Genomic DNA, 57,439 nt, shown 5'->3' on the forward strand with positions numbered 1-57,439 from the left:
CAAACCGTTCGGGCCGGTTTGCGGGAACGAACAGCGGTGCGCGAATAGCGGCGAGCTTCACCACGAAGCCCGTGCCTCCATCGCGACGGGGCCATCGATATAGGAGGTCCAGAGGCTGAGCCCGTCACCATCCTCGGCGGCGTTCAGCGTAAAGTCCGCGGTGTCGAAAAGCGGCGAAAGGCTGCGGAAATCAAACTTCGCCGGGCGTTTGCCACGGATCTTTTCGGCGAACTGCAAAAGCAGCGTGGCCTGCATCGGGCCATGGACGATCAGGCCGGGATAGCCTTCGTCTTCGCGGGCATAGGGGGCGTCGTAATGAATGCGGTGCCCATTGAAGGTCAGCGCGGAATAGCGAAACAGCAGCGCCGCAGAGGGCACGACGGTCACCCGATGCGCACCATGCAAAGCGGGTTCAGGCGCCTTTTTCGTCCCACCACCGGGCGTATCTATGTCGCGATAGACAATATCCTGACGTTCGCTCAGCACGTGGCGTCCGCCGCTTTCTATCCGGTGATCGACGGTTACGAAACACAATGTGCCGCTGCGACCTTCCTTGATCGCCACGTCGCGGATCGTCGAGTGGCGTAGCACCGTCTCGCCCAAGCGGATATCGTCGTGGAAAGTCATGGCGCCGCCGGCCCACATTCGTCTGGGCAACGGCACGGGCGGCAGGAAACCGCCGCGTGCCGGATGGCCGTCCGGGCCAAGCTCGGAGGTAGGTGCCGCCGGGGGGGCAATGCACAGATGGATCATCGCCGGAGCGGCAGCGCCTTCATGCAAGTCACCCCGACGGTCAAAGGTGGCGTTGAAGCGTTCGACAAGCGCCGGGGTCACGATCTCGGCCTTGCTGTCCTGCCTCCCGATCCACTGGCGAAGATGGTCGATATCGATCATGCGGTACCTTTTCTTTGATCAGCGCCGCGCCATAGACCCACGGCCATGGGATAGGGCAGCATGCATTTTTGAAAATAGTGCATTCAGCGATGGTTCAGCAGATCGGGCCGCAGTCCATCCAAATTCGCCACACCTGAGAAGGTCATCACGCGAGTCAATTCCTCCGACAAAAGCTCGAAGGCGCGAGCGGCCCCTGCCTCTCCTGCAGCGCCCACGCCAAAGAGGGTTGCCTTGCCGATCATCACGCCTCTGGCCCCGAGTGCGATGGCCTTGGCGATATCAGCGCCGCGCATGATGCCACTGTCCAGCAGCACCGTGGTACGCGCCCCGACACGGTCGGCGATCTGCGGCAGGATACGAACTGGCGCGATTGCTGCGTCCAGATTGCGCCCGCCGTGATTGGACACGATAATGCCGTCCACCCCGGCATTGACCGCCGCCTCGGCATCATCGGGATGCATCACACCCTTCAGGATCAGGGGACCTTTCCACAGCCTGCGGATATCGCGGATGTCATCCCAGGATACATTGTCCGAAAACGGCAGGTTGAATTTGCCCACTGCCGCCTTGCCTACCGGGACGCGCAACGCCTCAGGATAGTTTTCCGCGACCATCGCACCGGTCTTCAGCCAGCGGCGGAAGACGACATGGTAAAGCCAGCGTGGGTGTTGCAGGATATCAAGGATGTTGCGGCGCTGCAGCCGGAACGGGATGCTGAAACCGTTGCGGGTGTTATAGGGGCGAAAAGGCGCGGTCGGCGTATCGACTGTGACAATCAGGGCTTCATAGCCCGCGCTTTGCGCCCGCAGGATCAATTCCCGCGTCATGTCGCGTTGCGGCCAGACATAAAGTTGCAGCCACAGTCGGCCGTCCGAAACCTCGCGGATGCGCTCCATCGGGGTGATCGAACCAGTGGATAGCGCAAAGGGAATGCCCGCCTTGGCCGCCGCCTTGGCCGAGGCTATCTCGCCATCGTGCCACATCAGGCTGGCAAAGCCCGTCGGCGCGACAGCAAAGGGCGCCTTGCTGGCGTGACCGAAAAAATCGCAATCGATCGAGACTTGCGACACGTCACGAACCACGCGCGGCACAATGTTTATTTCGTCGAAGGCGGCCGAATTGTCGCGAAGCGCCAGATCGTCATCTGTGCCGCGCGCCACATATTCATAGATACCCCTCGGCAAATGACGCTTTGCCATTTCGCGCAAGTCGGAAAGCGCTAACGCCTTTCCGCGCAGCTTCTCCAGCTCCATCGCTGTCCCCTTCCTGATGTATTCGTTAAATGAATTATTAATTCAAAAATACATGAGAGATCAAAACTGTCAATCCGCGTTGCGTTCACGTGCGCCTTTAGTCGCTCGAATCGTCTTTATTTTTACGTCGTTTCACGGACCGGTGGGCGTCACCTTCGGCAACCGGGTCATTCAATCCGGAATCTTCGGCCAAGCGAAGGGCAATCGCCCGCGCCGTGCGTTGCAGAGGAGGCAATACCTGCATCACGATATGATCCGGCTCGCCGGCGCTGCGCAGCATCAGGCTGCTGAGACCGGCGACAACTCGGTCGCCGACAAGCACCGGCACCGCGATTGCCCAGATTTGCGAATGATAAATCTCGCTCAGATAGGACGGCTCGGCAGTGGCATAGCCCTGCTCGCGGATCTTGCCCAGCCGTTCATCAAGACCAACCAGCATCTCGGGGTTGCTGTCCCAGCGGCTGTCCGACCGTTTCAGCTCTGCAAGACGCAGGACCAGTTCCTCGCGTGGCAAATGGGCAAGATAGACAAGGCCGACACCCGTCGCCAGCACCGGAATGCGCGCGCCCAGCCGGCTGGAGATCGACATGCCGTGCTCTGAGCGGTTGGTATAGGCAATCGACATCGCCCCCTGCTCGTAAGTTGCAAGGTTCGATGGCCAGCCAATCTCGGTCCGCAGATCCTCGATCAACGGCGTGGCAAGCTGGACCAGCCGCGAGGTCGCAGCAAACCCCTTGCTCAGCGTCAGGGTCCGCGCCGTGACGCCGAACAGCGTGGACCGTTCAAGGCGATAAATATAGCCCGCCGAAACCAATGTTTCCAGAATGCGCACTACGGTCGGCTGCGGCAGTTTCACCTGCTTGGCAATGTCCATCGTCGCGATGGGGCCATGCTCGCTGACGACACGAAGAATCTGCAGGCCACGGACGATTGCCCGAACAGGTTCAAATGATGCCATCACACCTTCTCCATAATACGCTATATCCTGACCGACAGTATTGTCAGGATATAGCGCAAGTCGTTCAACTGGTGAATGGCTAAGTCAAGTGACGAAATCCGACATCCTTCTATACGGTTAATGCAGCCGCCAGCAGTTCCGCCTGCTCGCGTTCGTGACGTTCAACCGACCCACCCGCCGTGACTGGCAGCGCCGGACGTGCAAACACTGCCTTGGACGGCAGGGAAAGTCCCGCCTCTGCCAACGCGACGCTGACATAGGGCCAAGGCCCCTGATTTTGCGCCTCTTCCTGCAACCACACGACTTCCGAGTCTCGAAAATGGGCAAGGGCCGTCATGATTTCATCGACCGGCAGCGGATAAATCTGCTCGATCCGCATCAGAGCGATCGATTTTCCCTGTCCCATCTCTCGCCGGGCCTGCTCGGCGGCATGGAATATCTTGCCAGAACACAGCACCACGCGCCGGACCTGGGCCGGATCACCATATTCGGCGATGACAGGACGGAAAGCCGTGCCCTGCCCCATTTCATCCAGCGTCGATACCGCCGCTTTTGCGCGCAACAGAGATTTGGGCGCGATGACAAACAACGGTTTGCGCCACTCCGCGCGTATTTGGCGGCGCAGCAGGTGAAACAGATTGGCCGGTGTGCTGGGATTGGCGATAAGCATATTGCCCCCTGCGCAAAGCTGGGCCAGCCGTTCGATCCGGGCCGACGAATGGTCTGGCCCCTGCCCCTCCAGCCCATGCGGCAAAAGGACAACGAGCCCAGAACGCAGATGCCATTTTGCCTCGGCCGAGGAGATATACTGATCGACCACGACCTGCGCACCGTTCAGGAAATCTCCGAACTGCGCCTCCCACAGGGTAAGCTGGTTCGGGTCATGCAGGCTGTGACCATATTCATAGCCAAGAACCGCATATTCCGACAGCGGACTGTTGATGATCTCGAACGCCCCCCGTCGACTGACATCCAAGGGCAGGTTGATCTGCCCCGTCTGGCTGTCATGCACGGCCATGTGTCGCTGCGTAAAAGTTCCCCTAACCGCATCCTGCCCCGACAGACGCACGCGTGCGCCTTCATCGATCAGCGTTGCAAACGCCAGCGCCTCGGCGGTGGCAAAGGTGACGCCCTGCCCAGTGGTGAGGGTTTCCTGCCGCTGTTCGTAGAAGCGGCGCACCTTGGAGTTGACAGTCCAGGTTTCGGGAATGGCTGCGGTGGCCAACCCCACCTTGCGCAAATGCTCCACAGGAACGCCGGTCGGCACCGGTTCCAACAGATCGCCCTCACCCGCGGAACGCAGGGTGGCCCAGACCGGCGGCTGCACGGGTTCGTAATTAGGCGCCACCGCATCCGCCGTTTCGAATTCTGCCCGCAGCCGCGCGCGAAAGGTCTCAGAAACAGCCTCGATCCGGGGTTTGAGTGCCGGGAATCGTGTCAGCGCAAGTTTATGGAACTGGTCGCGCAGCGAGGGAAGCAGGTCGATCCTGCCCCACATGCCCGGCTGTGTAAAACGCGGTTCGTCCAGTTCATTGTGGCCATAGCGGCGATAACAGACCAGATCGACCAACACATCCTTGCCAAACCGCTGCCGCCACTCCAATGCCAACCTTGCGGCACGCATCACTGCAATCGGATCATCGCCATTGACATGCAGAACCGGGATACCTGCAGCCTTGCCCCCGTCGGTGCAATAGCGTGAACTGCGACCCTCGGAGGGCAGGGTGGTAAAACCGATCTGATTATTGACCACCAGATGCACCGCACCCCCGGATGTATAGCCGGCCAAGCCGCCCAGTTGCAGGATCTCTGCGGCCAAACCCTGCCCGGAAAATGCGGCGTCGGTGTGCATCAGCAGACACATGGCCGAACTCCGGTCGGCGCAATCACCGCCCGTCGCCCGCGCCAGCCCAAGCGCGACCGGGGCCACCACCAGAAGGTGTGATGGATGGGGCAGCAACATCAGGTCCATGGCGCCGCCATCGCCGTCAAGCCGCGCCCGGTAGCCAAGGTGATAAGGCACGTCGCCGGTAAATTCGGCACCTTCGGAAAGATCGCGACCCATCAGTTCGGCAGCCAGGGTGGCGGGACTTTTGCCCAAAGCCACGGCAAGCAGTGCCAGCCTGCCCCTGTGCATTCCCCCGACCACCATGTGCCCGATACCCACGGCCGGGCAGGACTGCAGGATCTGACGCACAAAGACCAACGCGCCTTCCGCACCTTCGCTGCCAAAGCGCTTCTTGGTGGGGAATTTGACCCGCATGAAAGATTCGAACTCATCCGCCAGGACAACGGATTCCAATGCGTCGGCAAAGATATCCTCGGACGGCTCTTCCAGCATGGTGGCTTCGAAGGCGGTGTGCCACCAGTCGCGCTCATCCTCGTCATCCAGATGCGCCACTTCCAGCGCGACAGGGCCGGAATAGATGTCACGAAAGCGGGATACAACCTCGCCTACCGTGAGGACGCAGGGTTTACCTCCCAGTACGATCTCTGTTTTTTGCCCGGCTATCTCGGCCAAAGCTTCGCGGACGCGGGCCAACTGCCGATCCTGCGGCACGGCGTCGGACAGCGGATCAAGGCGCGCTTCCAGATGGCCAAAGCGTCTGACGGTCGCCAGATAGCTTTCAACTTGCGCCCCCATGGTCGGCATCTGGGCGCGCGCGGGTTCCATTTCGGCAAAATATGCTGACCAATCGGCCGGAACGGACGTTCGATCCTGCAAGTATCTGGTATAAAGATTAAGGTAATAGGCGTTGTCACCGCCAATCGAGATGGTCATCAGGCTACTCTCCGGCGCCTGCCCGCCGATCCGGCACGGGACCGGATACGACAGCATGACATCGCCTTATGTGGATGTGTCAGAGGGTGCATTGGCAGGGGCACCGCTTAGTCTTCACGCGGTGCAAGCCAGACATCTTTCATCTGCAAGCCCGCGCGAATCGCCGTTTCATAGGCGTCGTCCCGGGCCGAGATCTTGCGGGCAAGCGCCAGCACCTCGTCCACCCGCTCGCGTGGCACGGCAACCACACCGGTATCATCGCCAAAGATCAGATCGCCGGGCCGGATGATGACACCCGAGATGGAAATTGGCGCTTGCGTGCTTTCTACGCCCACCCGCCCCTTGCCCGTCCGCATATAGGTGCCGCGGCTGAACATCGGATAATTCAGCGCCCGCGTACCGTCGATATCGCGGCAAACCCCGTCGATCACCGTGCCTGCAAATCGCTGAACGCTGCCAAACAGAGACAGGGTGTCACCCCAGACTGAAACATCGGTCCGGCCATCATTATCGATGGCAACCACCGCACCTTGCGGGATGTCGTCCATGAAATCGGCGAATCGGCCAAGCGCGGCCGGTGCCAAGGTATAGCGCGCGGTAAAGGCTGGGCCGCACATCCGGGTGCCGGGAACCTGTGTGCTCATTCCCTCCAATGTGCCGTGTATCCCGGCCAGATCCAGTGCATCCGATATGATCGCCGAGCTAAGTTCGGCGTATTCGTCCAATGTTTCCTGCGCGACCAGGTCCTGAACCATAGTGTCCTCCCTCGATTCCCGGGGCCGTTGCGGCCCTGTCGGTTCTGCATAATTATTCTCTTGATGAATATCAAATTCAATAATAATGTCCAGACGTCACTTACAGCGGCGATGCAGCCCGGTGACAAGCTGGCGTCGAAACCCCTTGGAGGAGGGGCCGAAGCACATGCAGCCTTAAGGGAGTGAAAAAGGGTGGTATCCTTTCCGGTTCTGACCGACATGCGCATCATCGAAGGCGCATCGTTTGTCGCCGCGCCATCCTGCGCGATGCATCTGGCCCAGTTGGGGGCCGAGGTGATCCGTATCGATCCGATCGGGGGCGGACCCGACTATTACCGCTGGCCACGATCATCCGGCGGCACGAGCTATTTCTGGGAGGGGATGAACAAGGGTAAAAAGTCAGTCGCTCTTGATCTCAAGAGGCCCGAGGGACGCGAACTGGCCATTGCGCTGATCACTGCGCCCGGCCCCGGAAGCGGCCTGTTTGTGACGAATTTTCCCGCAAACGGCTTTCTGGCCCACGAGCCGCTGGCGGCGCGGCGACCCGATCTGATCACACTGCGCGTCATGGGCCATGCCGATGGCCGGCCTGCGGTCGATTACACCATCAATCCAAAGGTCGGTTTTCCTTTGCTGACCGGCCCTGAAAGCCTTGAGGATCGGCCGGTCAACCATGTTCTACCCGCTTGGGACCTGCTGGCAGGCATGCATGCGGCATGCGCCCTGCTTGCGGCTGAACGGATGCGCCAGCAGACAGGCGAAGGGCAGGAACTGCGTCTGCCATTGTCCGATCTGGCGATGGCGACACTGGGTAATCTGGGCCAGATCGCCGAAGCGGTCGAAGGAGTTTCCCGCCCGCGCTATGGCAATGCGCTCTATGGCGCTTTTGGCCGCGACTTCACGACAGCGGACGGCAAGAGGATCATGCTGGTCGGGCTGACTGCCGGGCAATGGCGTTCCATGCTCCGCTGCCTCAACATCGGCCACGAGGTTGCGCGTATTGAGCATGAGTTGGATGTCTCGTTCGCTCATGACGAAGGCTTGCGGTTTCAGCATCGGCACAGTCTTTTTCCGGTGGTCGAGGCGGCCGTTGCCGCCCTGCCCTACGAAGCTTTGGCCGCGCGGCTCGAGGCCGAGGGTGTCTGTTGGTCACCCTATCGCAGCGTCACCGAAGCACTGGATCAGGATCCCGAACTTTCCGAGCGGAACCCGATCTTCGCCCCACTGACGCATCCCAGCGGTGCAACCTACCTGACACCCGGACTGCCGACCCAGTTCTGCTCGCTGCCGCGCGGACATCCTTCGCCTGCTCCCCGATTGGGACAGCATACCGGCGAAGTTCTTTCGACATTGCTTGGCCTGACGTCGGCTGAACTTGGCCATCTCCATGACCGCCGCATCGTCTTTCTCAACTGACGGAACCCTTAGACATATGTCCACCGACCTTACCCTTGATTATCCCGGCGCGGCGCAAGCTGCACAGCGTTTCGCCAAGACTGCCGGACAAGCAGTTACCGGGCGGTTGGCGCCGGGGGGCGTGTTATCGGGGGAAAGCGCCGACCGCGAACAACGCCTGCTTCACGGGCTTGCCTGGATCGCCACCACTGCCGAGGCGATCATACAGGCGGCTGTCGCAGTGCCGTCGCAAGGAATAACGCCGGTGGACGAGCTTGTCCTTAAAATCGGGATGGGAGAATACCTCCACCAACTGACCTCCGGTATACCAATAAGCCAGAGCGAGATTATCCGCCCGGAAGAACTGGGACTGGCCGAGGAAGCCGCTCTGTGCCGCAGCGACCGGGCGGTGGCAGATCTGCTGGCACATGGCAACACGGCTCAGAACCGGGCCAAACTGGCCGAGGCGCTGTTGCAGGGGGCGATGCCCACCCTGTCTGCCGGGGATGAGACACTGGATATGATCCGATCCGAATTCGCGCGCTTCACGGCCGCGCGGATCACCCCTCATGCGCATGGCTGGCATCTGCAAGACACCCTGCTGCCGCAAGAGGTGTTGGACGAAATGGCAGCCTTGGGAACCTTTGGCATTTGTATCGCACCGGAATACGGCGGGCTGGGGCTGGGCAAGGTTGCCATGTGTATCGTGACTGAGGAACTCAGCAAAGGCTGGATCGCGGCCGGATCCATCGGCACCCGGTCGGAGATCGCAGGTGAGTTGATCTCGATCGCGGGCACCCCAGAGCAAAAGGCGCGCTGGCTGCCGCCCATCGCCTCGGGCGAGGTGTTGCCCGCCGCGGTCTTTACCGAGCCTGACACGGGATCGGATCTGGCGCGGCTCAAGACCCGCGCCCTGCCCCAGCCGGACGGTTCGTGGCGAATACAGGGCAACAAGACCTGGATCACCCATGCCGCCCGGTCCGACCTGATGACGGTGTTGGCCCGCACGGACCCGGATTCGACGGGACACCGGGGGCTGTCGATGCTGCTTTTGCCGAAAACCCGTGGGACAGAGGCCGAACCTTTCCCAGACCCTTGGCTTGAAGGCGGCGACATCCCCGTTTTGGGTTATCGCGGAATGCGGGAATACGAACTGGCCTTTACCGATGCGCCGGTTGGTCGTGACAACCTGCTTGGGGGCACGGTGGGGGCCGGCTTCCGGCAGTTGATGGAAACATTCGAAGGCGCCCGTATCCAGACCGCGGCGCGTGCCCTGGGCGTTGGCTGGAGGGCCTGGGAACTGGGCATGACCTACGCGCAAGAGCGGCGCCAGTTCGGCCAGCCTTTGATCCGCTTTCCCCGGGTGGCCGACAAGCTGGTCATGATGCTGGTCGAACTGGTCATGACCCGCGCATTGACCCATCGCGCCGCACGACAAAAGGATCTTGGTCAACGATGCGACATCGAGGCAGGGATGGCCAAGCTTTTGGCAGCCCGCGTCGCTTGGGCCAACGCTGATTCCGCGCTGCAGATCCACGGCGGCAACGGCTATGCGCTGGAATACGAAATCAGCAGGGTTCTTTGCGACGCCCGTATCCTGAGCATCTTCGAGGGCGCAGCCGAAATTCAGGCGCATGTCATCGTGCGCGGCCTTGTGGCGCGCCATGCGGGGGGTAAGCCATGACCCCAGCCCCTCAAAAGCCATGCCCTTGTCCGCAAGAGGAGATCCAGAAATGACCCCGACACAGCGTTTTCGCCAACTCTTGCAACGCGAAGGCCATACCGATGCCGCGCCGGTATTCGATCCGCTTTCGGCGCGGGTCGCGGAAATGCGCGGCTGGGAGGTAATGAAGATCTCGGGTTCATTTGGCAAACTCGCCAATCTTGCGGTGCCGGATGAGCTGCCCCTGACCAACATGTCCGATCTGGTGGATGTGGCGCACAGGATCAACCGGGTCTGCGACCTGCCGCTGGTGGTGGATGCCGATGACGGCGGCGGCAACGCGTTGACCGTGCGCCGGACCGTGCGCGAATTGGAGGCGGCAGGCGTCGCCGCGATCGAGATCGAGGACAACGCCATTCCTCAATGCATAGGCCATGCCGCGCGGCGTCATTCACTGATGCTGTCGCAGGACGAACAGGTGGGCAAGCTGCGTGCGGCGGTGGCCGCGCGTCGGAACCCTGATACGGTGATCGTCGCCCGGACCTTCGCCCTGTCCGAGCTGCCACGCGATGAGGCTCTGGCCCGCATACGCGCCTATTCCGACACCGGAGCAGAGGCATTGATGATCGCTGAATTGCCCCGTGGCGCGCAAGATCTGGTCGAGGTGGCGCAGGCAACGCATCTGCCGCTTTTCGTGCTGGGGCTGCCCGAGCAATCTGCCAGAGATGCCAAGTTTATCCAGCAGGTGCGGCTCAAACTGCGGTTCCTTCCGCACATTCCGTTTCGGATGGCCCTGAAGGCACTGACCGAGGCCTATGACCATCTGAAAAATCAAGCCCCGCACGATGCAATGCTTTCGCGCGAGGCCGACGGGGAAACCATCGCAGAACTGTCGCGGGTGACCGAACATGCCGACTGGCAAAAGCGGTTTCTGAACGCGTGACAAACGAAGGACACAGTGAATTATGAGAATAATAATTGAAATCATAATTCATCTGTAGAATAGTTTTGTTGAGCCGTGTGGAGGAGATGCGGTCTCGGCGAAACATCGAAACAACGATGCGCCACAAACGACCGGCGCTAAAGGGGGGAAGAAAAATGCTTACACGTCGTCAGCTTGTCGGCGCGGTGATCGGCGCCGCGCTTTGCGTAACCGCGGCAACGGCCAATGCCCAGACCGTGATGAAATGGGCCCATATTTTCGAGGTTTCGGAGCCATTCCATACCGAGGCGGTATGGGCCGCCGAACAAATCGCCGAGCGCACCGAAGGCCGCTACAAGATCGAGGTCTATCCCGCTGCTCAACTTGGCAATGAGGTGAACCTTGACGAAGGGTTGACGCTGGGCACCGTCGATATCGTGATCTTGGCGAACGGCCTGGCGGCCAAGAAATACCCGCCTATCGGTGTCACCTATTATCCGTTTACCTTCCGCGATCCGGCGCATCTGCTGGCTTACACGAAAAGCCCGGCCTACAAAAAGCTGACCGAGGGCTATGCCGAAAAGGCCGGCCACCACATCCTGGCCACCGCCTATTACGGCACCCGTCATACCACCGCCAACAAAGCCATCACCCAATGCGGAGATCTGGCCGGCATGAAGATGCGGGTGCCCAGCATTCCCGCCTATCTGGCGATGCCCGCCGCCTGCGGCGCCAACACCACGCCCATCCCCTTTGCCGAGCTTTATCTGGCGCTTCAGAACGGCACGGTGGAAGCGCAGGAAAACCCCCTGACCTCGATCGAGGCGAAAAAGCTGGACGAGGTGCAAAGCCACATCGCCCTGACCGGCCATATTGTCGACCAGTTGAACATCATCGTTTCGAAAAGCGCATGGAACGATCTTTCCGAGGATGATCGCGCAATCTTCGCTGAGGTCATGCAAGAGGCGGCAGCGCGCGCCTCGCAGAAAACCAGCGACCGCGAAGCCGAACTGCTTGAAATCTTTCGCAACAAGGGGCTGACCATTGACGAAGTCGATCGGGCCAGCTTTGAGAGCGCGGTCATCGAAAAAACCAAGTTCGAAGACCTAGGCTATGACAAGGCCGACTGGGACGCGATCCACGCCGTCCAATGATCTCGGCGGGCCCGTGCACATGCGGGCCCTTTCCCTCTAGTAATGGTAATATCCAGCAGGAGCCTTGATATGGTATCCGCAACATCTTCCGCAACATCCGTTCCGGCCGGTTCCATCGACGAACTGGCCCAGGCATTCGAGGAAGACGCACCCGAGGTCGATCTGGGCCGATACGGCATTGAGGACTGGATGGCGCTAGCCGTTTTCTGGGGCATTGTCGGATTGGTCTTCCTGCAATTCTTCACGCGATACGCGCTCAACAACAGCGTGGCCTGGACCGAAGAGGTTGCGGTCGCCGCGCTGGTCGTCTTGGTGTTTCTTGGGTCGGCGATGTGCATTCGCCTGTCGCGTCATATTCAGGTGGATGTTCTTTACCATTATGTCCCGGCGTCGGTCGCCCGGTGGATATCGACCGGCGTGGACATCCTGCGTATCGCTGTTCTGGGATACTTCCTTTGGCTGATGTGGCGATACGTGTCGCTGGTGGCGGATGAGCGGATGGTTTCGGTCAACATCACCCGCCGCTGGATGCTGTATCCGGTGGTGGCCGCCTTTGGCTTCATGGTCCTGCGCTCGGCGCAGGTCGCGTGGCAGAACTGGCAGCGCGGCTATTCAGCGCTGGAACGGCCCGAAGCATTTGACGGGATGGGGGACTGATCATGTTTGTCCTTGTCGGAGGATTCCTGCTTTTGATGGTGTTGGGCTTGCCAGTCGCGCTGGCGATGGCGACATCGTCTCTCGCCTATATCCTGATCTACAATGTCGCCCCCGACCTGATCGCAGCGCAGCGGATGGTCGCCGGGGTCGAAAGCTTTCCCTTGTTGGCCGTCCCGTTCTTCATCCTGGCGGGTAATCTGATGAACTGCGCGGGGATTACCGGGCGGATCTATAATTTCGCGCTGGCGCTGGTCGGCTGGATGAAAGGCGGGCTGGGACAGGTGAACATCATCGGCTCGGTCGTGTTCTCGGGAATGTCGGGAACGGCGCTGGCAGATGCGGCCGGCATTGGCACCATCGAGATCAAGGCGATGAAGGATCACGGCTATCCGGTCGAGGCCGCGGTCGGCGTCACGGCCGCCTCGGCGACGCTGGGGCCGATATTTCCGCCCTCACTGCCTTTCGTCATCTATGGGATGATGGCCAACGTCTCGATCGGGGCGCTGTTCATGGCCGGCATTTTGCCCGGCATCGTCATGACGCTGCTGATGATGGGAACCGTAACCTATCTTGCCTGGCGCAACGGTTGGGGCGCGGATACGAAATTCGACTTGCGGCGTCTGGCCGAGGCAGGGCTGGAAGTGGTGGTGGTTTTCTGCTTTCCGCTGGCGGTCTATGTCCTGACCTCTATGGACGTTTCCACAAATATCGCCGTGCTCGGCTCTCTTGTCGTGCTTATCGCGCTGGATTGGCGGTTCGATTTTTCGGCAGTGATGGCGCTGATGACGCCGATGATCCTGATCGGCGGCATGACGCTGGGATGGTTCACCCCGACCGAGGCGGCGATGGCTGCCGTGTTGTGGTCGCTGTTTCTGGGCCTTGTGCGCTATCGCAGCATGACCATGCGGATGCTGGCCAAGGCCAGCTTCGACACCATCGAGACTACCGCATCGGTGCTGTTCATCGTCACCGCCGCCTCGATATTCGCATGGCTGCTGACGGTCAGTCAGGCCGCACATATGTTCTCGACGCTGATCCTTGGGCTGACGGACAACAAATGGGTCTTTCTGATTCTGGCCAATATCCTGATGCTGATCATCGGCTGCTTCCTCGACACGATCGCCGCGATCACCATTCTTGTTCCCCTGATGCTGCCGATTGCCGCCGCCTATGGCATCGACCCGGTTCATTTCGGGCTGATCATGGTGCTGAACCTGATGATCGGGCTGCTGCATCCGCCATTGGGAATGGTGCTGTTCGTCCTATCGCGGGTGGCAAAGCTATCGGTCGAGCGGACGACCATGGCGATCCTGCCTTGGCTGGTGCCGTTGCTGCTGGCGCTGCTGCTGATCACCTTCATCCCGCAGATCAGCCTGTGGCTACCGACCTATATCGGTCTGATGAACTAAGCTGGAAATGCAGACCGCCAGATGAACCGCTAACAGGCGTCGCCGGGCAAGGCGGCGCTTTCAACCAACAGTCCGCAGGCAAACATATGTTTCCACTTCCCGATATCATCACGGCCGAGGCGTTTGCCGAAGTGCCGAAGGCGTTGCATTGGACGGGTGAGCCGACGCCCTGGCTGGAAGGCCGCCCTTGGGGTAAGCCCGGCTCCTTTCTCGAAGGGCCGGGTTTTGGCCGTGACGGATTTCTCTACTGCGTCGATATTCCCTATGGCCGCATTTTTCGTATCGCACCTGACGGCACGTTCGAGCTGTTCGTCCAATACGACGGAGAGCCGAACGGCCTGCGCATCCATCGCGACGGCCGGATCTTTGTTGCGGATCATAAACGTGGGATCATGATCATCGACCCGATCAGCCGCATGGCCGAACCCTATGTGGAACAAGTCGAAGGCAAACGTCTGATCGGCCCCAACGATCTGGTCTTCACACCGAAAGGCGAGATCTATTTCACCGACATGGGAGATTCCGATCTGGACCGTCCCGACGGACGGCTTGTCCATATCGACACGCGAGGCAATGCTAGGATCGTGCTGGACAATCTGGCCGCACCGAACGGGCTGGCACTGAACGGTGCCGGAACGATGCTTTATCTGAACATGTTCCGCGAGAACGCCGTTTGGCAGATGCGCCTGCAACCCGACGGCGGTGTCAGTCGTGTCAGCCGGTTCCTGCAACTCTCGGGCGGACTTGGGCCGGATGGCCTGCTGACCGACAGCGCCGACAATCTTTTGGTCGTCCATGGTGGCCTTGGTTGCGTCTGGGTTTTCAGCCCGCTTGGAGAGCCGTTGCAGCGCGTGGTTTCGCCCCGAGGCAAGATGACGACGAATCTGGCCTTTGGCGTAACCGACCCGCATCAGATCTACATCACCGACTCGACCACCGGCACCATTCTGACTGCACGACTGCCCGTACCGGGTCGCCTGCCCTATTCGCACACAACGGAATGAAAAGAGCCCGCCGCGGCCATGCTGTGGCGGGTTCCATGACCATCGTTACGCTGCACAGGATCAGAAGCCCGAGAACATCGGCTTACCTGCATGCGGCATGTCGACCTTCAGGATCGCACCCTCTTCGCACTCGGTGATGAAGGCGGTTTTGCGACCAGGCCCGCCAAAGGCGACATTGGTTGTCTGCCGCCCTTTGGGGCTGTCGACACGCAAGATCGGCTCTCCTTGAGGGTTGAACAGCCACAATGCCCCCATGCCGATCTGGCAGACGGCAAGGTTGCCGGCCTCGTCCATGCTGATGCCGTCCGGGCCGCCCCCACCGGTCATCTGGATAAAGTTGCCAACCTTGGCCACCGATCCGTCATCGGAAAAGGGGACACGCCAAATCGCATTGGCGCGGGTAACGGCAAGATAAAGCACCCTTTCGTCAAGTGACAGGACAAGGCCGTTGGGGCTAGGCACATTGTCCAACAGGCAGTCGACCTGCCCGCTGGCGCTGACACGGAACACCCGGCCGGTCGGATCATGCAGGCCCGTCAGGCCCTGATCGGTAAAATACAGGTCGCCGTTCTGCGCGAAATATAGATCGTTCACGCCTTTCAGCCGCTCGATCTGGAACCGCTCAAGGAAGGGCGTCACCTCGCCCGTATCAGGGTCAAGGATCATGATCCCATGCTTGTGGTCTGCCACGAATATGCGCCCGTCGCGATGGATGCGCAGTCCGTTCGGCCAGCCGTCATAATCGGCCACCACCTTGAAGTTTCCGTTGGGATCAATGCGAAAAATCCGACCCCAGGGGATATCGACACAATAAAGGTTGCCTTCGCCATCGAACGAAGGGCCCTCCAGCACCGAATGATGCTGGCCCATGGCGGGCTGATGGCTGAACCATTCGCCGCCGCGTTCTTTTTTCCGCAGCTCGTCTGGCAGGCGGGCATAGACTTCGGCGGTGATCCGGGGGGGTGGTGCATACATATTTCTTCCTTTCCGCCGCGGTCAGCGTAGCGTGTTCGGCAGCCACAGCACGATCTGCGGGAACGCGTAGATCAGAAAGGCAAAGCCGATGATGATGAAGCAATAGGGCAAGGACGACCAGGCGATCGTTGCCAGCTTGGTGTCAGGTGCGATCGACTGGATCGCAAAAAGGTTCAGTCCGACGGGCGGATGAATCTGGCCCAGCTCGATATACAGGATGATCAGAATCCCCAGCCATACACCGTCAAAGCCCATCGCCATCATCGGGCCATAGATCAGCGGCACCGTGACCAGCATCATCGACAGCCCTTCCATGACCATGCCAAGGAAGATGTAGATCATCAGCAGGATGCAGAAGAACACGAAGGGACTAAGGTTCATGCCCTTGATAAAGGTCGCGATCCCATCGCCAAAACCTGTGACGACAATCCCGTATTGCAGGATCTGCGCGCAGATGGTGATGAACATGATAACCGCACTGGATGCCACCGCGTTCGAGAACGACACCTTAATCGCCTGCCAGCTCAGCCCGCCATAATACCACGCGATCAGTGCAGACAGCACCACACCCGCAGCCGACGCCTCGGTCGCGGTGAAGGCGCCGACATACATGCCGATGATGACACCGCCCACCAGCAGGATGATGGGCAGGGAATCGCGGATCAGGTTGCCACCGGTCTCGGACATCGCCTCGTCCTTGGATGGCACAAGGCTGGGATCCAGAACGGCGCGGATACCGATGTAGACGCAGAAGAACAGGGCGAGGACGACCCCCGGAACGATCCCTGCCATCAACAGGTCGATCACCGATTCATGGGTCATCGAGGCATAAACGATCATCGGGATGCTGGGCGGGATCAGGATGCCAAGGCTGCCACCCGCCGTCAGGGTGCCCATCGTCAGGCTGTCCTTGTAGCCGCGCTTGCGCATCTCGCCCACGGCGACCGAGCCGACCGTCATTGCGGTGGCAACCGATGAACCGCTGACCGCCGAAAACACTGCACAGCCGGCGATATTGGTCTGCGCCAGCCCACCTGGAATATGGCGGAACACCCGCGACAGGCCGGAATAGAACCGCGCGGCCACGCCACCCTGCAAGATGATCTCGCCCATCAGGATGAACAGGGGGATTGCGACCAGCGTAAAGTTGGTCGCGTTGTTCCAGACGATGTCGCCGATCGACTGCCAAAGCGAGGTTCCGAACATCATGGTGATGCCCGCCAACCCGGCAAGACCCATGGCGACGCCGATGTATACGCCCCCCGCCAGGCAGCCTATCAGCACACAGGAGTAAAGGATGACCAGTTCAGTCCACGACATTCTCTTCCTCCATGAGCATGCTCGTATTGCCCTGCCACAGCTCGCGCGACAGCGTGATGCCGCGCGCCAGCATCGCCACCGACAAAAGAGCCAGCGCCGGGGCCAGGATGGCTTGCGGATACATCAGAGGGGTTGCGGAATACCCCTCGGATACGGATCCGAACTCGACACTGGTGCGAAACAGCGACCAGACCTGCACTGTCAGCACGAGGCAGAATGCCGCCGAAATAAGCCCGACCAGCAGTTCAAATACCGCCCGTATGCGCAGCGGCATCAATGCAAGTCCCGCACCGATGCGCAGGAACCGCCCCCGCATCAGCGCGGGCACGAACGCCAGCACAGTCGCAATGGCGAACATATAGCCCGAGAACTCTTCGGATATCTTGGTCGAGGTCGAGAAAGCATATCTCATGAAAACCTCGACATTCATCAACACCACCATCAGCGCAACAAGGATGGATGACAGTGCGATTAATGTTTTTTCTGCGAATGACATTTTGAACCCGCATTTATGTATCGCATGGGCCGGGGGCGGACCCCTGCCTTATGGCGACGTTGCTAGTTGCAGCCTTCGCGCAGGCCGGTAAGGATCTGGGCTGCTACATCGCCGTTGGCTTGCGCCCAGGCGTCGGCGATGCCCATCGTTTGCTCGCGCAGCGTTGCCGCATCCTCAGCACTCGGTTCGGTCAGGATCATGCCGTCGGCCGTCAACTGTTCGCGCGCATGCTCATCAAGCTTGGCGACTTCTTCCCGGAACTTGACCTCCCAACGGGCGGCCGCCTCCAGAAAGGCTGCGCGCACATCCTCGGGCAATTCGGCCAACGCGTCATTGTTGACCGAGATAACCTCATGCGACAGCGTGATGTTGAACATATAGGCGTTTTTCAGGATTTGCGTCCAATGCCAGTTGTTGGCGTTGATCGCCGCCGTGATTGCGCCGTCCACCGTGCCCAGTTGCAGTGCCTGCGTCAGTTCGACGGTGGCAATGGACACGCTGCTTGCGCCAAAGCTGTCCAGCGTCTCGACCTGCTCGCGGTTCCATGTGCGGATTTTCTTGCCCTGCAAGTCGTCCAGCGTGTGGATTGGGGGAACGGACCAGATCTGCTGACCGGGCATGATCCAGTGAATGATGGGCGTGGAACGGAACTTCTCGGAAATCGCCTCGTCCATCATCGGCCTTACCTTGGGCAGGGCGGTATCGAAGAATTTCTGCGGGTCGGTGCAGACAAAAGGCATCGCCATCGCCCCCACGACAGGCAGATCGCTTGCGATGAACCCGGTGGGCGAGTGGCCGATCTCGATCTGGTGGCGGCTTAACGCGCGATAGACATCCACGCCCTTGTAGGGCATTTCGCTGCCTGAAAAGACACGGATGTTCAGTCGGCCGTCGGTGGATTTGCTGACATCTTCTGCAAACCCCCGTGCCCATGCAGTCTGATTGCCGGCCACGTCATAGATCGTGAACATCTTCCATTCGAATTCGGCAGCCGTGACGACCGACCCTCCGGCACAGACGATTGCCCCCGCGATTATTCGAAACATTGACTTGCGCATCGGTTTTTCCTCCCTCTCCGATTGACATATTTCCCTGCGACAACGTTTACCGTGCGGCCTCCTCCCCAAGGCAGACGGCAATATCCGGGCAAGCCCGCCCTTTCACGGACGAGCAGCCGGCTTTGGAACGGCAACTTCAGAGTTGCTGATTGTATTCATTAAATGAATATACTATTCAAATTACTCTGCGGTGGAATCGTAGTCAAGCCGGTTCTGGAACGATTTTGTTAGAGGCTCTGCCTTCTGACGGGACCGCAGCAGGTTTAGCGGCAAACGGCGGCACGGATATTCAGCCGGGTCCCTGAGGTACGGAGGTTTCTGCGCAAACCGGCAACAGACAGGTTTGTTCTAGTTTGCATGCCATTGTATACATCTCGATACGATAATTGCCCGTAATGCGCTTGCGCGAGGTCGAGATCTCTGCCCGCCGTGGCATGTTGCGCACCCTGTCCGCAAAGCGATCCGACAGCTTGAAGCCGATGGCCTTGTCGTTCGCATCCCACGACAAGGCGCGACAATCCGCACTCTGGACTACCCCGAGATCATGGAACTTTACGAAAGGCGCGCCATGGTCGAGGGAACGGCGGCAAGACTTGCCTCTCGTGCAGCCTCGGCTGTCGAGTTGAAGGCGCTTGAAGCGCTGAACGACGAATTCGGGGGTGCCGCCGACAAACGCGAGGGAGCAACGCTGAACCGGCAGTTCTATATGATGCTGCTGAATGCTGCGAAGAACCGGTTTCTTGTCAGTTCGGTCAACAGCCTTCAAAAAACCATGCTGATCCTTGGCCCCACGACGCTGATGGAGCGTTCAAGGGTGCCCGAGGCGCGCCTGAATGGCGAGCGCAGGCGCACCACCGGGCAGTTGCGGCTGTTCGCCCAAACGATCCTTGAAGGCGATTATCTGGATCGGCGGCACGACAAGGCGCTGCCGGACCGCCAGCCGTTGCCGCGCCCGGACCTGCGGCTGATGCAGCGCCCGGTCGGACCGGTCGCGGTCTTCGGCGCCTCGAACTTCCCGCTGGCCTTCTCGGTCGCGGCCGGCGACACGGCATCGGCGCTGGCGGCGGGCTGTCCGGTCGTGGTCAAGGGCCATTCCGCCCATCCCGGCACCAGCGAGATCGTGGCCGAAGCTGTGCTGGCCGCCATCCGCTCCTGCGGCATCCATCCTGGTGTCTTCTCGCTGGTGCAGGGCGGCAAGCGCGACGTCGGCACGGCGCTGGTCCAGCATCCGCTGATCAAGGCGGTCGGCTTCACCGGCAGCCTCGGCGGTGGCAGGGCGCTGTTCGATCTGTGCGCGCAGCGCCCCGAGCCGATCCCGTTCTTCGGCGAGCTGGGCTCGGTCAACCCGATGTTCGTTCTGCCCGAGGCGCTGGCGGCGCGCGGCGCCGAGATCGGCAAGGGCTGGGCCGCCTCGATGACCGGCAGCGCCGGCCAGCTTTGCACCAATCCCGGCATCGCCGTCGTTCCCGAGGGTGCCGAGGGCGACGCCCTTGTCGCCGCCACCGCCGGGGCGCTGGCCGCCATCGGGCCGCAGATGATGCTGACGGTGGGCATGGCCGATGCCTATCGCGCGGGCAAGGCGCGGCTGGACGACAGCAACTCGGTGCGGCCCGTCCATGCCACCGACAGCAGCGGGCGCGAGGTCGGTCCGAACCTCTACGAGGTCTCCTCGGCCGCCTTCCTGTCGGATCACGGGCTGGCGGAAGAAGTCTTCGGCCCGCTTGGCCTTGTGGTGCGGGTGCCCTCGGCCGAGGCGATGCCGGATCTGGCGCGCGGTTTCGCGGGGCAATTGACCGCCACGCTGCATATGGATGCGGGCGATGCCGCACTGGCGGCGCGGCTGATGCCGGTGCTTGAACGCAAGGCGGGGCGGATCCTGGTCAACGGCTATCCCACCGGCGTCGAGGTCTGTGATGCCATGGTCCATGGTGGACCCTATCCGGCCTCGACCAATTTCGGCGCTACCTCGGTCGGCACGATGGCGATCCGCCGGTTCCTGCGTCCGGTCTGCTATCAGAACCTTCCCGCAGAACTGCTGCCTGCCGATCTTGGCTAGCAGGATATAGGCGGGTGCAATGCGCCCGCCCATTGTGATCAATACGGACTGTCCGGGAAATAGAACTCCTCGGTCTTGTTCTTGGTGATCAGCGCGCAGCCGTGACAAGATCCACTGCTTTCCTTCGATAGGGCACCTTCATCCCCGATTTTGCGGACCTGGCACTGCACCTGGCGCTGGTCGAGGCCTACCGCAGGACGAACTGGAAATCCTATAACCAAGCGCTCAAGCTTCGCGGCTCCCTGCTGATCTGGCTGAACAAGGACATGGTATGGCGCGCTCTCAAGGCCGGTCGCCCCGGACGCTCTCTGTCACGCTGCCCTGTTTCGCCGCACCTGATCCGCCAGGATACAGAGGAGTTCGAACATGACCGTGGCTCCTACCAAGGCTGTCATGCCGCCGATATCGAATGGCGGCGCCACCTCGACCACATCGGCTCCGACAATGTTGACGCCATGGAGCTGACGCAGCATCTGCTGGGCCTCACGGGTCGTGAGCCCGCCGATCTCCGGCGTTCCGGTGCCGGGCGCCATTGAGGGATCAATCGAATCGACATCGAAAGTGACATAGGTTTCCTGCTTGCCGACGATATCGAGTACCTCCGCCATCACATCGTCCACGCCGCGGCGTGCGAATTCCTCCATGTAGATGATCCGCACCCCCTGGGCCTTCGCCCAGTCATGCTCTCCGGTCTCGTAGACAGAGCCACGGATGCCGATCTGCACGATGCGCGCAGGATCCAGGATGCCTTCTTCGATGGCACGGCGGAAAGGAGTGCCATGCGTGTAACGGTTGCCGCCGAAATAGCTGTCATTCGTGTCGGAATGCGCGTCGAAATGGATCATGCCAAGCGGCCTGACACCCGCGCGCCCGCTCTTATTGACCGCGCGCAGAACCGGCAGCGTCGTCAGATGGTCGCCCCCGATGGACAGAGGCAGAGCGCCCGTCGCGACGATCCGTGACATGCCCTCTTCGATGCGGGAGATCCCGTCGAGCAGATCGATGGGGTTCACGGGCAGATCGCCCACATCGGCAATATTGGCGATCTGGTAGGGTGCGATTCCAGAAACGTGGTGGGCACTGCGCATCAGGCTTGACTGGTTTCTCACCTCACGTGGCCCATGGCGCGCGCCGGCCCGATTGGTGGTGCCGCCATCCCAGGGAATGCCGACCAATGCGATATCGAGCCCCTCAGCGGAATCCACCGCGGGGAGACGCATGAAGGTGGAGCGGCCGGCGAAGCGCGGAACCGCAGCGGCGTTCACGGGTTGATGATAGCTTGTCATGATCGGTTCCTCAGTTGAATTCGCGTGCGACCGCTTCGACGATCCCGGCAGTGCAGTCGGACAGCAGCCATTCGCCCTTCTCGGCAGAGGAGCCCTCCGTCAGCGAAAGCACGCCCGATGGTGGCACCTCTTCGCAGGGGCGAGGATAGCGGTCATAAGGAAGGAATGCGGCGGGGCCGTCATGCATGGCTTTTTCCAGGTCAACCAGCTCCGGACGCAATGCCATCATCATCGAGGTCTCGATGACCGAGGCATGTTCGAGCTCGATGCCCGGGTATCCATCAGGGAAAATGCGCGCAAGCGTCTCGGGCCTCACAAGGTCCCAGTGGTCGACACGCAGGATTACCAGACCATCGGCCCGATCCCGGCCTATCCGGTCAAGCGCCAGTTCAATGCCCTCAATGGTCGGGCCGATGTTCTCATAATGACCATTCACGGTGACAATCTTGCGCACCTTCTGCCGGAAGAGCTCGCAAATGACGTCGCGCACCACCAGTGAGAAGGTGCCCGCGGTCAGATTGAGTGTCCCCGGAAAGCCGGGGCCGCCGCCCGACTTGGGCTGAGAGCGGTTGCCATAGGCCAGGGTTGGCAGAACCAAACCGCCGGTCAGCGCCGCAGCGCGTGCGGCCACCGCGGTGGGGAGCTCCACATCGACGTTGATTGCCATATGGCGTCCATGTTGCTCTGTCGCGCCCAGGGGCAGGAAGATCGGCGCGCCGGCCGAAATTCTGGCCTCTAGCTCCGGCCATGCGTGTTCGGAATAAAAAACGCTGCTTGTCATATCAAATCCATCAGTTCATCGCCGCGCCGCCATTGGCGCCGAGGCATTGTCCGGTAAAGAGCGTGGAGCCGGGCCCGGCCAGGAAGACGACCGCATTCGCGACCTCGGCGGGCTGCCCGATACGACCGAGCGGATTGGCGGTCTCCTCCGCCTTTGCACGCGCGTCGAGCTGATCAAAGCCCAGCAATGGCGTGTCCGTGGGTCCGGGGGCGACCGCATTGACCAGGATACGCGGCGCAAGCTCGCGGGCCCAGGAGCGGGTCGCCCCGATCATTGCGGCCTTGGTCGCAACATAGACCGATGCGTTGGCACGCCCCAGAAGCGCCAGCTCGGAGACGATATTGATGATACGGCCGCCCTCAGGCAGATGTGGCGTGGCCTCACGCGCAACCAGCATTGCGCCCCGGACATTCACCGCGAACATACGGTCAATATGCGCGGCATTGAGCTCCACAAGCGGTCTCTCCTCGAGGATCCCGGCATTGTTTACCAGGATATCGATCTTGCCCATGATCCGTGCGGCCTCGGCTACGGCGGCGATAACCTGCGCCTCGTCCGAGAGATCGCATGCGAGCACCCTGAAGTCGGTAGACTGCGGTCGGAGATCCAGTCCTACGACCTCCGCGCCCGCGTTGCGAAGGGCGGTCGCACAGGCCAGTCCGATGCCGCTCGCGGCCCCGGTAACCAGCGCGCGTTTCCCTGAAAGCGAATTCACCAAGGCACCTCTCCTCTGTCGACGCCAAGAGATTGACCCGTGATGTTTGCGGCCAGGTCCGAGGCGAAGAACAAATAGCTGGCAGCCATGTCCTGTGGCTCCATAAGCCCCGGCAAAGCCTGGCCCGCCACGATCTCATCAAGGAGCTCCTCCTCATTCCTCCCCGCCTGAGCGGCAACGCGCCCGAGCGACCTCATCGAGGCCTCTGTTCGGACCCAGCCCGGGCAGATGGCGTTGACCCTTATGCCCCGTGGCCCCAGTTCCCGCGCCCAGGTCTTCGTGAGGCCGATAATCGCGTGCTTGGAGGCGACATAGGCGCCGAAGCCCGGCTCGGCGACCCTGCCCCAGATTGATGCGGTATTGATGATCGCACTGCCCGGCCTCATGCGGTCAAGGGCCAGGGAGGTGACAATCGAGGTTCCGGTCACATTGATGTCCACCACACGGCGGAAGGCATTGCTGACCTCGTCTGTGGCGTCCGTAACCGGTGTCATCAGCTCCAGACCGGCATTGTTGATCAGGACATCGATCTGGCTAAGAGACCCAAGAGCACGGGCCACCTCGGCTTTATCAGTTATGTCCGCCTCGGCAGCGGTTGCGCCGAACTCCGCAGCGCTGTCATGGACACCCGGATCGTTCGCGATCAGATGCAGACGAGCCCCGGCCTGGGCAAAGCCAGCAGCAATTCCTTTGCCGATCCCGCGGCTCGCCCCGGTGATCACGACGTCGCAGCCGGTAAAATCGATACGGAACATCAGTGTCCGCCCTCCTCTCGCATCATCCTCATGATCTTGTGTTCAAGCTCCGCGTAACCCGGCAAAGCGATGGCATCCTCCTTGCGTTTCAGCCGTCCCGGTTTGAAGGAGGGGATGATCTCCTCCTTGAGGCGGCCCGGATGGCTGGAGAGAAAGACGATACGATCGGCCAGATAGATCGCCTCTTCGATATCATGGGTGACGATGACCATCGTCGTTCCGGATGCCTCCGCTACCTCGATCATCAATTCCTGCATCTGCCAGCGCGTCTCCGCATCAAGCGCGCCAAAGGGCTCGTCCATCAGAAGAACCTCCGGCGCGTTGGCCAGACTCCGCGCGATGGCCACCCGCTGCCGCATTCCGCCCGAAAGACGGGATGGATAAGCGTCAATGAACTTTGAAAGACCGACCAGCCCGATAAAATGTTCGGCCCGGCCGCGCCTTTTGTCAGCCGACACCCCATTGATCTTCATGCCGAACTCTACATTTCGACCCACCGACATCCAGTCGAACGAGGTATAAGCCTGAAACACCATACCGCGATCCCGGCCCGGTCCGTCGATCGGAACATCATTGAGAAGCACCTGTCCGGCGCTCTGGGTTTCCAGTCCGGCGATCATGCGCAGGATTGTTGATTTTCCGCTTCCGGAGGGGCCAAGCAGGACGCAGATAGACCCGCGCGGCACATCGAAGGAGACGTCATCCACCGCCGTAAGGCTCTTTCCACGTGGCAGGTCGAAGGATTTGGAGACGTTGCGGATGCTGAGGATCGTGTCGGACATCATCGCTTGGTCTCCAGATAAGGGAAAAGACGGCGGTGGAGCTGCGCGAAAGCCAGGTCCGACAGCATACCGAGGACACCGATGACGATGATACCGGCGAGAATTTCATCCGTATTGAGGAAGCGACGTGCCCGCATCATCATGGCGCCAATGCCGGTGGTGGAGGCAACAATCTCCGCAATCACCAGATAGGTCCAGACGACCGCGAGCATCTGCCTCATCGCGACGAGGATGTTGGGAAGCACGGCCGGAAACATCACCTGCATGACCGTGACCCGTCGTCCTGCACCCAGCGTCAGGGCGGTTTCGATCAACTCTCGTCTCACGTCACGGGTGTGATCCGCGATCAGCGTGATCAGGAAGAAGATCACTCCGAGAAAAAGGAGCACCAGCTTGGGTGTTTCACCGGTCCCGAACCACATCAGCAGGATCGGTATGAAGGAGGGCGCGGGCAGGTATCTCCAGGCAGAGACAAAGGGAGCGATCACCGCATCAATTGCGGGGAACGCGCCCATCGCGACCCCGATCGGCACCGCAACAAGTGTCGCCAGGGCGAAAGCGATGAGCACCCGCATGATGGAAATCAGCACATCGGAGCCGAACCCGTCGACTGTAAACAGCCGGATAATCGTCGCGAAAACCTGGTCTGGCGGTGGGACCAGGATGGGGTTCACCCAGCCGAGCGCGGAGGACAGGATCCAGATTCCGAAGAAAATGGCCCAGACCGCAATCCCGGATATGAGCGCCTGACGGCGGGACACCGGCACGCGGATTTGTATGAGGCGTGGTCTGCGCCCCGAAACAACGTCTGACATGGAATTCCTCCTGGTCTCTCCGGCCCCTGACCGGAGAGACGGCCGATGGATCAGTTAGCCGAGAAGGACTGGCGGTAACCCTGGGCCACAAGGTCGCCCATCAGGCTGCAATCGATGCCCTGTGCGGGATCGACAGTGGTTTTCATCACGCCCAGCCTGACCCACCACTCATTCGTCAAAGCGGCGGAGGATTGCATCGACCCGTTGGGGAGGCCAAACGGGGGCTCACCCTCGAGAACGCCGCAGGTGCGTGCCGCCTCGTCAAAGTCGAAAAGATAGGTGCCGCCCTCCAGGCTTTTGCCATTCGTCCCGATCACCGAGTTGACGTCCTCGACCGACCATTGAAGGAATTTGGCTACCAGCCCATTGGTCTCCTCCACGTTCTCGTGCCAGTAACCACGCGCATCCCAGTCCGCCTTCAGCACGGCAACCGCGGCCTCGCGACGGTTGGCGATGAAGTCCTTGTTCATGAAAAGGGCATCAACGAAGATCCCGGTCTTCAGCATTTCCGGATCTGCCGTATCCACCACGGATCGTGCGCCCGGCGCGGCCTCCAGGACCCGTGAAATCCAGGGCTCATACATGTAGGCTGCGGCGAGATCGCGCGAAAGCATCGGCCCGACCGCCTCGTCGGCGTTCAGATTGACCCAGGTGACATCTTCCGGCGCGATCCCTTCACGCGCCAGCCAAAGGCCCATCAGAACCTGACCGATATAGGCCTGTGGCGCAGCAACCTTCTTCCCGCGCAGATCTCCGGGTTCCACGCCCGGCGCCAGGATGACATGGTCAACGCCATATGAAGGCGTGTGGTAGGCGACGTTCACAACGTTCAGCCCCGCCTCTACCGCAACCGGAATGTAGTCCGCAGTGCAGCCATAGACGTCGATCTGCCCGGCGGCGAGCGCGGCATGCCCTCCCAGAGGATCCTCGAAATTCGTGATGTTGAGGTCGTAACCCGGCAAGAGCTCCTTCTGCCGGGCGACCTCCAGCATCACATAACTTGGCCAGGATACACACATGCCGAAGTTGATGGTCTCGTTCGCCCGGGCCGGAGACCAGGCAGGCACCGCGAGCAAGGTGGCGGCGGCAAGGACGATGTTCTGCGATTTCATGATGGGCTCCCTGTCGGTCATCTGTCTCAGCGCGACAACTCTTCGAAAATTCTTATGGGCATAAATTTTGTAGTCAATAAAAAAATTTATAAGATAAAATTTTAGTTGAACTCCAGCATGGCAGGCGCGAAGATGGCGTCCATGACGGATTTAGCACCCATGAGCTTGCGCGAACGGCAAAAGGAAGACCGCAGGGCCCGCATCATTGCTGCGGCCAAGCGGCTCTTCCTTGAGACGGGCCTCGAAAAAATCACCATGGAGGCGATCGCAGAGATTGCCGGCGTTTCCACCGTAACGGTTCACAACTACTACGGCACAAAATCAGGAGTGCTTCTGGCGCTCGTTGCGGAGAGTGATCGGGAGCTTCTGGTTACGCTCGACCAGCGCCTGCGGGGGAAGGCCTCAGACCTGCCCGGACTGGTGCTTCGGTTTTTCGAGATTATCTGCAAACATACCCAGACGCATCTCGATAAGGCGATCTGGCGGCAGGTCATTTCCGCATCGATCCATGGGGCCGAGCCGCGGTTTGCGAAGCTTTACGGGGATCTCGACCGCCGTCTGGCCACGGTCCTGGTTAGCGAAATCGAAAGGCTGATAAAGGAAGAGCGGATCACCTCCGGAACCCATGCCGCCCATCTGGGCAGGGCCCTATTCAATCTTCAGAACGCCCGCTTCATCGAATTCGTGGCTTCGGACACGGACGGTTACGACAGATGTCGTCAGAACCTGCATAGTGATCTCCAGGCCCTTCTCTCGGGCTTTGCCCCCAACACCTGACGGGAACCCGTTTTCGGTTCTCGGTGGTCATCTGGCAGGATACTGTCTGCCAAATTCTCATGTGCTACTCCGGACGCAAATATGCCAATAGAAGCCTCATTCGCTTCGTTCGTTTCAGATCAGCTGGATGGAACGTTAACCTTCACGACCAAGCAGATGTTCGGCTGTGTCGGTCTCATCTGCGATGCTGGCATGTTCGGGCTGACCGCACCATCACAATCCCTATACTTCAGGGCGGATGACGGAAATCGCCAGGCTTTTCTGGATCAGCATTGCGAACAGTTTGCCTATCAAACGAGCCGCAATGGCCAGCGGATCGCCACCGCACTGAACTACTTCATGATACCGGCTACTGATCTTGAGGACCGCGAGTCGATTGCCCGCTGGGCAGGTCTCGGCTTGGAAAGTGCTCGCCGCAGCCTCCGCAAGCCCGCGCAGAAAGCGCGGCCAGCAAAGACAGATCCGGTGGCAAGCCTCTGGGGTCTGTAAAAGCATCCCCTCTCTTTGGGAGGTCGCGCGGAACTCATCTGGTCGGTTCGGCTAGAACCCACGAACGGGCCGGGTTGGGCTGCCGGACGCCCGACGTGTCGAGAGAATCAGGTTCGTTTCGGAAATCATCACACCGTCGAGGTTTCTTATACGCCGGATGACCTCATCGAGGTCCGCAAGCGTATCCGTCGACAACTCAACGATCATATCCCACTTTCCGTTCGTGGAATGAACTGCCGTCACCGCGGTGATGCCGGTCACCCGCCCGGCAATGCGGTCACCTCCCCTGCCCTCGATCCCGATCATCATCAGCCCCCTTACCGGGGCATCGGAGACATCCGACCGGGTGAGCACCGTAAACCCGGCAATTTCTCCCTCTGATCGCAGCTTTTCCAAATGCGCGCGCACGGTCGCACGGCTGATCTGCCAGCAACTTCCGCAACAGCCTTCTATTCCCCCGGAACTGTAGTCCGTATCATTGATCCGAGCGGTTTCGGAGGATGCTATGGTAGGCCGGGTGGCGGACGAGGTGGTTCTGAGCGCCGCGGAGCGCGGGTTTCTGGAGGCTCAGGTTCGACGGCACAAGGCGGCGCGTTCGCTGTCGGACCGGTGCCGGATAATCCTGCTCTGTGCGGAAGGGCTGCAAAGCAAGGAGGTCGGCGCGCGGCTCGGAGTGCATGAGCATACTGTCGGCAAGTGGCGCAGACGGTCCGTCAGGGACCGGATCGAGGGGCTGACCGACGAATATCGTCCTGGTCGGCCCCGCACGGTGTCGGACGATCAGGTAGCCGAGGTGATCGAGCGGACACTGAACACCACGCCGAAGGACGCCACCCATTGGTCGATCCGCTCGATGGCTGTGGCGACGGGCCTGTCGCATACCACCATCCGCCGGATCTGGGCCGCCTTCGGCCTGCAACCGCATCGCAGCGAGACGTTCAAGCTCTCGACCGATCCGCTGTTCGTCGACAAGGTGCAGGATATCGTCGGCCTTTACATGGCCCCACCGAACCGGGCCATCGTGCTGTGCGTGGACGAAAAATCCCAGATTCAGGCGCTGGATCGGGAACAGCCGGTGTTGCCGATGGCGCCGGGTGTCGCCGAGCGGAGAACCCACAGCTATATCCGCCACGGTACGACCTCGCTGTTTGCAGCACTCGATATCGCCACAGGGGCGGTGATCGGCAAATGCTACAAGCGGCACCGGGCGACCGCGTTCCTCGACTTCCTGAAGCGGATCGATGCAACCTTGCCGCAAGGACGGGACGTGCATCTGGTGATGGACAACTACGCCACCCACAAGACACCCAAGATCAAGGCCTGGCTCGCCCGGCGCCCGCATTGGCATGTGCATTTCACACCCACCTCAGCCAGTTGGATCAACCAGGTGGAGCGCTGGTTCGCAGAACTGACGCGCAAGCAACTGCAACGGGGCGTCCACCGCTCCACCGCCGACCTCGAGGCGGACATTGTCGCATTCATCGACGCGCACAACGAGAACCCCAAGCCCTACCGATGGGTCAAATCCGCCGACGAAATCCTCGCGTCGGTCAAACGCTTCTGCCAGAAAACACAGCAAAATCTATGTGCCGAAATTTAGATTCAGGTGACTAGGAGACCTCAGCACCTCGGACCTGCCGGAGGCGCGGAGCAGCAGGCCAGCGGCCTTCATCAGATCCCACCACCAGTGGTAATCCACACCGTCCTCAAGCCCGGCATAGCCCGATGCGTCCGCGCCCGGCAGGCGGTCCGGCACGATGGAGCGTCCGCGCAAGGATCGGCCGGGCGCATGACCCTGCGCCAGGTCGGCGACGCCCGGCTGCACAACCTGCAGATCCTGCACGAACGCCATGAACCCGGCGCCGACACCGGCGAGACCATGCTGGCCCATCACGGCAGCGAGGGTGGCATCGTCATCGCCGGAGAGATCGAACTGACGGTGGGCAGGCAACGCCGGGTGCTGAAGGCGGGCGACAGCTATCTTTTCGCCTCGCACCAACCGCATCGCTTCCGAAACATTTCAGATCGCGAGGCAGTGGTGGTCAGCGCCTGCACCCCACCCTATCTTTAGCCCGCGCCCGCCTTATCCTTTGCGGGTGACAAGGCGGGTTTGCAGATAGGCGCCGATCGCCTCGGATCCGCCCTCGGTTCCCATGCCGGAATCGCCGATGCCGCCAAAAGGCAATTCAGCCAACGACAGACCGATGTGGTTGATCGTCAGCATGCCGGCCTGAATCTCGTCCTGCAACCGCTGCACACGGGCCGAGCTTTGCGTCCAGGCATAGGCAGCCAGTCCGTAAGGCAGGCGGTTCGCCTCGGCAAAAGCGTCATCATCGCTGGAAAAACGGTTGATGATCGCGATGGGACCAAAGGGCTCTTCGTTCATCACGGCGGCATCGGTGGGCACGTCGGCCAGCACGGTCGGGGCAAAGAACCAGCCCTCATTGCCCAGACGTTCACCGCCGGTTACCAGCCGCGCGCCGCGATCCAGCGCATCGCGGATCAGCCGCTCGATGGCGGGAATGCGGCGTTCGTTGGCCAGCGGCCCCATGGTGCTGTCAGGGTCCGTGCCCGGCCCCACCCTGGCCCCCGCCATCGCGGCGGTGAACCCGGCGGTAAAGCGTTCCGCCACCGCATCCTGCACCAAAAACCGCGTGGGCGAGATGCAGACCTGCCCGGCATTGCGCAGTTTGGAGGCCGCCATCGCCGATACCGCCGCATCCACATCGGCATCGTCGAACACCAGCACGGGCGCATGACCGCCCAGTTCCATGGTCGCGGGTTTCATATGCAGCCCGGCCATCGCCGCAAGTTGCTTGCCCACCGGGGTCGAGCCGGTAAAGGAAACCTTGCGGATCACCGGATGCGGGATCAGATAGGATGAGATCTCGGCCGGATCGCCATAGACCAGATTGACCACCCCGGCCGGCACACCGGCATCGACGAAGCAGCGTATCATTTCCGCGGGCGAGGCAGGTGTTTCTTCGGGTGCCTTGACGATGATGGTGCAACCCGCCGCCAGCGCGGCGGAAACCTTGCGAACCGCCTGATTGATCGGGAAATTCCATGGCGTGAAGGCCGCGACCGGCCCCAGCGGCTCTTTGACCGTCAGTTGGGTCACGCCGGGCACTCGGGCAGGGATGACTTGGCCATAGGTGCGCCGAGCCTCTTCGGCGAACCATTCGATCACCTCGACCCCGGCCAGTGTCTCGATCCGCGCTTGGGCCAAGGGTTTGCCCTGTTCGGCCACCATCAGCGCGGCGATGCCCTCGGCGCGTTCGCGCAACAGCGCCGCCGCCTTGCGCATCAGGTCAGAGCGCAGCAGCGGTGAACTGCGCTTCCATTGCGCAAAAGCGCGATCGGCGGCGGCCAACGCCCCGTCCAGATCGGCGATGCCGGCGTGGGCGACGCGGCCGATCTCGGCACCGGTCGCGGGGTTCAGCACCGGCAGGCTGCGCCCATCTTGCGCTGGCCGCCAGTTGCCGTCGATCAAAAGCTGCGTGTCCGTATAGTTCATTTTGCCCCACCCTGCTGGATTGATCGCCGCCATCACCGGTCACGCGGACGACGGCCCAGTCATAGGAGAGGGAAATGGTGTTTTCAATCAGACCTGCTCGATATCCTGAACGGTCCAATCTGAAGTATCAGCAACACGGTATGAAAACCGGATCTGCCCTGCTGACAGCAAGAGCAGCACGTTCAGTTCAGGGCATGATCCGTCCGGGCAAGAGGCAAAGACAATCCCCGGATGCGGCGCGACACCTGCGCAGCCACAATCCGGAAATTCATCAGCTATCCATCTTCAGCGCCTGAATGAACGCGGTCTGCGGGATTTCGACCTTGCCGAACTGCCGCATCTTCTTCTTCCCGGCCTTCTGCTTTTCCAGCAGCTTCTTTTTCCGGGTCGCATCGCCGCCATAGCACTTGGCGGTCACGTCCTTGCGCATCGCCGAAAGCGTCTCGCGCGCGATCACCCTGCTGCCGATGGCCGCCTGAATCGGGATCTTGAACATGTGACGCGGGATCAGCTCTTTCAGCTTTTCCACCATCGCCCGGCCACGGCTTTCCGCACGGTCGCGGTGAACCATGATCGACAGGGCATCCACCGGCTCGTCGTTCACGAGGATCGACATCTTGACCAGATAATCCTCGCGATATTCGGAAATCTGGTAATCGAAGCTGGCATAACCCTTGGTCACGGATTTCAGGCGGTCGTAGAAATCGAAAACGACCTCGGCCAGCGGCAGGTCATAGACAACCATCGCCCGGTTGCCCGCATAGGTCAGATCCAGCTGAATGCCCCGGCGATCCTGGCAAAGCTTCAACACATCGCCCAGATATTCGTCGGGCACCATGATGGTGGCCTTGATACGCGGCTCTTCGATGTGATCGACATGGGTCAGGTCGGGCATGTCGGCGGGATTGTGCAACTCGCGCACCTCACCGTCCCTCATGTGCAGCCGGAACACCACCGAGGGCGCCGTGGTGATCAGGTCAAGGTCGTATTCGCGTTCCAGCCGGTCGCGAATCACCTCAAGGTGCAAAAGCCCCAGGAAACCGCAGCGGAAGCCGAAGCCTAGCGCGGCCGAAGTCTCCATCTCATAGCTGAAGCTCGCATCGTTCAGGGCCAGCTTCTCGATGGCGTCGCGCAAAGCCTCAAAGTCGTTGGCGTCCACGGGGAACAAGCCGCAGAACACCACCGGCTGCGCCGGTTTGAAGCCCGGCAGCGGCGCTTCGCAACCCTTGCGCTCATGCGTGATGGTGTCGCCGACGCGGGTGTCGCGCACCTGCTTGATCGAGGCGGTGAATACGCCGATCTCGCCCGGGCCCAGTTCGGCGATATCCTGCATCTGCGGACGCAGCACTGCCAGCTTGTCGATGCCATAGACGGCCTTGGTCTGCATCATGCGGATGCGGTCGCCCTTGCGAATCATCCCATCCATGACCCGGATCATGACGACGACGCCCAGATAGGCGTCATACCAACTGTCGACCAGCATGGCCTTGAGCGGCGCGTCCCGATCGCCCTTGGGCGCCGGCAGGCGGTTGACGATGGCCTCAAGCACATCGGGGATGCCCAACCCTGTCTTGGCCGAGATCTCGATGGCGTCCTGGGCGTCGATGCCGATCACGTCCTCGATCTGTTCCTTGACGCGGTCGGGTTCGGCGGCCGGCAGGTCAATCTTGTTCAGCACCGGCACGATCTCGTGCCCAGCGTCGATGGCCTGATAGACGTTGGCCAGCGTCTGCGCCTCGACCCCTTGCGTTGCGTCCACGACCAGCAACGAGCCCTCGACCGCGCGCATGCTCCGGCTGACCTCATAGGCGAAATCGACGTGACCGGGGGTGTCGATCAGGTTCAGCACATAGGTCTGCCCGTTGCGCGCCGGATATTCGATGCGCACGGTGTTGGCCTTGATGGTGATGCCGCGTTCCCGCTCGATATCCATGCTATCGAGCATCTGGGCTTTCATGTCCCGTGCGGCGACCGTCCCCGTCAGCTGAATCAGCCGGTCGGCCAAGGTGGATTTTCCGTGGTCGATATGGGCCACGATCGAGAAATTGCGGATGAGGTCAAGGTCGGTCATGGCCGGGCTATACAAGGGCTTTGGCGTTGCGGAAAGGGGGTTCAGCAGCCAGCGGCAAATCCGGCCTCGCGCAACCGGCGGCGGCGCAACACGGCTTCGCGCCACATGGTATAGCAACCAGAGGTCACGATGATCGCCGCACCCAGCATGGTCATCGCATCCGGCCGCTCGTCAAAGACGAGAAAGGCGAGGATCAGGGCAAAGACAAGGCGCGCGTAGCGATAGGGCGCCAGTGCAGATGCCTCGCCCACACGGGTCGCGGTGACCAGCAACGCATAGCCGCCCACGCCGACGCCAATGCAGACCAGAAACAGCAGCGATTGGCGGGGGCTGGGCATGACGACCTCCTGCCCAAGCGTGAGCCCCATGAGCACCGAGGCAATCAGAATGGCGAAAAAGGCCGAAGCCGCCAACTGATCGGACCTGACATGGACCGGAACGCGGCGGGTGATGATGTCGCGCACGGCAAGCGCCAGCACCGACAACAGGGCCATCAGCGAAACCGGCTGGAAACCCGCAAGCCCCGGCCGGATCACCAGCAGGACCCCGAAAAAGCCGGCGATGATCGCACTCCAGCGCCTCCAGCCCACCGGCTCGCCCAGAAACACCGCCGCCCCCAGAACGATGGCCAGTGGCAGCGCCTGCATGATCGCCGAGGTCGAGGACAGGTCGGACAGCGCCAGCGCCACGACCATTCCGATCGAGCCGACCGCCTCGGCAAGGCTGCGAAACAGCACGATGGGCGTAAGCAGGTCGCGGGTAAAAAGCCGCCCCCCTCTCAGCTTCAGCATGGTCCCGAAGACAAGAAATCCCAGCAACCCGATCAGGCCCAGCACCTGCGAATAGGGCAGCTCGGCCGAAAGCAGCTTGATGAACACATCCTCGAAGGCGAACAACACCATCGACACGACCATCAGAATTGCGCCACGAAAGTTTTCAGTGACCATAGGTCGCAGCCTCATGTGGGGGAGTTGCGCCTGCGGCGCGTCGACGCAATCATAGGCAGCTTTCAGGGCAAACGAAAGGATGTACCGATGAAATTCCGCGTCGAGGACATGAGCTGCGGCCATTGCACCGCCGCCATCGAAAAAGCGGTGGCCGAGGCCGGCGGCAAGGCTGTCACCGATCTGACCGACCGCAGCGTCACGGTCGAGGGGTTGGACCCCAACCGCGCGGCCGAGGTGATTCGCGAAGCCGGTTACACGCCCCAACCGGCCTGAGCCTTTGTCTCACCCGCCTCTCACATATATTGGGGGTGGGCAGAACCGGACCCGCCATGGGTGGTCACGGTCGCGCGATTGAGCCGAGAGCCTGCTTCTGTTAAGCTTTGCCGGATAAGATGCGCGGCTGAAAGAGGGTGCCCAGCCCCAGCGCCGTGGCAGGAGCCGAGGAGACAGAGATGCTTAACCGACTGATGATCGCCGCCGCCGCGGTGGTGCTGACTGCGCCGCTTGCCGTGGCAGGCCCGATCGATTCCGCATGTGCGCGCTCTGACCGCGCCGCACGCAATGGCCAGGCCTGCCGCTGCATCCAGCAGGTGGCCGACCAGACGCTGTCGCGTTCGGACCAGCGCCGCGCCGCGCGCTTCTTCCGCGACGCGGACAAGGCGCAAGAGGTGCGCATGTCCAAAAGCGACGCCGACAACGCCTTCTGGGCGCGCTACAAGAACTTCGCCGCCGCGGCCGAGGCCTACTGCGCGCGCTGAGGCAGGGATGCGCATCACCGTGCTGACGGGGGCCGGCATCTCGGCCGAAAGCGGAATCCGAACCTTCCGCGCCACCGACGGCCTGTGGGAAGAACATCGCATCGAGGATGTCGCCACCCCCCAGGGCTTTCAGCGCGATCCGGCGTTGGTGCATCGCTTCTACAACCAACGCCGCGCCGATGCCGCGCGCGCGCAACCCAATGCGGCGCATCGGGCGCTCGCGCAACTGGCGCAGCATCATCAGGTGACGCTGGTTACGCAAAACGTCGACGACCTGCATGAACGTGGCGGCTCGCCCGAGGTGATCCATATGCACGGCAGCCTGCTCGGCGCGCTCTGCGCGGGTTGCGGGCACCGCTGGCCTGCGGTGCTGGTGATGCGCGCGCTGGACCCCTGCCCAGCCTGTGGCAAGCCCCTGACACGACCCGACATCGTCTGGTTCGGCGAGATCCCCTATCACATGGACCGTATCTGGGAAGCCGTCCAGAGCGCCGACCTGTTCGCCGCCATCGGCACGTCCGGCATGGTCTATCCGGCTGCGGGAATGGCGCAATACGCGCGTCGTAACGGGGTCGATACTATTGAACTGAACCTGGCGTCATCCGCCGTCAGCCGCGACTTCACCGACCGACGCATCGGCAAGGCGACCAAGGTGGTGCCGGATTGGGTGGCCACGCTCTGCCGCTAAGCCCCCGCCTCTTCGATTTCTCCGTTGCCCAAATACCCCGGGGGAACGCCGGGCCCGCCCGGCGTGGGGGCAGCGCCCCCTTTTGTCCCAGCGCCCACACGCTGCAGACCGCCACTCCCTAACCAGCACGAAAGCCCAACAACATCATGACCCGCACCGTCCTTGCCAATGCCCGCCTGATCCTGCCAGAGACCATGACCGCAGGCGCCTTGGAGCTTCAGGACGGCGTTATAACGGCGATCCATTCTGGCACCGCGGTGCCCAAAGGCGCGGCTGACATGCAGGGCGATTACCTCGCCCCGGGCATGGTGGAACTCCATACCGACAATCTCGAACGCCATATCCGCCCGCGTCCCGGCGTGGACTGGCCTCATCCCAGCGCCATCCTGGCCCATGACGCCGAACTTGCCGGCTGCGGCATCACCACGGTCTTCGATGCCATGCGCGTGGGCTCGATCCCGAATGAGGGACCCGACAAGGATTATGACAAATACGCCCGGGAACTCGCCCATGAACTGGCCGCACTAAGGGCGCAGGGTGTCCTGCGTATCAGTCACTTCCTGCATCTGCGGGCTGAAATCTGTTCGCAAACCCTGCTGGCCGAGCTGGACGAGTTCGGCTCCGGGGACCGGGTCGGCATCATCAGCTTGATGGACCACACTCCGGGCCAGCGCCAGTTCCGCGACATCTCGAAGCTCGCGCAATATGTGCAGGGGAAATACAAGCTTTCGGACACGGAATTCGCCCAGCATGTCGCACGGCTCAAGGATCTGCGCGCGCGTTTTGGCGACCGGCACGAGGCCGCCGCTGTCGAAATCGCCCATCGTCTGGGCGCGGTGCTGGCCAGCCATGACGACACCACCGCCGTGCATGTCGCACAATCAGCCGGCCACGGCGTGCGGCTGGCCGAGTTCCCGACCACCGCCGAGGCGGCGGCCGCCTGCCACGAACATGGCATCATGGTGATGATGGGGGCGCCGAATCTGATCCGGGGCGGTTCGCATTCGGGCAATGTCCGGGCGGCAGAACTGGCGCAGAACGGGCATCTGGACATTCTTTCGTCGGATTATGTCCCTGCGGCGCTGCTGGCTGGCGCGCTGATTCTGGCGCGCATCTGGGACGACCTGCCGCGAGCCATCGCAACCGTGACAGCAAATCCGGCAAAGGCGGCGGGACTGGACGATCGCGGGCGGCTTGCACCGGGGCTGCGCGCCGACCTGATCCGCTTTTCCATGCTGGGCGACACGCCGGTCATGCGGGAAACATGGGTGCGCGGACGGCGCGTCTGATCTTTACATCAAATATGCGAAAATTCGTAAGTAACTTGACCTGAATCAAGCCGGACCCTTCGGCATCGGGCTAGGACATGCCCGCCAAGAAGGAGAGCACATCATGAGCTACAAGGCCAAGATCGACGGAATGCGCAGTGAACTGCGGGTGATGAACAAGACCATCCCTGAGGCTGCAAAGGGGTTCGGCACACTGTCAAAGGCCGTGCATGACAGCGGCGTTCTGGACGTCAAGACCAAGGAGCTCATCGCCCTTGGCATGGCCATCGTGCAGCGTTGCGAACCCTGCATCCTCTTTCACGTCGAGGCACTGATGAAGGCCGGCGCGACGCGCGAGGAACTGGGCGACGTTCTGGCCATGGCAATCCAGATGAGCGGCGGACCGGGCATGATGTATGCGGGTCACGCGCTGGCTTGCTGGGACGAACTGACCGCCGGCTAGGCCAGCCCCCCTTTGGGGCCGGACCTGTGCCGGGATGGTCGCGGTAGCTCAGGTGATGACGTCGGGCGCAGTGCGGCCTGTGCGGGCACCGATCCCGGCGATCTCGTCGGCCGCGGCGATGATCGGGGCCAGCGCCTTTTGCGGGTCGTCCTGCATCCGGGCGGGGTCGGTTTCGACCCGCTCCAGATAAAGCCGCAGCGTCGCACCCTCGGTCCCGGTGCCCGACAGACGCAGCACGATCCGCCCGCCGCCTTCGGTCATGATGCGCAAGCCTTGATGTTCGCTGCGCGAGCCATCGACCGGATCGTCATAGGCAAACTCGTCGGCGGCCTCGATCCGCAGCCCCGCAATGGTCTGGCCGGGCAGACTGGTTAACGCTGCGCGCAACGCCTCCATCAACTCGCCGGCAGCCGCCGCATCCACCGCTTCATAATCGTGACGCGAGTAATAATTGCGGCCATATTTCGCCCAGTGATCGGCCATGATCTCGGCCACGGACTGCCGGCGTTCGGCCAGAACATTCAGCCAGAACAGCACTGCCCAAAGCCCGTCCTTTTCCCGCACATGGTCCGAGCCGGTGCCGGCGCTTTCCTCGCCGCAAAGCGTTGCGCGGCCAGCGTCCAGCAGGTTGCCAAAGAATTTCCAACCCGTCGGCGTCTCGTAGCAGGCGATCCCCAGGCTTTCCGCCACCCGATCCAGCGCGCGAGAGGTCGGCATGGACCGCGCCACCCCCTTCAGCCCCGCTGCATAGGCCGGGACCAGCGTCGCATTCGCCGCCAGCACCGCAAGGCTGTCCGAGGGCGTGACATAGGCGTTGCGGCCGACGATCATATTGCGATCCCCGTCGCCGTCCGAAGCTGCACCAAAATCCGGCGCATCCGGGCCGAACATCGCCTGCATCAGCTCCTTGGCCCAGATCGGGTTCGGATCGGGATGGCCACCGCCGAAATCGGGGCTGGGAACGGCATTGACCACCGAGCCCGCCGGGGCGCCCAATGCCCCTTCCAGAATCGCCTTGGCATAGGGGCCGGTCACCGCATGCATGGCATCGAAGCGAATGCGAAAGCCCGAGGCGAACAGCGCGCGGATCTTTCCGAAATCGAAGATCTGCTCCATCAGCGCCTGATAGTCGGAAACCGGATCGACGACCTCGATCTCCATCTCACCAAGGCGCTTGGCACCCAGCACCGACAGATCCACGTCCTGCGCATCGAGAATGCGGTATTCGGTCAGGGTTCTGGTCGCCTCGAATATCTTTTCGGTCACCGGCTCGGGGGCGGGACCACCGTTGGCCACGTTGTATTTGACACCGAAATCCTCGGTCGGGCCGCCGGGGTTATGGCTTGCCGACATGATGATGCCGCCATCCGCCTTGCGCAGCCGGATCAGATGCGATGCGGCGGGGGTGGAAAGCAGCGCATTCTGGCCGACGATCACCTTTTTCGCACCGCTCGCCGCCGCCATGCGCAAGATGACCTGTGCCGCGCGATCGCCGAAATATCGCCCGTCACCACCCAGCACATAGGTCTTGCCCTCTGCCCCGCCAGTGCCGTTCCAGATCGCCTGCACGAAGTTTTCCAGATAATGCGGCTGCATGAAGACCGGAGTCTTCTTGCGCAGGCCCGAGGTGCCGGGCTTTTGCCCCTCGATGGGCTGTGTCGGGACGGTGTGAACGGTCATCGACCTCTCCTTAACGTTCATTGTCGCGCATGATGCTGGCAGTCCGCGCGACCAAGGGCAATGCCGGGAAATCCCCGGCCGCCACCGGCAGGCGCAATTGCCAGTTCGGATATTCGCCGACAGTTCCAGGCAGGTTCGGCTGGTCGGTCATGTCAAGCATCAGTTCGGCCTGCACCGCCACCAGACGCGACGGCGTGCGGGCCAGAAAGCCATGCAGCGCCTCGGGACCGGCATCGGGCAGCAGTCGGTCCAGTGCCGCGACCTCTTCGGCGCGCTCGGTCAACTGGGGCGAGGCGTCCTGTCCCAGAATACCGGCGCGGGCCTTGATGTCCGCACCCTGCCGCCAGCCGCGCCATGTCGGCAGGTCGTGGGTCGAAAAGCTGGCGATGGCGCTGCGGTCATAGGCTTCGGCGGTTCGAAAAGCGGGGGGGTGCCAGCTTTCACGCTCGAACATGGCGACACGGCAACCGAGGATACCCGATTGCGCCAGCGCCCCGCGCAGCCCGTCGGGAATATTGCCCAGATCCTCGCCGACAATGACGGCGTTTCCGGCGCGGGCGGCCTCGATCCGGGCCACGGCCAGCATGGCATCGCGTGGCATCCGCACATAGGCGCCGGGCGCGGAATCAGACACCCAGAAGGCACGTTCGAAGCCAAGGATATGGTCGATGCGCAAAGCGGCGGCGAACTGCAACTGACGGCGCAACGTTTCGGCCAGCGGCGCATAGGCAGTGGCGCGCAGGGCAAGCGGGTTGAAGGGTGCAAGCGACCAGTTCTGCCCCTCGGGGGAAAAGGCATCGGGTGGCGCCCCAAGCGAAGCGCCAAGGGCGAAGCTGGCGCGATCCTCCCAAGTCTCGGCCCCAAAGGGATGCGTGCCGACGGCGAGGTCCAGATAAAGCCCATACGCCATGCCCCCATCGCGCGCCGCCTGCCCCGCCGCATCCAGCGCGTGTTCCGCGCGCCATTGCAACCAAGCGTGAAAACGCATCTCACCGGCCAGTTCCGCCCGCGCGGCAATGGCGGCGGGTGTATCGGGCGAGGTCAGCGTTGCAGGCCAGTCGCACCAAAAGGCACCGTGCCGGGCAGACAACGCCTGATGCAGGGCAAAGCGTTGCAGACTTTCGCCTTGGGCAGCCAGCCAGCCGTCGAAACCCGGATCGCCCGGAAAGGCGTCGTATTCCGCCCGCAGCGCCGACATGCGTGCGGGAATATCGCGGATATAGTCGACGCGGGGGCCGGGTGTGCCGATACCTCCGGGCAAGTGAGCCACATTCAGCCGCCGGCGATGCGAGGGCGTGTAGGGGCTGAAAAGATGCGGCACGGTCGGGAAACCGGCATGGATCGGGTTGATGCCAAGGAAAGCTGCCCCCTGCCCGCCCATGCCTTTGGCCAGCGTCGCAAGATCGGCATAGCTGCCGATGCCCTGTGCCGACAGGCCGTAAAGGGGCGCAATCAACCCCCAGCAGCGCGCGGGCTCGGACAGGCGCGGCGGTGCGGCCAGCAGCGTATAGTCGCGCCCGTCCGCGCGCAGGTGATGGATGCCCAGCGGCAGTTCGGGCAGTTGGCCGCGCCCTTCGACCTCCCCCCCGTCCTCATGGGTCAGGCGCCAATGGTTCAGCACAAGCTCGGGCCGGGTGTCGGCTGTGCAGATCACGTCCTGCGGCAGGTGGTCGGCGCAATCGTCCAGCGCCGCCTGTGCTTCAGTCACCGAGGGCGCAGAGTAGCCCATCGCGGCAAGCAACGCCACGGCACTTTCGACCGAGGTTTCGCGCCATTGCCCGGTCAGGTCGTAAAACCCCCGCAGCACGCCCATGTGCTCGGCCAGTATCAGGCGCGGGTCAGTCACGCTCGCGTTCCAGATCAAAGGCAAGGACGGACTGGCCATCCACCGGAACGCGGTCGGAATCGACGACATAGGGGGTAAGCCCGGGACGGCTGGTGTCCAGATGCAGCCGCCAGCACCACCCTTTGGGTCGGTCAGGCAGCACGACCTCCAGCGGATCGCCGTTGTTGAAGACCAGAAACAACGCTTCTTCGCGCTGCGCGTATTCGGGGGTGCCGGCGGCCATGCGCAGTTCGGCGCAAAGCACGCGCAATTCGGCATTGCCCCAGTCGCCCGAGGCCATCTGTTTCCCGTCCGGTCGCAGCCAGAACAGGTCGGGCAATCCATCCGTCAGGCGCGGGCGAGAATGCAGAAAGCGTTTCTGCCGCAGGATCGGATGGGCGCGGCGAAAGGCGACAAGCTTGCGGGTGAAATCCAGAAACGCCGCGTCGGCGCCGTTCCATTGAACCCAGCCGGTCTCATTGTCCTGACAATAGGCATTGTTGTTGCCGGATTGCGAATTGCCCAATTCGTCTCCGGCCAACAACATGGGCGTGCCCTGAGACAAAAGCAGCGTCGCCAGCAGGTTGCGCCGCCGCCGCGCGCGGGCGTCATTGATGGCGGGATCGTCGCTTGCCCCCTCGACGCCCATGTTGTCCGAGAAGTTCTGGGGATGGCCGTCGCGGTTTTCTTCCCCATTCGCGGTGTTGTGCTTGTCGTTGTAGCTGACCACGTCCATCAGCGTGAACCCGTCATGCGCGGTCAGGAAGTTCACCGACGAGGTGGCGGGCCGGCCGGAATGGTCGAACTGCCGCGCCGAGCCCGCCATGCGATCGGCCAGCTCGGGCACCTGCCGCGCATCGCCACGCCAGAACCGGCGGATGCCGTCGCGATACTTGTCGTTCCATTCAAGGAAAGGCGGCGGAAACCCACCAAGCTGATAGCCACCGGGACCGATATCCCACGGCTCGGCGATCAGCTTGACGCCGGTCAGAACCGGGTCCTGCCGGATTGCGTCGAAGAACGAGGCGCTGCGGTCAAAGCCGCCCCGGACCCGGCGCCCCAATGATGCACAAAGGTCAAAGCGGAAACCATCGACATGCATCACCTCGACCCAATAACGCAACGAATCCATGACCATGCGCAGCACCATCGGGTGATTGACGTTCAGCGTATTGCCGGTGCCGGTATCGTTGACGTAATGGCGCGGGTTTTCCTGCAGCCGGTAATAGCTGCGGTTGTCGAGGCCGCGAAAGGACAGCGTCGGCCCCAACTCGTTCCCCTCACAACTGTGGTTATAGACCACATCCATGATGACCTCGATGCCGGCGGCATGCATGCGGGCGACCATGTGCTGGAACTCGGCGATGTCGCCCTTGCTCAGATAGCGCGGATCGGGGGCGAAAAAGCCCAGCGTCTGGTAGCCCCAATAGTTCACCAGCCCCTTTTCGACCAGAAAGCGGTCGTTCAGAAAGGCCTGTGCCGGCAAAAGCTCCAGCGCGGTCACGCCAAGCTTTTGCAGATGCTCCAGTACCGGGTCCGAGGCGAGGCCCAGAAATGTGCCGCGATGCCCGACATCGGGATGCAGTTGGGTCAGGCCTTTGACATGCGCCTCGTAGATGATGGTATCGGCAATGTCGCAACGTGGCGGCTGATCGGCGCCCCAGGCGAAAGAAGGGTCCTCGACCACGCAGCGCGGCATGAAGCGCGCGCTGTCGCGGCGGTCGAAACTCAGGTCCGCATCGGCCGAGCCGACAGTATAGCCCATCAGCGCATCGTGCCAGATCGGATGCCGGGTCAGCCGCTTGGCATAGGGGTCCAGCAGCAGCTTGTGGTAATTGAAGCGGTGCCCCTCGGCCGGTGCATAGGGGCCGTCAGCGCGCAACCCGTAAAGCTGGCCGGGGCGCAGGCCGGGAACATAACCGTGCCACACGTCCCCGTCACGTTCGGGCAGGTCCAGCCGGTGCGTTTCGGTCCGGCCATCGGCCGAGAACAGGCACAGCGTCACCCGTCGGGCATGTTCGGAAAACACGGCAAAGTTCACGCCCTCGCCGTCAAAGGTGGCGCCCAGCGGCTCCGCCCGCCCTGCAAAGATGTGCAAGCGGGTCATCAGGCGGTCATCGCCCTGAACAGGTCGGCATAGGCGCGGGCCGAGGCGTCCCAGCCCACCGGATGCGTCATCGCATTGCGCATCATGCGCCGCCAGACCGCCGGTTGACGCCACAACCCGCACAGCCGGGTCAATGCCCGCGACAGCGCCTGTGCATTGACCGGGTGGAACTGCACCCCCGTCGCCACCCCGGCAGCCAGCCCTGCGGCCGAGGCGTTGATGACCGTATCGGCCAGCCCCCCGGTCAACGAGACCAGCGGCAAGGTGCCGAAACGCAGCCCGTAAAGCTGCGTCAGGCCGCAGGGTTCGAACCGCGAGGGGACAAGAATGGCGTCACCGCCCGCGATCATGCGATGCGCCAGCGGCTCGTCATAGCCCAGACGCAGCGCGACGCCGGAATAGCGGGCGGCAGCTTGGGAAAATGCCGCCTCCAGCCCCGGATCGCCCGAGCCCAGCACCGCAAGCTGACCACCGTTTTCCAAGAGCGCCGGCAGCGCCTCGATCAGAAGGTCCAGCCCCTTCTGCCCGGTCAGGCGCGAGACGACCACGCAAAGCGGACCGTCCGCTTTGGGCAGGCCGAATTCCTCGCGCAGTGCGGTGCGATAGGGTGCCTTGTCCTTGGGGTCGGCATAGGGCGGTTTCCAGACATCCAGATCAATGCCGTTCAGGATGCCGGTGAAATCGCCGGCACGGTCGGCCAGCACGCCCTCCATCCCCATGCCGAATTCGGGGGTCATCAGTTCCTCGGCATAGGTCGGGCTGACGGTCGAAACCTTGTCGGCAAAGACGATCCCGGCCTTGAGTGCCGAAATCCGGCCCCAGTATTCAAAACCGCGCGGGTTGAAAAGCTGCGCGGGCAGTTGCAGCGACGACAGCATTTGCGCGGGCGCAAGGCCCTGAAAGGCGATGTTATGAATGGTCAGCAGTGTTTTGACGTCGCGCACCCCGGACTGACGCAGGTAAACCGGCACCAGCCCCGCCTGCCAGTCATGCAGGTGCAGCACCTGCGGCCGCCATCCCCCGACGCCCTTTGCGGCGATCAGGACAGCGGCCTTGCACAGCGCGGCGAAACGCTGGGGATTGTCGGGCCAGTCGCGGCCATCGGGGCCTAGGTAGATGCCCCCTTGCCGGTCGAACAGATGCGGCGCATCAAGGATATACAACGTCGTATCCCCCAGCACGCCCTGCAGGATACGGGCCGGGCCGCCGAAAAGCTCGGGGATATCGCACAGCACGGGTGCCTTGTCCTGCGCCGCCATCACCGCGCGATAGCCGGGCAGCAGCACCCGCATCTCGACCCCATCCCCGGCCAAGGCGGCGGGCAGCGCGCCTGCCACATCGGCAAGCCCCCCGGTCTTGACCAGCGGCACGCATTCCGAAGCGACGGACAGAACCCTCATAAAGACGCTTCCCTTCGATCCAGCATGTCCTGCGTGATCAGCGTGACGCCGCCTTGCGAGACGCGAAACCATTTCGCGTCCTCCTGTGGATCTTCGCCGACGACCAGCCCTTCGGGGATTCGCACGCCGCGGTCAATGACCACATTGGTCAAACGCGCGTGTCGGGCGACATTGGCATAGGGCAGCAGCACCGCACGTTCCAGGGTGGAATAGGAGTTGGTGTGGACCTGAGTGAACAACAGCGACTCGCGGATCTCACTGCCCGAGATGATGCAACCGCCCGAGATCAGCGAGCTGACGGCGCTGCCGCGCCGGTCGGGCTCGTCATGGATGAACTTGGCGGGCGGGACCAGTTCGGAATAGGTCCAGATCGGCCAGTCACGGTCCCACAGGTTCAGGTCGGGGTTGAAATCGGTCAGGTCGATATTGGCCCGCCAAAAGGCATCGACCGTGCCCACGTCGCGCCAATAGACCGGATCGCTGGGCGACCGCACGCAACTGTCGGCAAAACGATGCGCCTGCGCCTTGCCGTTCCTGACAATGTCGGGGATCAGGTCGTTGCCGAAATCATGGCTGGAATTGTCGTCCTCCATATCGCGGATCAACAGGTCGCGCAGGAAGTCCCAGCGAAAGACATAAATTCCCATCGAAGCCAGCGTCACATTCGGATCGTCCGGCGTGCCGGGCGGGTCCACAGGCTTTTCCAGAAAGCTGGTGATGACGTCGCGCCCGTCCACCGCCATGACGCCAAAGGCCGAGGCCTCGGCCCGAGGCACGGTCAGGCAACCGATGGTCACATCCGCGCCCGCCTCGACATGGTGGCGGATCATCAGTTCGTAATCCATCTTGTAGATATGATCGCCCGCAAGGATCAGCACATAATCGACGCCGTAACTGTCGATGATGTCGATGTTCTGCGCCACCGCATCCGCCGTGCCGCGATACCACCGCGATTCGTCATAGCGTTGCGAGGCGGGCAGGATATCAAGGAACTCGTTGCGCTCGGCCCGAAAGAAGTTCCAGCCGCGCTGCACATGCCGGATCAGCGAATGTGCCTTGTATTGCGTGGCCAGCGCCATCTTGCGAATGCCCGAATTCAGCGCGTTGGACAGCGCAAAGTCGATGATCCGCGACTTGCCGCCGAAATAGACCGCAGGTTTTACCCGCTTGTCGGTCAGCTCGTGCAGGCGTGTGCCGCGGCCACCGGCCAGAATGAATGCCATGGATCGTCTGGAAAGCCTTTCTTCGCGCTGTGTCATCTCTGTCGCTCTCCCCCTCCTGCCCCGGCCTATGCGGGTGGTTGCTGGTCGGTCGTCCTGTCGTCCTTGATGAAAATCAGCGTCGCAAGCGGCGGCAGCACCAGTTCCGCATGGGCGGGCTGGCCATGGCTTTCGCCCGGTTGCGCGGCAATGCGGCCCAGATTGCCCCGTCCCGCGCCGCCGTAAATCTCGGCATCCGTGTTCAGCACCTCGCGCCACAGGCCGGGTTGCGGAAAACCCATGCGCCAGCCCGTGCGCTCGACCGGGGTAAAGTTGCATACCACCACCACCTCGGGATCGCCCGGATGGCCGCGCCGGATCCATGCAAAGACGGAATGGGCGGCATCATTCGCCTCGACCCACTGGAAGCCGTTGGCGTCGCAGTCCTTTGCGTAAAGCGCGGGCGTCGCGGCATAGATCGCGTTCAGGTCGCGCACCAGCAGTTGCATGCCGCGGTGCAGCGGGTTCCCGATGCAGGCCCAGTCGATCTGGGCATCGTGGTTCCATTCGGCGCTTTGGGCGAATTCCTGCCCCATAAACAAAAGCTTTTTGCCCGGATGGCCCCACATGAAGCCGTAATAGGCGCGCAGGTTGGCGAATTTCTGCCATTCGTCGCCGGGCATCTTGCCCAGCATCGAACCCTTGCCGTGCACCACCTCGTCATGGCTGATCGGCAGGATGAAATTCTCGCTGAAGGCGTAGTGCAGGCCAAAAGTCATCTGGTGGTGATGATGGCTGCGATGAACCGGGTCGCGGCGGATATAATCCAGCGTGTCATTCATCCAGCCCATGTTCCACTTGAACCCGAAGCCCAGCCCGCCTTCATGCACCGGCCGCGACACCCGGGGGTAAGAGGTCGATTCCTCGGCTACGGTCATGATGCCGGGTTCCTCGCCATAGGTCAGGCGGTTCATCTGTTGCAGCATGGCGATGGCTTCGTAATTCTCGCGCCCGCCATCGCTGTTAGGGACCCATTGGCCCTCGGGCCGCGAATAATCCCGGTAAAGCATCGAGGCCACCGCATCGACCCGCAACCCGTCCACGTGATATTCCCTTAGCCAATACAGGGCGTTGGCGGTCAGATAATTCATCACCTCGCGACGGCCGTAATTGTAGATCAGGGTATTCCAGTCCTGATGAAAGCCCTCGCGCGGGTCGGCATGTTCATAAAGTGCCGTGCCGTCGAAACGCACGAGCCCATGCGGATCGCTGGGGAAATGCCCCGGCACCCAGTCAAGGATCACGCCCAACCCCGCCCTGTGCGCCGCATCCACCAGATCGCGGAACTCATGCGGCGGGCCAAACCGGATGGTCGGCGCGAACATTCCCACCGGTTGATAACCCCATGAGCCATCAAAGGGATATTCGCTGATCGGCAAAAGCTCGATATGGGTGAAGCCCATCTCCTTGGCGTAATCGACCAGTTCCACCGCCGCTTCGCGATAGGAAATCGGTCGGCCGCCATCCTTGCGCCGCCAGCTTCCCAGATGCACCTCGTAGATCGAGATCGGCCGGTCCGTCCGCTGCACCTGCGCGCGACGACCCATCCAATCCCCGTCCGACCAGCCATAGCCCGAGATGTCGCGCACGACCGAGGCCGTAGCCGGCGGATGCTGGGCGCCAAAGCCCACCGGATCGGCCTTTTGGTACAGTCCGCCATCGGCGCCGAGGATCTCGTATTTATATACGGTGCCTTCACCCAGATCGGGCATGAAGATTTCCCAGACGCCGGTCGCACCGCGCCTGCGCATGACATGCCGCCGCCCGTCCCAAGCGTTGAAATCCCCGATCAGCGAGACGCGGCGGGCATTGGGCGCCCAGACAGCGAAATGGGTGCCGCGCGCGTCTTCATGGGTCATCACATGCGCGCCAAGCGCGTGCCAAAGCTGGTGATGCGTGCCCTCGCCCAGCAGGTATTCGTCAAGCTCCCCCAAAACCGGGCCAAAGCGATAGGCGTCCTCGACCAACCATTCCTCGCCATCCCGGCTGGCGCGCAGAAGATAGGGTTGCGTGCCGGGCACCTTGCCGTGGAACAAACCCGGATAATCCGCGACGGGGGCCAGCGGATGCGCCTTGCCCGCAACCACCGCAGCCATCGCGGTCGCGCCGGGGTCGAAGGCGGTGACATGGCGAGTGCGGTCGCGGAAATGCGGACCAAGCACCGAGAACGCGTCGTCAGAACGCCCCTCGACGATACAGGCCAGCACCGCGGAATCTGCGACTTCGTTCGGGTCGATCGGCGTCATGGTCCCCTCCGCGTCCGCCTTACCCTTGCCCAAGCAGGCTTTTCGCGTTCCAGATATCGCGCATATACCCCCGGATGGTGCGGTCCGACGAGAACCAGCCCGAGCGCGCGACGTTCAGCGCCGCCATCCGCGCCCAGGTGTCCCGGTCGGCATAGGTGAAATCGACTTCGCGTTGCGCCCGCCAGTAATCGCCGAAATCCGAAGCGACGAGAAAGTAATCCGCCCCCGTCAGGTTTTCGACGATACCCGCATAGCGGTCCGGCTCATCGGGGCTGAAGGCGCCGCTGCGGATCGCCTCGACGGCGCGGGTCAGGCGCGGATCGGCGGAAACCGCACGGGCGGCATGGTCCGGAAGGGTGCGGCGGGCCTCGGCCTCTTCGGCGGTCAGGCCGAACAGGAAGAAGTTCTCTGCCCCCACCAACTCGCGGATCTCGACGTTGGCGCCGTCCAGCGTGCCGATGGTCGGCGCGCCGTTCAGCGCGAATTTCATGTTGCCGGTGCCCGATGCCTCTTTGCCCGCCGTGGAAATCTGTTCCGACAGGTCGGCGGCCGGGATCAGCCGTTCGGCCAGCGTCACGTTATAGTTCGGCAGATAGATCACCCGCAGCTTTTCGTTCGTCGTTGCATCGGCGTTGATGACCGCAGCCACGTCGTTGATCAGGCGGATGATATCCTTGGCAAAGAAATAGCCCGGAGCCGCCTTGCCTGCGAAAATCTTGACCCGCGCCGTCCAGTCCGAGGACGGGATTTCGCGCATCTCCTGCCACAGCGCGATGGTTTCCAGAATGTTCAGGTGCTGGCGCTTGTATTCATGGATGCGCTTGATCTGCACGTCGAAAAGTGCGTCCGGGTTCAGCGTCACATGATGTTCGCGCAGCGCCCAGTTGCAAAGATCAGCCTTATTGGCGGCTTTCACCGCGGCAAACCGCGCCAGCCAGCCGGGGTCGGCGACATGGGGCTCCAGCCCCTGCAACTGTTCCAGATCGCCGATCCAGCCGTCGCCGATGGTCTCGGTGATCAGCCCCGACAGGCGCGGGTTGCAGCTATGCAGCCAGCGGCGTGGGGTGACGCCATTGGTTTCGTTCACGATGCGGTCGGGATGCAGCCGGTGCTGGTCGGCAAAAACCGTGGTCTTCATCAGGCCGGTGTGCAGGGCCGAGACACCGTTCACGCGGTTCGACATGATAAAGGACAGCTCGCCCATCCGCACCCGTCCATCGCCCCGCACCGTGTTCCGGCGGTCGGGATGGGCGCGGCCATGGGCGTCGTCGATGCGGTCGATGATCTGCAGATGGCGCGGCAGCAGATCGGCAAACAGCCCCTCGCCCCAGCTTTCCAGCGCCTCGGGCAACAGCGTGTGGTTGGTATAGTTCACGCAGCCCTGGGTGATGGCCAAAGCCTCGTCAAAGGGCAGGCCGCGTTCGTCATGCAGCAGCCGTACCAGTTCCGGCCCAGCGATGGCGGGATGGGTGTCGTTAAGCTGGATCGCCACCTTCTGCGGCAACTGCCGCAGGTCGGCGTGATCGGCCTCGAACCGGCGCAGGATGTCGCGGATCGACGCGGCTGAGAAGAAATATTCCTGCGTCAGCCGCAGCCGCTTGCCCTTTTCGGTCGAATCCTCGGGGTAAAGCACGCGCGAAATGGTGCGGGCCAGCGCCTCGGCCTCGGCAGCGGCGGTGAAATCCCCCGCGTTGAAGCGTTCCAGGTCAAAGGGATCGACCGCCCGCCCCGCCCAAAGCCGCAGCGTATTGGCCCAATCCCCCCGCCAGCCGATGACCGGGATGTCATAGGCTTCGGATTGCACAAGGTTTTCCGGCTCCCAGACCAGCTTGCCGTCGCGCGTAACGACACGGCCGCCAAACCCCAGGGTAAAGCTGGCCTCTGCCCGCTCGAACTGCCAGACATAGGGTTGCTGCAGCCAGTGCTCCGGCGCCTCGATCTGCCGGCCATCGGCAAAGCTCTGCCGGAACAAGCCATGCTCATAGCGGATGCCATAGCCATAGGCTGGGCAACCCAACGTGGCGAGCGATTCCATGAAACAGGCCGCAAGCCGCCCCAGCCCGCCATTGCCCAACGCGGCGTCGGGTTCGTCCAGCAGTATGCCGCGATAGTCTAGCCCAAAGCTTTCCATCGCCGCCTGCGCCTGATCGGCAAGTTGCAGGTTGACAATATTGTCTTCAAGCAGACGGCCGATCAGGAACTCCATCGACAGGTAGTAGACCCGCTTGGCATCGGCACGATAGGTGGCACGCGTGGCTTCAACCCAGCGATCAACGATCCGGTCGCGCACCGCATGGCTCAGCGCAAGGCGCCAGTCCAGGATCTGCGCATGATCGGGGTCCTTGCCCAGCGTATAGGTCAGATGCCACAGAATCGCGTCGCGAAAACCGGTCTTGGGCGTGTCGTCCCGTGCCATGGATCACCCTTTTGCCGCGCCCGTATCGTGTCCGGGCATACCCTTGGCTTAAGCTATCCGGGTTCGAATGCAAACTGTCGCAAGAAAAATCCGTTAGCGATAACCGCGCCCGACGGTGCCGTGCCGAAATGCTGCGCAAACCCTTGGGTCGATGCGGAAAGTCAGGATATTGCGCAGCAAGGCCGCGCCGAAAAGCCGCGGCCCTTCCGGCTTAGAAATCCAGACCCAGATCCAGCGTGCGCGCGGAATGGGTCAGCGCACCGACCGAGATGTAATCGACGCCCGTCGCGGCCACCTCGGCAATGCGCGCAAGTCGCATATTGCCCGAGGCCTCCAGCACCACCGCGCCCTTGCCCATGGCCACGGCCTCTCGCAACCGATCCGAATCCATATTGTCCAGCAGCACGACATCGGCGCCGCCCTCGTCCAGCACCTCGGCAAGCTGGTCCAGCCGGTCCACCTCGATCTCGACCTGCATCATATGCGAGGCGCGGGCCTTGACCGCCTGCAGGACGGGCCGAATGCCGCCCGCCGCCGCGATATGGTTGTCCTTGATCAGGATCGCATCCGACAGGCTGAAACGGTGATTGAAGCCGCCGCCATGCAGCACCGCCTGTTTCTCGACCAGCCGCAATCCCGGGGTGGTCTTGCGGGTGCAGGTGATGCGCGCCGGGGTCCCCGCCGTCTCGGCAACATAAGCCGCCGTCTGCGTGGCAATGCCCGACAGGCGACCGGCAAAGTTCAGCGCCACCCGCTCGGCCGACAGGATGGATGCCGCCTCGCCCTCGATTTCGGCCAGCACCGCACCGGCCTGGAAACTGCTGCCGTCGGGATGATACACCTGCCATTGCAGCGCCGGGTCGATCAGGCGAAAGGCGATCGCGGCCAGTTGCATCCCCGAGGCCACGCCCGCCTCGCGCGCCACGATCCGCGCTCGATAGCGGGTACCGGCCGGGATCACCGTTCGCGTGGTGATGTCGCCATAGGTGCCCAGATCCTCGCTCAGCGCCAACCGCACCAGCGGTTCAAGGATCATCTCGGGCAGCGGGGGCATCTTGGTCATATCGTCTCCGGTTCAAGCGAGGCGCGCAGGGCCAGCGCATCGGCAAGGGTGATGCGCGAACGCCGCCCCTCGGGCGCGGTATCTGGAAAATCCGTGCGGCAATGCGCGCCGCGGCTTTCCTGACGCATCAGCGCGGCGGCGGCGATCAGCGAGGCCGTGGCGGTCATGTTCAGCAGCGCGGGGCAATCGGGTTGCGCGGCCTCGATGGCCGCGATCTCGCGCAGGCAGCGCCGCAGGCCCGCCGCATCGCGCAACACGCCTGCCCCCTCGGTCATGGCCCGGCGCAGGCGCGCAACTAGCACAGGATCGGGAACCGGGCCGGGCAGCAGGTCAGGCAGCGTGACCGGGGCCGCCTCCTGCCCGGGCTCCAGCCGCGCCGCGATGGACAGCGCGCAGCGGCGGGCAAAGACCAGCGCCTCCAAAAGCCCGTTCGAAGCCAGTCGGTTCGCGCCATGCAGCCCGGTCGAGGACGCCTCGCCGCACACCCAAAGCCGGTCGAGATCAGAGCGCCCCTCGGCATCCACGGCCACGCCACCCATGTGGTAATGCGCAGCCGCCGCCACTGGGATCTGCTCGCGTGTGGGGTCGATCCCCGCGCGCGCGCACGCCCCCGCAACGGCCGGAAACTCGGTCAGGATACGCGCCCCCAGACAAGCGCGGGTGTCCAGCATCGGCCGCAGCCCGGCCTGTGTCTGGGCATAGATCGCACGCGCCACCACGTCGCGCGGGGCAAGTTCGGCATCCGGATGGACGGCCAGCATGAAACGCTCGCCCAGCCTGTTGACCAGATGCGCGCCTTCGCCCCGCAGCGCCTCGGTCGCCAGAGGCGCGGGGTCCTCGCCGCAGTCGATCGCCGTGGGATGAAACTGCACGAATTCGGCATCAGCAATCGCGGCACCGGCCCGTGCCGCCATGCCGATCACCTGACCGCGAATTCGCGGCGGATTGGTTGTGAGCGCGTAAAGCCCGCCCGAGCCGCCCCCCGCCAGCAGCACCGCCGGCGCCCGGATCAGCAGCGGCGCCGAGCCCTGAGGCCCCGACAGCGTGACATCGACCCCGACCACTGCGCCGCCCTCGACGCGCAGGCCGGTGGCCATGACACCTTCCAGCACCTGCACCGAAGGCGTCTCGCGCACCATGGCGACCAGCGCGCGCATGATCTCGGCCCCGGCCTGATCGCCGCGTACGCGCACCACGCGGGCAAAGCTATGCGCCGCCTCACGCGACAGCACATAGCCGCCGTCCGCATTGCGATCAAAGGGCGTGCCAAGCGCCGTCAGGTCCAGAATATGCGTACGCGCCTCGGCCGTGACGAGTTCCGCGATGGCGGGATCGACAGTGCCGGCACCGGCGCGCAGCGTGTCGCGCGCATGGGCCTGCGCGCTGTCGGCCGGGTCCATCGCCGCCGCCACGCCGCCCTGTGCCCAGGCCGAGCTTGCGCCCTGCCCCAGCACCTCGGGCGAGATCATCAGCACCGGGCGCGGCGCCAGTTTCAGGGCCGCATAAAGCGCACCCAGCCCCGCGCCGACGATGATGACGCGGCCGGTCGAAAGCTCTTGCATCCGTCAGGCCGCCAGACGCTGCGACAGATCGATCATCCGCTGCACCGCAAGCCGCGCGCGGTCCGCGACCTGCGGGTCCACCTCAACCACGCCGGTCATGGTGTGCAGCGACCACAGCACCTTCTCCAGCGTGATCTTCTGCATATAGGGACACATGTTGCAGGGACCGAGAAACTCGACGCCGGGGTTCGCATCCGAGATGTTCGAGGCCATGGAGCATTCCGTGACCAGCATCACCTGTTTCGGCTGCTCGGCCTCGACCCAGCCCTGGATATTGGCGGTCGAGCCGGCGTAATCCGCCTCGGCCACCACGTCGGGCGGGCATTCGGGATGGGCGATGATCTTCAGCCCCGGGTTCCAGTCGCGGAAATCGCGCAGGTCCTGTGCGGTGAACTGTTCGTGCACGATACACGCGCCATCCCACCAGACCACGCGCTTTTGCGGTACCTGCTTGGCCACGTTCTGTGCCAGCCATTTGTCAGGCGTCATGATCACGGTGTCGCTGTCCATCGCCGCAACGATCTGCGCCGCGTTGGCCGAGGTGCAGCAGATGTCGGACGCCGCCTTCACCTCGGCTGTGGTGTTGACATAGCTGACCACCGGAGCACCCGGATACCGGGCGCGCATCTGGGCAATGCCATCGGCGGTGATGCTTTCAGCCAGCGAACAGCCCGCCTCCATATCCGGCATCAGCACGGTTTTTTGCGGGTTCAGGATCTTCGAGGTCTCGGCCATGAAATGCACGCCGCATTGCACGATCACCTGAGCCTCGACCTGAGTGGCGGCGATAGCCAGCGCAAGACTGTCGCCCACGACGTCGGAGATGCCGTGATAGATCTGCGGCGTCATGTAGTTATGCGCCAACACCACGGCATTGCGTTCTTTTTTCAGCCGGTTGATCGCGGCGACATAGGGCGCATGGATCGCCCAGTCCGGCCAGGGCATGACGCGCCCCATCCGGGCATGGATATCGGCCATGCGCTCGGCCAGTTCGAGCGATGGCTCAAGATCGTAGCACGAGCCAAGCTCGCTGCGGATGGTCGTCAGATCGAGCATTCGGTCCCCCCAGTCTGCCCGCGTCGCAGTCACCCCCGATATGGCGCGTCCGGCCCCTGATACCGGAAACGCCAAGGTCTGTGTGACGGGGTTCCTAACCCATGGATGACATTCGGGCAACGCAAATGCTACTGCGCGGCATCGGGAGAAAACGTCCCGGCACCGATCCTGCCAGCGATACAAAAACGACAAGGTGCGACACGGTGCGTCTGGACCTTCGACCGTCCTGCGCTAAAAAGACCCGTGAAGTTAGCGAGTTCAAAGCCATGCAAGAGTTTCAAGACAGCCCTCAAGCGCCTCCCAGTCTGCGAAACCTCCAGATACTGGAGGTGCTGGCGCGCGAGGCACGTCCCATGACCGCGACCGAGATCAACGCCGCCCTCGGCCTGCCCAAGCCCACCATCCACCGCCTCGTCACCAATCTGGAGCAAGAAGGCTATCTCTCGCGCCAATTGGATGGGCGCAGCTATCTTCCGGGTTACAAGCTGCGGCAAATGATGCTGGGCGTCATGCATTCCTGCCAATACGACCTGCCGCGTCATGACGTGCTGATCCGGCTGTATGCCGCCGTGGGGGAAACCTGTTCGATTCTGATCCCCGAAGGCAACACGCTGGTTTATGTGGATCGTATCGAGACGACCTGGCCGCTGCGTCTGGTGATCCAGCTTGGCACCCGCGTCCCGCTGCACGCCACGGCGGGCGGCAAAGTCTGCCTGGCGTACATGCATCCAAGCAGTCTGGAGCACTTCCTCAACCATACCAAGCTGGATCAGCATACCCCGAACACCCTGATTCGGGCCGAATCCCTGCGCGAAGAGCTGGTTCGCATCCGCAAACAGGGCTTTGCCATCGACCGCGAGGAATACATCCCGGGCATCGTCGGCATCGCAGTTCCGGCTTTGAATGCGCAAGGCAGGGTGTTGGGAGCCGTCAACTGTCACGCGCCCATCCAACGCATGTCGCCAGATGCCGCATGCACGCATTTGCCGGCGCTGCAGCAGGCGGCCCAGGAACTGGCGGCGCTTGCCTGATTCCTATCGACCCGCCCAATTGCCGGGGATCAGCCCGCGCAGGGCATTGCCGACCCACAGCCGGACGTTGGGCAGGTCCTCGGCCAGCAGCAGTTCTTCGCGGCACAGCCCCTCGGCCAGCATCCCGGCCCGCAGGACGCCCGGCAAAAGCCCGGATGCCAGCGGCGGCGTGCGCATGCCGTGGCCACGGTCGAAAAAGACCGTGGTGATGGTGCCATCGCACACCTCCCCGCGCTCGTTCAGAAAGATCAACTCCTCGATTCCCTCGGGCAGGGCGGCGCGGGCGGCGTCGTAATCCGCCCGCCGGGTGGTTTTAAGCCGAAGCCATGGGTCGCCCGAAAAAAGCCGTCCTTCGGCCAGCGCCAGCCGCCATTGCGGGCGCGACCCCGGCAAGGCGGCGCGCGTCACCTCGATCCGGCCGACGCGGTCCAACGTCAGCCGCAGCCGGGCGGGCAGACCCGTCCGAGCCACCAGCGCCGCGCGGGCAGCCGCCACGTCGCAGGGCCAGCCAAGCGCCTGAGCGCCCGCCGTCAACCGCGCCAGATGTCCCGCGATCCGCGGGCAGCCGGCACCGTCCCAAAGCACGGTCTCGATCAGCCTCAGGTCGGGATCGTCAGATCCTGCGCATAACGGGCTTTCCACAGCGCTTCCTCCCATTCGCCCTCGGCGGTTGAATCCTGTACCACGCCACCGCCGACATTCAGCGTCACCTCGCCATCCGGCCAGACCGACAGCGTGCGGATTGCGACCGAGAAACATGCCGCGCCATCCGGAGCCATCCAGCCGATGCTGCCGCAATAAACGCCGCGGGCAAAGGGCTCGACCTCGCGGATGATCTGCATGGCGCGGATCTTTGGTGCGCCGGTGATCGAGCCGCAGGGAAACAGCGCCCGCATCAACACCCCCAGTTCTGCGGGCTGCTGCAACTGGCCCACCACGCGCGAGCTCATCTGGTGGACGGTGGCAAAGCTGTCCACGGCGAACAGTTCGGGCACCCGCACCGAACCCACGCGCGAGATGCGGGCAATGTCGTTGCGCAGCAGATCCACGATCATCAGGTTCTCGGCCCGGTTCTTTTCCGAAGCCGCCAGCCCCGCCGCCAGCGCCGCATCGCGGATCGGGTCGGGGTCGCGCGGCGCCGTGCCCTTCATCGGCCGTGCCTCGATCCGGCCTTCCGCATCAAGGCGGAAGAACAGTTCGGGTGAACGCGAGACCACGACAGGCCCCTGCCCCAGATCGGCATAGGCGCCAAAGCCGACGGGTTGGCGCGCCGCCAGCGCCGCATAAAGCTGCAAAGCCGAGCCGGAAAGCAGCCGCGAGCCCATCGGGAAAGTCAGGTTGATCTGATAGCAATCCCCCGCCGCGATATAGTCGCGGGTGCGGGCAAAGGCCGCCGCGTAATCGCGTTGCGAGATCAGCGGCCGCAACGGGGCAAGCCGCACCCCCTTACCCGAAGGCAGCTCTGTCGCGGCTTGGGGCGCATCATAGACGCCAAAGGCCAGCAGCGGGGTACGGCGGTCATCCGGCATGTCGCGCGCCAACACCGGCTCCAGCGCATAGCCCATTTCATAGGACAGCCAGCCGGCGATCCATGCGCCCCCGCGCCGCCGCGCCTCCAGCCGCGCCAATGCAGGGGCGACGTCCTCGGGCCGCTCGACGACCAGCAGTTCTTGCGGGTTTCGAAACAGGACCGGCCCCCCATCCGGGCCGAATTCGCAAAGGATCACGCGCGCCTCCATTCTCGCGGCGCGAGGTAACATGGGCGGGACTGCGGGAACAATGCCCGGTCAACGGCCGGCATGCGAATGCGATGGAATAT

Annotated in this window: 51 protein-coding genes and 1 pseudogene (1 of these 52 only partly in view); 18 read left to right on the forward strand and 34 right to left on the reverse strand. The window is 62.6% G+C overall.

Features of this window, described 5'->3' with window-relative positions; all coding sequences use genetic code 11:
* The 6 genes from JWJ88_RS18460 to JWJ88_RS18485 form a co-directional block, all read right to left on the reverse strand.
* Positions 1-64, reverse strand: the start of a protein-coding gene (locus tag JWJ88_RS18460; RefSeq protein ID WP_205295896.1) for an HpcH/HpaI aldolase/citrate lyase family protein. Its footprint begins 725 nt before the window's first position; the window shows 64 of its 789 coding nt (coding positions 1-64); the start codon lies at positions 62-64; its stop codon lies beyond the left edge, outside the window.
* Positions 58-894: an FAS1-like dehydratase domain-containing protein gene (locus JWJ88_RS18465; protein ID WP_205295897.1), complete on the reverse strand. Its 837-nt coding sequence runs from the start codon at positions 892-894 to the stop codon at positions 58-60. Before JWJ88_RS18465 ends, JWJ88_RS18460 begins: the two co-directional genes overlap by 7 nt.
* Positions 895-977: 83 nt before the next feature.
* On the reverse strand, positions 978-2,147 hold the full coding sequence (locus JWJ88_RS18470; protein WP_205295898.1) for an alpha-hydroxy acid oxidase: 1,170 nt from the start codon (positions 2,145-2,147) through the stop codon (positions 978-980).
* 97 nt (positions 2,148-2,244) lie between these two features.
* Complete coding sequence (locus tag JWJ88_RS18475; RefSeq protein ID WP_205295899.1) at positions 2,245-3,105, reverse strand: IclR family transcriptional regulator domain-containing protein; 861 nt, start codon at positions 3,103-3,105, stop codon at positions 2,245-2,247.
* 109 nt (positions 3,106-3,214) lie between these two features.
* Entirely contained in the window at positions 3,215-5,887 is a 2,673-nt protein-coding gene (locus JWJ88_RS18480; protein ID WP_205295900.1) for a 2-oxoglutarate dehydrogenase E1 component, read from the reverse strand.
* Positions 5,888-5,994: 107 nt separating this feature from the next.
* Positions 5,995-6,642 (reverse strand): RraA family protein, encoded by a 648-nt coding sequence (locus JWJ88_RS18485; RefSeq protein ID WP_205295901.1) that lies wholly within the window; start codon positions 6,640-6,642, stop codon positions 5,995-5,997.
* A gap of 192 nt (positions 6,643-6,834) precedes the next feature.
* Between JWJ88_RS18485 and JWJ88_RS18490 the strand changes: the two genes are divergently transcribed.
* The 7 genes from JWJ88_RS18490 to JWJ88_RS18520 all read left to right on the forward strand — a co-directional run bounded on the left by JWJ88_RS18490 (position 6,835) and on the right by JWJ88_RS18520 (position 14,846).
* Positions 6,835-8,058 carry a CoA transferase gene (locus JWJ88_RS18490; RefSeq protein ID WP_205295902.1) on the forward strand — a complete coding sequence of 408 codons (1,224 nt, stop codon included), beginning with the start codon at positions 6,835-6,837 and terminating at the stop codon, positions 8,056-8,058.
* Positions 8,059-8,074: 16 nt separating this feature from the next.
* Positions 8,075-9,721 carry an acyl-CoA dehydrogenase family protein gene (locus tag JWJ88_RS18495; protein ID WP_205295903.1) on the forward strand — a complete coding sequence of 549 codons (1,647 nt, stop codon included), beginning with the start codon at positions 8,075-8,077 and terminating at the stop codon, positions 9,719-9,721.
* Between the two features lie 49 nt (positions 9,722-9,770).
* Positions 9,771-10,643 (forward strand): isocitrate lyase/PEP mutase family protein, encoded by an 873-nt coding sequence (locus JWJ88_RS18500; RefSeq protein ID WP_205295904.1) that lies wholly within the window; start codon positions 9,771-9,773, stop codon positions 10,641-10,643.
* Between the two features lie 155 nt (positions 10,644-10,798).
* Positions 10,799-11,776, forward strand: coding sequence for a sialic acid TRAP transporter substrate-binding protein SiaP (locus JWJ88_RS18505; protein WP_205295905.1), 978 nt, complete (start codon positions 10,799-10,801; stop codon positions 11,774-11,776).
* Positions 11,777-11,845: 69 nt separating this feature from the next.
* Complete coding sequence (locus JWJ88_RS18510) at positions 11,846-12,433, forward strand: TRAP transporter small permease (RefSeq protein ID WP_205295906.1); 588 nt, start codon at positions 11,846-11,848, stop codon at positions 12,431-12,433.
* A 2-nt stretch (positions 12,434-12,435) separates the two neighbouring features.
* Positions 12,436-13,842, forward strand: coding sequence for a TRAP transporter large permease (locus JWJ88_RS18515; RefSeq protein WP_205295907.1), 1,407 nt, complete (start codon positions 12,436-12,438; stop codon positions 13,840-13,842).
* Between the two features lie 86 nt (positions 13,843-13,928).
* A complete protein-coding gene (locus tag JWJ88_RS18520; protein ID WP_205295908.1) occupies positions 13,929-14,846 on the forward strand; it encodes an SMP-30/gluconolactonase/LRE family protein in 918 nt (305 codons plus the stop codon).
* Positions 14,847-14,906: 60 nt separating this feature from the next.
* Here JWJ88_RS18520 and JWJ88_RS18525 read toward each other — a convergent pair whose 3' ends face one another.
* The 4 genes from JWJ88_RS18525 to JWJ88_RS18540 all read right to left on the reverse strand — a co-directional run bounded on the left by JWJ88_RS18525 (position 14,907) and on the right by JWJ88_RS18540 (position 18,695).
* Positions 14,907-15,821 carry an SMP-30/gluconolactonase/LRE family protein gene (locus JWJ88_RS18525; RefSeq protein WP_205295909.1) on the reverse strand — a complete coding sequence of 305 codons (915 nt, stop codon included), beginning with the start codon at positions 15,819-15,821 and terminating at the stop codon, positions 14,907-14,909.
* Between the two features lie 21 nt (positions 15,822-15,842).
* Positions 15,843-17,141: a TRAP transporter large permease gene (locus tag JWJ88_RS18530; RefSeq protein ID WP_205295910.1), complete on the reverse strand. Its 1,299-nt coding sequence runs from the start codon at positions 17,139-17,141 to the stop codon at positions 15,843-15,845.
* A complete protein-coding gene (locus JWJ88_RS18535; RefSeq protein ID WP_205295911.1) occupies positions 17,128-17,637 on the reverse strand; it encodes a TRAP transporter small permease in 510 nt (169 codons plus the stop codon). Before JWJ88_RS18535 ends, JWJ88_RS18530 begins: the two co-directional genes overlap by 14 nt.
* A 62-nt stretch (positions 17,638-17,699) precedes the next feature.
* On the reverse strand, positions 17,700-18,695 hold the full coding sequence (locus JWJ88_RS18540; RefSeq protein WP_205295912.1) for a TRAP transporter substrate-binding protein: 996 nt from the start codon (positions 18,693-18,695) through the stop codon (positions 17,700-17,702).
* 544 nt (positions 18,696-19,239) lie between these two features.
* Here JWJ88_RS18540 and JWJ88_RS18550 point away from each other — a divergent pair.
* Complete coding sequence (locus JWJ88_RS18550; protein WP_240200288.1) at positions 19,240-20,751, forward strand: aldehyde dehydrogenase family protein; 1,512 nt, start codon at positions 19,240-19,242, stop codon at positions 20,749-20,751.
* Between the two features lie 311 nt (positions 20,752-21,062).
* Here JWJ88_RS18550 and speB read toward each other — a convergent pair whose 3' ends face one another.
* Genes speB through JWJ88_RS18585 form a run of 7 tightly spaced genes read right to left on the reverse strand, consistent with a single transcriptional unit; the run spans position 21,063 to position 26,997 of the window.
* Positions 21,063-22,037 (reverse strand): agmatinase, encoded by a 975-nt coding sequence (gene speB / locus JWJ88_RS18555; RefSeq protein ID WP_205295913.1) that lies wholly within the window; start codon positions 22,035-22,037, stop codon positions 21,063-21,065.
* 10 nt (positions 22,038-22,047) lie between these two features.
* Positions 22,048-22,818, reverse strand: coding sequence for a creatininase (locus JWJ88_RS18560; RefSeq protein WP_205295914.1), 771 nt, complete (start codon positions 22,816-22,818; stop codon positions 22,048-22,050).
* Positions 22,819-22,828: 10 nt separating this feature from the next.
* Positions 22,829-23,533 (reverse strand): SDR family NAD(P)-dependent oxidoreductase, encoded by a 705-nt coding sequence (locus JWJ88_RS18565; RefSeq protein WP_240200379.1) that lies wholly within the window; start codon positions 23,531-23,533, stop codon positions 22,829-22,831.
* Positions 23,530-24,288: an SDR family NAD(P)-dependent oxidoreductase gene (locus JWJ88_RS18570; protein WP_205295916.1), complete on the reverse strand. Its 759-nt coding sequence runs from the start codon at positions 24,286-24,288 to the stop codon at positions 23,530-23,532. The genes JWJ88_RS18565 and JWJ88_RS18570 overlap by 4 nt, the downstream gene beginning before the upstream one ends.
* Entirely contained in the window at positions 24,288-25,073 is a 786-nt protein-coding gene (locus JWJ88_RS18575; RefSeq protein WP_240200289.1) for an ABC transporter ATP-binding protein, read from the reverse strand. Before JWJ88_RS18575 ends, JWJ88_RS18570 begins: the two co-directional genes overlap by 1 nt.
* Complete coding sequence (locus tag JWJ88_RS18580) at positions 25,070-25,885, reverse strand: ABC transporter permease (protein WP_205295917.1); 816 nt, start codon at positions 25,883-25,885, stop codon at positions 25,070-25,072. Before JWJ88_RS18580 ends, JWJ88_RS18575 begins: the two co-directional genes overlap by 4 nt.
* A gap of 50 nt (positions 25,886-25,935) precedes the next feature.
* Complete coding sequence (locus tag JWJ88_RS18585) at positions 25,936-26,997, reverse strand: ABC transporter substrate-binding protein (RefSeq protein WP_205295918.1); 1,062 nt, start codon at positions 26,995-26,997, stop codon at positions 25,936-25,938.
* 159 nt (positions 26,998-27,156) lie between these two features.
* Between JWJ88_RS18585 and JWJ88_RS18590 the strand changes: the two genes are divergently transcribed.
* Together JWJ88_RS18590 and JWJ88_RS18595 are read left to right on the forward strand one after the other, a co-directional pair.
* Positions 27,157-27,774: a TetR/AcrR family transcriptional regulator gene (locus tag JWJ88_RS18590; RefSeq protein ID WP_205295919.1), complete on the forward strand. Its 618-nt coding sequence runs from the start codon at positions 27,157-27,159 to the stop codon at positions 27,772-27,774.
* 81 nt (positions 27,775-27,855) lie between these two features.
* Positions 27,856-28,263 carry a TfoX/Sxy family protein gene (locus JWJ88_RS18595; protein WP_205295920.1) on the forward strand — a complete coding sequence of 136 codons (408 nt, stop codon included), beginning with the start codon at positions 27,856-27,858 and terminating at the stop codon, positions 28,261-28,263.
* Positions 28,264-28,314: 51 nt separating this feature from the next.
* Here JWJ88_RS18595 and JWJ88_RS21895 read toward each other — a convergent pair whose 3' ends face one another.
* Positions 28,315-28,569 (reverse strand): Lrp/AsnC ligand binding domain-containing protein, encoded by a 255-nt coding sequence (locus JWJ88_RS21895; protein WP_240200290.1) that lies wholly within the window; start codon positions 28,567-28,569, stop codon positions 28,315-28,317.
* Positions 28,570-28,768: 199 nt separating this feature from the next.
* Between JWJ88_RS21895 and JWJ88_RS18605 the strand changes: the two genes are divergently transcribed.
* The gene (locus JWJ88_RS18605; protein WP_205294258.1) at positions 28,769-29,863 is read left to right on the forward strand and encodes an IS630 family transposase; all 1,095 of its coding nucleotides are present in this window, start codon (positions 28,769-28,771) and stop codon (positions 29,861-29,863) included.
* Positions 29,864-29,917: 54 nt separating this feature from the next.
* On the opposite strand, the pseudogene JWJ88_RS22305 reads toward JWJ88_RS18605, so the two are convergent.
* Positions 29,918-30,031 (reverse strand): annotated as a pseudogene (locus JWJ88_RS22305) (TrbI/VirB10 family protein); the annotation flags it as partial.
* A gap of 21 nt (positions 30,032-30,052) precedes the next feature.
* Here JWJ88_RS22305 and JWJ88_RS18615 point away from each other — a divergent pair.
* Entirely contained in the window at positions 30,053-30,334 is a 282-nt protein-coding gene (locus JWJ88_RS18615) for a cupin domain-containing protein (protein WP_240200291.1), read from the forward strand.
* Positions 30,335-30,346: 12 nt separating this feature from the next.
* Here the strand turns inward: JWJ88_RS18615 and JWJ88_RS18620 are convergent, their stop codons facing one another.
* From JWJ88_RS18620 to JWJ88_RS18630, 3 genes are all read right to left on the reverse strand, one after another.
* Positions 30,347-31,780 carry an NAD-dependent succinate-semialdehyde dehydrogenase gene (locus JWJ88_RS18620; RefSeq protein ID WP_205295921.1) on the reverse strand — a complete coding sequence of 478 codons (1,434 nt, stop codon included), beginning with the start codon at positions 31,778-31,780 and terminating at the stop codon, positions 30,347-30,349.
* Positions 31,781-32,051: 271 nt separating this feature from the next.
* Positions 32,052-33,851, reverse strand: a complete 1,800-nt coding sequence (gene lepA / locus JWJ88_RS18625) for a translation elongation factor 4 (protein ID WP_205295922.1) — start codon at positions 33,849-33,851, stop codon at positions 32,052-32,054.
* 41 nt (positions 33,852-33,892) lie between these two features.
* A complete protein-coding gene (locus tag JWJ88_RS18630) occupies positions 33,893-34,798 on the reverse strand; it encodes a DMT family transporter (protein WP_205295923.1) in 906 nt (301 codons plus the stop codon).
* Positions 34,799-34,885: 87 nt separating this feature from the next.
* Between JWJ88_RS18630 and JWJ88_RS18635 the strand changes: the two genes are divergently transcribed.
* The 5 genes from JWJ88_RS18635 (at position 34,886) to JWJ88_RS18655 (ending at position 37,975) form a co-directional block, all read left to right on the forward strand.
* The gene (locus JWJ88_RS18635) at positions 34,886-35,071 is read left to right on the forward strand and encodes a heavy-metal-associated domain-containing protein (protein ID WP_205295924.1); all 186 of its coding nucleotides are present in this window, start codon (positions 34,886-34,888) and stop codon (positions 35,069-35,071) included.
* A 179-nt stretch (positions 35,072-35,250) separates the two neighbouring features.
* Positions 35,251-35,556 carry a hypothetical protein gene (locus JWJ88_RS18640; protein ID WP_205295925.1) on the forward strand — a complete coding sequence of 102 codons (306 nt, stop codon included), beginning with the start codon at positions 35,251-35,253 and terminating at the stop codon, positions 35,554-35,556.
* Between the two features lie 7 nt (positions 35,557-35,563).
* Positions 35,564-36,244, forward strand: coding sequence for an NAD-dependent deacylase (locus JWJ88_RS18645; RefSeq protein ID WP_205295926.1), 681 nt, complete (start codon positions 35,564-35,566; stop codon positions 36,242-36,244).
* Positions 36,245-36,390: 146 nt separating this feature from the next.
* The gene (locus JWJ88_RS18650; protein ID WP_205295927.1) at positions 36,391-37,533 is read left to right on the forward strand and encodes an alpha-D-ribose 1-methylphosphonate 5-triphosphate diphosphatase; all 1,143 of its coding nucleotides are present in this window, start codon (positions 36,391-36,393) and stop codon (positions 37,531-37,533) included.
* Positions 37,534-37,636: 103 nt separating this feature from the next.
* Entirely contained in the window at positions 37,637-37,975 is a 339-nt protein-coding gene (locus JWJ88_RS18655) for a carboxymuconolactone decarboxylase family protein (RefSeq protein WP_205295928.1), read from the forward strand.
* A 48-nt stretch (positions 37,976-38,023) separates the two neighbouring features.
* Here the strand turns inward: JWJ88_RS18655 and JWJ88_RS18660 are convergent, their stop codons facing one another.
* From JWJ88_RS18660 to nadA, 10 genes are all read right to left on the reverse strand, one after another.
* Entirely contained in the window at positions 38,024-39,655 is a 1,632-nt protein-coding gene (locus tag JWJ88_RS18660) for an alpha-D-glucose phosphate-specific phosphoglucomutase (protein ID WP_205295929.1), read from the reverse strand.
* 10 nt (positions 39,656-39,665) lie between these two features.
* Positions 39,666-41,501, reverse strand: coding sequence for a 4-alpha-glucanotransferase (locus JWJ88_RS18665; RefSeq protein WP_240200292.1), 1,836 nt, complete (start codon positions 41,499-41,501; stop codon positions 39,666-39,668).
* Positions 41,494-43,587: a glycogen debranching protein GlgX gene (gene glgX / locus JWJ88_RS18670; RefSeq protein WP_205295930.1), complete on the reverse strand. Its 2,094-nt coding sequence runs from the start codon at positions 43,585-43,587 to the stop codon at positions 41,494-41,496. The genes JWJ88_RS18665 and glgX overlap by 8 nt, the downstream gene beginning before the upstream one ends.
* A complete protein-coding gene (gene glgA / locus JWJ88_RS18675; RefSeq protein WP_205295931.1) occupies positions 43,587-44,987 on the reverse strand; it encodes a glycogen synthase GlgA in 1,401 nt (466 codons plus the stop codon). The genes glgX and glgA overlap by 1 nt, the downstream gene beginning before the upstream one ends.
* A complete protein-coding gene (gene glgC / locus JWJ88_RS18680; protein ID WP_205295932.1) occupies positions 44,984-46,246 on the reverse strand; it encodes a glucose-1-phosphate adenylyltransferase in 1,263 nt (420 codons plus the stop codon). The genes glgA and glgC overlap by 4 nt, the downstream gene beginning before the upstream one ends.
* Positions 46,247-46,275: 29 nt before the next feature.
* Complete coding sequence (gene glgB, locus JWJ88_RS18685) at positions 46,276-48,492, reverse strand: 1,4-alpha-glucan branching protein GlgB (protein WP_205295933.1); 2,217 nt, start codon at positions 48,490-48,492, stop codon at positions 46,276-46,278.
* 19 nt (positions 48,493-48,511) lie between these two features.
* Positions 48,512-50,908: a glycogen/starch/alpha-glucan phosphorylase gene (locus tag JWJ88_RS18690; RefSeq protein ID WP_205295934.1), complete on the reverse strand. Its 2,397-nt coding sequence runs from the start codon at positions 50,906-50,908 to the stop codon at positions 48,512-48,514.
* A 211-nt stretch (positions 50,909-51,119) separates the two neighbouring features.
* Positions 51,120-51,971 carry a carboxylating nicotinate-nucleotide diphosphorylase gene (gene nadC, locus JWJ88_RS18695; RefSeq protein WP_205295935.1) on the reverse strand — a complete coding sequence of 284 codons (852 nt, stop codon included), beginning with the start codon at positions 51,969-51,971 and terminating at the stop codon, positions 51,120-51,122.
* Positions 51,968-53,533, reverse strand: coding sequence for an L-aspartate oxidase (locus tag JWJ88_RS18700; protein WP_205295936.1), 1,566 nt, complete (start codon positions 53,531-53,533; stop codon positions 51,968-51,970). The genes nadC and JWJ88_RS18700 overlap by 4 nt, the downstream gene beginning before the upstream one ends.
* A 3-nt stretch (positions 53,534-53,536) precedes the next feature.
* Positions 53,537-54,589: a quinolinate synthase NadA gene (gene nadA / locus JWJ88_RS18705; RefSeq protein WP_205295937.1), complete on the reverse strand. Its 1,053-nt coding sequence runs from the start codon at positions 54,587-54,589 to the stop codon at positions 53,537-53,539.
* A 266-nt stretch (positions 54,590-54,855) separates the two neighbouring features.
* On the opposite strand from nadA, the gene JWJ88_RS18710 reads away from it, so the two are divergent.
* Positions 54,856-55,620 carry an IclR family transcriptional regulator gene (locus JWJ88_RS18710; RefSeq protein ID WP_205295938.1) on the forward strand — a complete coding sequence of 255 codons (765 nt, stop codon included), beginning with the start codon at positions 54,856-54,858 and terminating at the stop codon, positions 55,618-55,620.
* Positions 55,621-55,623: 3 nt separating this feature from the next.
* Here JWJ88_RS18710 and JWJ88_RS18715 read toward each other — a convergent pair whose 3' ends face one another.
* A complete protein-coding gene (locus tag JWJ88_RS18715) occupies positions 55,624-56,262 on the reverse strand; it encodes an aminotransferase class IV family protein (protein ID WP_205295939.1) in 639 nt (212 codons plus the stop codon).
* A complete protein-coding gene (locus tag JWJ88_RS18720; RefSeq protein WP_240200293.1) occupies positions 56,220-57,347 on the reverse strand; it encodes an aminodeoxychorismate synthase component I in 1,128 nt (375 codons plus the stop codon). Before JWJ88_RS18720 ends, JWJ88_RS18715 begins: the two co-directional genes overlap by 43 nt.
* Between the last annotated feature and the right edge of the window lie 92 nt (positions 57,348-57,439).

This window comes from Paracoccus methylovorus, from assembly GCF_016919705.1.
In the GTDB taxonomy this organism is placed as follows: domain Bacteria; phylum Pseudomonadota; class Alphaproteobacteria; order Rhodobacterales; family Rhodobacteraceae; genus Paracoccus; species Paracoccus methylovorus.

Coding starts and splice junctions, on each gene's coding strand:
- JWJ88_RS18645 (WP_205295926.1), top strand. CDS start 35,564: ATGCGCATCACCGTGCTGACGGGGGCCGGCATCTCGGCCGAAAGCGGA.
- JWJ88_RS18585 (WP_205295918.1), bottom strand. CDS start 26,997: ATGAAATCGCAGAACATCGTCCTTGCCGCCGCCACCTTGCTCGCGGTG.
- JWJ88_RS18635 (WP_205295924.1), top strand. CDS start 34,886: ATGAAATTCCGCGTCGAGGACATGAGCTGCGGCCATTGCACCGCCGCC.
- JWJ88_RS18470 (WP_205295898.1), bottom strand. CDS start 2,147: ATGGAGCTGGAGAAGCTGCGCGGAAAGGCGTTAGCGCTTTCCGACTTG.
- JWJ88_RS18485 (WP_205295901.1), bottom strand. CDS start 6,642: ATGGTTCAGGACCTGGTCGCGCAGGAAACATTGGACGAATACGCCGAA.
- glgX (WP_205295930.1), bottom strand. CDS start 43,587: ATGACCCGCTTGCACATCTTTGCAGGGCGGGCGGAGCCGCTGGGCGCC.
- JWJ88_RS18560 (WP_205295914.1), bottom strand. CDS start 22,818: ATGACAAGCAGCGTTTTTTATTCCGAACACGCATGGCCGGAGCTAGAG.
- JWJ88_RS18520 (WP_205295908.1), top strand. CDS start 13,929: ATGTTTCCACTTCCCGATATCATCACGGCCGAGGCGTTTGCCGAAGTG.
- JWJ88_RS18465 (WP_205295897.1), bottom strand. CDS start 894: ATGATCGATATCGACCATCTTCGCCAGTGGATCGGGAGGCAGGACAGC.
- glgB (WP_205295933.1), bottom strand. CDS start 48,492: ATGACGCCGATCGACCCGAACGAAGTCGCAGATTCCGCGGTGCTGGCC.
- JWJ88_RS18550 (WP_240200288.1), top strand. CDS start 19,240: ATGGAACTTTACGAAAGGCGCGCCATGGTCGAGGGAACGGCGGCAAGA.
- glgA (WP_205295931.1), bottom strand. CDS start 44,987: ATGAGGGTTCTGTCCGTCGCTTCGGAATGCGTGCCGCTGGTCAAGACC.
- lepA (WP_205295922.1), bottom strand. CDS start 33,851: ATGACCGACCTTGACCTCATCCGCAATTTCTCGATCGTGGCCCATATC.
- JWJ88_RS18525 (WP_205295909.1), bottom strand. CDS start 15,821: ATGTATGCACCACCCCCCCGGATCACCGCCGAAGTCTATGCCCGCCTG.
- JWJ88_RS18595 (WP_205295920.1), top strand. CDS start 27,856: ATGCCAATAGAAGCCTCATTCGCTTCGTTCGTTTCAGATCAGCTGGAT.
- JWJ88_RS18540 (WP_205295912.1), bottom strand. CDS start 18,695: ATGCGCAAGTCAATGTTTCGAATAATCGCGGGGGCAATCGTCTGTGCC.
- glgC (WP_205295932.1), bottom strand. CDS start 46,246: ATGACACAGCGCGAAGAAAGGCTTTCCAGACGATCCATGGCATTCATT.
- JWJ88_RS18630 (WP_205295923.1), bottom strand. CDS start 34,798: ATGGTCACTGAAAACTTTCGTGGCGCAATTCTGATGGTCGTGTCGATG.
- JWJ88_RS18500 (WP_205295904.1), top strand. CDS start 9,771: ATGACCCCGACACAGCGTTTTCGCCAACTCTTGCAACGCGAAGGCCAT.
- JWJ88_RS18515 (WP_205295907.1), top strand. CDS start 12,436: ATGTTTGTCCTTGTCGGAGGATTCCTGCTTTTGATGGTGTTGGGCTTG.
- JWJ88_RS18475 (WP_205295899.1), bottom strand. CDS start 3,105: ATGGCATCATTTGAACCTGTTCGGGCAATCGTCCGTGGCCTGCAGATT.
- JWJ88_RS18570 (WP_205295916.1), bottom strand. CDS start 24,288: ATGTTCCGTATCGATTTTACCGGCTGCGACGTCGTGATCACCGGGGCG.
- speB (WP_205295913.1), bottom strand. CDS start 22,037: ATGACAAGCTATCATCAACCCGTGAACGCCGCTGCGGTTCCGCGCTTC.
- JWJ88_RS18690 (WP_205295934.1), bottom strand. CDS start 50,908: ATGGCACGGGACGACACGCCCAAGACCGGTTTTCGCGACGCGATTCTG.
- JWJ88_RS18530 (WP_205295910.1), bottom strand. CDS start 17,141: ATGTCGTGGACTGAACTGGTCATCCTTTACTCCTGTGTGCTGATAGGC.
- JWJ88_RS18575 (WP_240200289.1), bottom strand. CDS start 25,073: ATGATGTCCGACACGATCCTCAGCATCCGCAACGTCTCCAAATCCTTC.
- JWJ88_RS18510 (WP_205295906.1), top strand. CDS start 11,846: ATGGTATCCGCAACATCTTCCGCAACATCCGTTCCGGCCGGTTCCATC.
- JWJ88_RS18580 (WP_205295917.1), bottom strand. CDS start 25,885: ATGTCAGACGTTGTTTCGGGGCGCAGACCACGCCTCATACAAATCCGC.
- JWJ88_RS18620 (WP_205295921.1), bottom strand. CDS start 31,780: ATGAACTATACGGACACGCAGCTTTTGATCGACGGCAACTGGCGGCCA.
- JWJ88_RS21895 (WP_240200290.1), bottom strand. CDS start 28,569: ATGATCGGGATCGAGGGCAGGGGAGGTGACCGCATTGCCGGGCGGGTG.
- JWJ88_RS18650 (WP_205295927.1), top strand. CDS start 36,391: ATGACCCGCACCGTCCTTGCCAATGCCCGCCTGATCCTGCCAGAGACC.
- JWJ88_RS18700 (WP_205295936.1), bottom strand. CDS start 53,533: ATGCAAGAGCTTTCGACCGGCCGCGTCATCATCGTCGGCGCGGGGCTG.
- JWJ88_RS18480 (WP_205295900.1), bottom strand. CDS start 5,887: ATGACCATCTCGATTGGCGGTGACAACGCCTATTACCTTAATCTTTAT.
- JWJ88_RS18710 (WP_205295938.1), top strand. CDS start 54,856: ATGCAAGAGTTTCAAGACAGCCCTCAAGCGCCTCCCAGTCTGCGAAAC.
- JWJ88_RS18640 (WP_205295925.1), top strand. CDS start 35,251: ATGCTTAACCGACTGATGATCGCCGCCGCCGCGGTGGTGCTGACTGCG.
- JWJ88_RS18535 (WP_205295911.1), bottom strand. CDS start 17,637: ATGTCATTCGCAGAAAAAACATTAATCGCACTGTCATCCATCCTTGTT.
- JWJ88_RS18495 (WP_205295903.1), top strand. CDS start 8,075: ATGTCCACCGACCTTACCCTTGATTATCCCGGCGCGGCGCAAGCTGCA.
- JWJ88_RS18615 (WP_240200291.1), top strand. CDS start 30,053: ATGACCCTGCGCCAGGTCGGCGACGCCCGGCTGCACAACCTGCAGATC.
- JWJ88_RS18660 (WP_205295929.1), bottom strand. CDS start 39,655: ATGACCGTTCACACCGTCCCGACACAGCCCATCGAGGGGCAAAAGCCC.
- nadC (WP_205295935.1), bottom strand. CDS start 51,971: ATGACCAAGATGCCCCCGCTGCCCGAGATGATCCTTGAACCGCTGGTG.
- JWJ88_RS18590 (WP_205295919.1), top strand. CDS start 27,157: ATGAGCTTGCGCGAACGGCAAAAGGAAGACCGCAGGGCCCGCATCATT.
- JWJ88_RS18505 (WP_205295905.1), top strand. CDS start 10,799: ATGCTTACACGTCGTCAGCTTGTCGGCGCGGTGATCGGCGCCGCGCTT.
- JWJ88_RS18655 (WP_205295928.1), top strand. CDS start 37,637: ATGAGCTACAAGGCCAAGATCGACGGAATGCGCAGTGAACTGCGGGTG.
- nadA (WP_205295937.1), bottom strand. CDS start 54,589: ATGCTCGATCTGACGACCATCCGCAGCGAGCTTGGCTCGTGCTACGAT.
- JWJ88_RS18605 (WP_205294258.1), top strand. CDS start 28,769: ATGGTAGGCCGGGTGGCGGACGAGGTGGTTCTGAGCGCCGCGGAGCGC.